The organism is Pseudoalteromonas espejiana DSM 9414, from assembly GCF_002221525.1.
In the GTDB taxonomy this organism is placed as follows: domain Bacteria; phylum Pseudomonadota; class Gammaproteobacteria; order Enterobacterales; family Alteromonadaceae; genus Pseudoalteromonas; species Pseudoalteromonas espejiana.
On record NZ_CP011028.1, the window covers coordinates 1,749,801 to 1,807,471 of the forward strand.

Genomic DNA, 57,671 nt, shown 5'->3' on the forward strand with positions numbered 1-57,671 from the left:
TATGTGCTGTGTTACTTTTAGTTTTTCAAGCGCTTCTTTAAAGTAAAGCGGGTACATACCATAGCCTTCAATGGCCACAGAACCGTAAGGATGCATAGCAATCTCATCAGCATGTGATGCGATGTAATATTGTGCTTGTGTGTAGTAATAACCTGAAGCAATTACTTTTTTACCTGCCTGTTTAAATGCATCTAATGATTTAGTAATACGCTTTAGTTTATTTAAATGCGCTTTAGGCATTTCTTGCAAATCTAGCAAAATAACGCTGATGCGTTCATCGTTAGTTGCTTCATCAATTACTTTTACAATGTCATCAAGTAAAATTTCACTGGGTGCTTCAGAGCTTGATGTTGCATCGTTTAGTGCGGCCTCGATAGGGTCAATATACGTTTTTTCTTCTACAATTGGGCCGTTGAGGTTAAGCCTTAATACTGAGCCGTTTTCGACAATAATTTTATCGTCATCACTTGAAAGTGACATAAAAAAAACAACGACCAATAATAAAAACAGAATGTTAAGTATTAAACGGCGTGAAAAGTTGATTCCAGCCCAAATACCTTTAAATACCTTTGCTATCAAAATAGCTCCTTAATATGGTACAGCTAATACATTAGTTCCATCTTAGCTTAGAATAAAAATTAATTTAACTGCTAAATCGTAACTAAGTGTTTATGAGCTGATATAAATACACGTTTTTACTACAAATTTTAATTAAATGCAGGCACATATTGCTTATTACTTGCCATTAAAGCAGAATTAGCTAATGTATACAGGTTAGACCAGTTAACGGGGCACAGGATGTTAGAACAACAACTACAATTAAAACACACACAATTACGTAACCGCTTAGTTATGGGCTCAATGCACACCGGCCTTGAAGAAGGCTGGCATAACCGCAAGCGTTTACGTGCCTTTTATGAAGCGCGTGCCAAAGGCGGCACAGCGATGATCATAACTGGGGGGTACAGCCCAAATTTACGCGGTAAGTTAACACCTATTTCATCTTCATTTAATAGCTACTACGATGTATTTAAACATCGTGCTTACACAGATGCGGTGCATAAACACGGTGGAAAAATTTGTTTGCAATTATTGCATGCCGGACGTTATGCGTATCACCCATTTAACCAAGCCCCCAGTGCTATACAAGCACCCATCAATCCATATAAACCTAAGCAAATGTCGCTCAGCTCAATTAAAAAAACCATTAAAGACTTTGCGCACTCTGCCTATATGGCTGAAAAAGCAGGTTACGACGGTGTTGAGGTAATGGGCTCAGAAGGTTACTTAATTAACGAATTTATGGCGCCGCATACAAACAAACGCACTGATGAATTTGGTGGCAGCCTAGAAAACCGCATGCGTTTAGCACTGGAAATAGTAAAAGCGGTTAGAGCAAAAGTTTCAGATAAATTTTTAATCATATTTAGATTGTCTGTAATGGATCTTATCCCTAATGGTTCAACGCCAGATGAAGTGGTTATTCAAGCCACTGAGCTTGAAAAAGCAGGCGTTGATATTTTTAACACGGGTATTGGCTGGCATGAAGCGCGTGTGCCAACCATTGCGAGTATGGTGCCACCTGGTGCGTTTAAAGAAGCATCAAAACGATTAAAGTCTGTTGTAAATGTACCGGTAATTGCGGTTAATCGTATTAATACACCAGATATAGCCAACGAAATACTCAACGCCGATGAGGCTGATTTAATTTCAATGGCGCGGCCACTGCTTGCTGACCCAGAGTTTTTTAATAAATACGCTAACCAGCAATCTAAGCAAATTAATATTTGTATTGGCTGTAACCAAGGCTGTTTAGATCATGTATTTAAAAATAAACGCGCCACGTGTTTAGTAAACCCGCAAGCGGCGTTTGAACTTGATTACCCGTTAGATAAAGTAACTAAGGCTAAAAATGTATTGGTGGTAGGTGCAGGCCCTGCAGGTTTATCAGCTAGCTGTTATTTGGCTGAAAAGGGACACAATGTGACCTTAATTGATCATAAAACGCAAATGGGTGGCCAGTTTAATTTAGCAATGCAAATCCCAGGCAAAGAAGACTTTAACCACACGTTAGCTTATTTTACCAATGAGCTTGAACGATTACAGGTTAATGTTGAGTTAGGTAAAGCCTATGACGATTCAATGTTAAATAAGTACGACGATATAGTATTTGCAACAGGTGTACGACCACGTGAAGCGTCAATTACATGTAGCGACGGTAAGCGAGTTTTTGCTTACGATGAAGTGATACGTGGAGAGGTAGAACTTGGTAGCTCAATTGCTATTTTAGGCGCTGGCGGTATTGGCTTTGATATGGTGGCTTTTTTAAGTGAGCATAAAGCGCAAAGTATTAGCGATTTTAAGTCGCAGTGGGGCATAGAATGTGAGCCTAAGCCGCATAAAGATGAGCGACAACTGTATATGCTAAAACGAAGTGCAGGGCGCTTTGGTAGCGAACTTGGTAAAACGACTGGTTGGATACATCGTCAAGTTGCCAAACAACATGGTGTAAAACAAATAGCTGAATGCCAATATCAAAGTTTTGACAAAAACGGCTTAACCATTAGCGTTGCAGGACAAACACAAGTATTGCCTGTTGATACAGTTATAGCCTGTATCGGGCAAGTTTCTAATAACGAGTTACTCGCGCAACACAGCGAAAATGCAAATGTTCATGTAATTGGTGGCGCTAAACTTGCTGCGGCTATTGATGCAAAGCGCGCAATTTTTGAAGCGTTGCAAGTGGCAAGGCATATTTAATTTTGTTAACAGGATGAAATAAATTTACACGGTGCGCGGTCTTATGTGTTTATAGTCTATAACTTAATAAACACTGAACCCATAGGACGCGCATGAATAATTTAATTACGCTTTATGACAACATTATAGGTAAACTATCTTTTTCAGATGGATTACCAGCTTTGCTTTTTCGCTTAATTTTAGCGCCTGTTATGATTATTGCAGGCTATAACAAACTCGCTATAAGCAGCGATACAGATGGCTTTTTTAATCAGTTTTTAGCATCCCCAGATGTGGTGCAATGGTTTGGTAATAGTGAATGGGGGTTAGGGTTACCGTTTCCAGATTTATTGGCCTTTTTAGCGGGATGGAGTGAGTTTTTAGGCGGCTGGTTTTTATTAATTGGTTTATTTACACGTTTAGTCAGTATTCCGCTTATGTTTACAATGGTAGTAGCCGCTACAACGGTACATTGGCATAACGGTTGGTTCGCTATAGCGCCAACTAACCCAGAAACAAGTGCAGCACAAGTACTTGATTGGTTATCAGTCCCTGGTGCCAAAGAAAGCCTCGAAAATTCATTAGAAGTACAAGAGCGCATAGGTAAAATTCGCGGCTTAGTTGAAGAACATGGTTTTCCTGATTATCTATACGCTAAAGGTAAACCATCAATATTGAATAATGGTATCGAATTTTCTGCTATATATTTTGCTATGCTATTGAGTTTGTTTTTTATAGGTGGCGGACGTTTTGTAAGCCTAGATTATTGGTTAAAGCGCGGTGCTTTAAAAAGTCATGCTTTAAAAGCACCGTGACTCAAAACCCACATATTTAATATTTTTAAAGTAGGCGCATAATTAACTTATGCGCCTTTATTGTTTGGGCGCGCTAAACCCTGCTATATAAACCATTAAAGGTGAATACCCTTAGTACGTTAGTGTTTATTTTTTTAACTTTTAAATGTTACTCTAACGTTTTGAATTTTGAGAGTGCATTATGGATGCTATTGAGCTTTTATTAACCCGTCAATCCGACTCTAAATTAACAACACCTGGGCCTAATTTAGAGCAACTCGATATTATTAAACAAGCCGCATTGCGTGTGCCTGATCATGGTTGCATTGCACCATGGCAATTTATAGTTGTTGAAGCTGAAGCCCGCGAAACGCTCGGCGATATTTATTATCAAAGCGCAATAGCCGAACAACAAGAAGAAAAAGTAATTAATCGAGCAAAAGAGCTACCGCTTCGTGCGCCAATGATTATTATTGCCATTGCAAAATACCAAGCGCATCCAAAAGTGCCACGCATTGAGCAAGTTCAAAGTGCTGGCTGTAGTGTATTGGCAATGCAACAAGCTGCGTTTGCACAAGGTTTGGGCGGGGTATGGCGCACAGGCTACTTTGCACAAAGCCCAGCAGTGAAAAACGCATTAAGCTTAAACGAGCAGGATGAAATAGTAGGGTACTTGTATTTAGGTACTCCGGTAGTTGATTGCAAAAAATCAGCTAAACACAAGGCAGAGCATTACTTTAGTAATTTATAAAATAGTTGAACCTTTGCACTTTTACACAGTCATATAGCATTAAGGTTGCTGCTGTTAGGCTTGCCCTTTTTTGATTTGGCTGTGAGAAGTGCATGGAAGCAAAATATGTTAATTTTTCTTCTTCAGTTTGTTTTTTAATCGGTTGTTTTTTGATAATGTATGGAAAGTCTTAATAAAAATAACGATAAAGAAGACGAAAACGATGGGAAATTTATTTTTACAAGAGAAAGAAAATTGGCTTGCATGGTCAATTTGGGGAATAGTGGGTGCCTTTGTTACTTTATATGTAGCTATGAGCACTAACACCGCACATTTTATTGCAGGCTCCGCTATGGGAATGCTTGTATTACTTACCTGGTGGATGCAGCAGTCTAAACGGTTTGATTTTGGTAGGGCATTTAAGGTGTGCTTTTATGTATTGCTATTAAGTGTATTGCCTGCTTTTTTGTTTGTTGTAGTACCAAGTGATGATTTAAACCGATTTGATTTAATATTTCAAAGCGTTACCTTTTTAGCATTGAGTTTATTGCTATGCTTGATTTGTTCGTGGATTGCTCGCAGGCCGAAACAGTACTATTAACTAAAGTATAATTTTAAGCCTTAGTGCTTTATTTTTAAGCCAAAAGCACTTATTTAACTATTTATTTATATTTAGGTCTTTACAACTTAGTTAAATACCCCTATTATTCGCGCCACACGGAGAGATGGCAGAGTGGTCGAATGCACCGGTCTTGAAAACCGGCATAGGTTTGTAGCCTATCTAGGGTTCAAATCCCTATCTCTCCACCATTATTTAAAAAAACCGCCTTATGGGCGGTTTTTTGCTTTGTGGAGTTTGATAAATGACAAAAGAAAAAAATTTAACTACATCGCAGTTATTACTTAAGCATGTTTTATTATGGACAGTGTTTGGTTACTGCTACCAAAGCGCAATTAGCTTATTAATAAAAATGGCAGCCGATGCACAGCCTGATGCAGTTTTAATTACTGCTTTTATATATGGTATTGGCTTTAATATTTTAACAGCCCACCTTATTACTAAATACGATACGCATTGGCCAATTATTGGCTCCGCTTTTATTGGCTTTGTGGGCTTGGTTGCAGTGCCATTTATCCTCTTTGGTAGTGCTGGTTTAATCGCTTCACCACTGCTTGTTGGATTTTTATTCAGTTTACCCCTTTGTAGTTACGTTGTTGGTAAAATTAAGCTAAAACACAGTAAAAACTAGCCCCAAACCGGTTTTATTTTATGTTAGCATGTACGCGTCTTTTAACTAACAAAACGTGAAAAACACATTATGTCAGATAATTTTACTACAGATGCTGAAAAAGCAAGTTACGGTATTGGCTTACAAATGGGTGAGCAACTTAAGTCTAATCCTTTTGAAGGCTTAAACCTAAATTCAGTATTTGAAGGCATGAAAGATGCGTACGCTGGTAGCGCTTTTCAAGTTGAGATCCCTGAGATCCAAGCTGCATTCGAAAAAATTAACGAAGAGATCCAAGCTCGTCGTGAAGAAGAGTCTAAAGTACTTTCTGCTGAAGGTATTGCATTCTTAGAAGAAAACGCTAAGCGTCCAGAAATCACAGTTACTGAGTCTGGTCTTCAATATGAAGTACTAGCAACAGGTGAAGGCGAAAAGCCAACAGCTGAGTCTACAGTACGTGTTGATTACCACGGTACACTAATTAACGGTACTGTTTTTGATAGCTCTTACGAGCGCGGTCAGCCTGCTGAATTCCCAGTTGGTGGCGTTATCAAAGGTTGGACTGAAGCATTACAAATGATGCCTGTAGGCACTAAATGGCGTATCTACGTTCCTCATGAGCTTGCTTATGGTGAACGTGGCGCAGGTGCTGCAATTGCACCTTTCTCAACGCTTGTATTTGATGTTGAGTTACACGAAATACTTTCTTAATTTAAATATTAAGTAAAATGTAAAAAGCCGCATTTATAACAAATGCGGCTTTTTTGTATCTGATGCTAACTGCGTTAAAAACTGCTGATATTTAAAACAAGCAAATTATATAATTTTGCCTTGTTATAGACAGAATGTTCTTATCGTAAAAAATCACTTAATTAAGCGAATAAGCATAAAAAAACCGCATTTAATTAAATGCGGTTTTTAAATTAATAAACGCGTTTATTACTATTAAAAGTAGCCACGAATACCAAAGCGGAAGTTTCTACCAGGTAGTGGTGCTTTATCTTTAATAAATGAGCTATGTACAAAGCCTAATTCGTCTGTAATGTTATCTACATTCAAATAAAGTTGCGTGTCAATTGCCCCTAGACTTAATTGATAATTAGCTTGTGCATCAACAATTGTGTAGCCATCTGTTTTGGTTTCGAAGGCGCTTATATCGTCTTGCTCAAAGTAATGCGTGCCAGTAAGAGTAAGCTGTAAGTCACCTAAATTGTATTGTAATTCAGAGCCTAACTTATTAGCAGGGATGCGTGGTAAATTCCCCTCATCATCTTTAAGTTTAGCGCGAGTTGAGTCACCAAAAACCTTGATCATTGCACTTGGGTCTATTTGGTAGTGCACGTCAAACTCAATACCATATAGCTCAGCATCTTTGCTGGCAAATTGATAAACAGCCACAGCATCGTCATGTGCGCCAATTGCTGACTCTAACCCATCTTCTTCATCGTAAACTAAGCCGGTGTTTTCTTGGTAGTAAAAGTTTTTAATATCGTTATAGAAAAAGTTTACTGTGTAGCCAAAATCACCGCTAAAGCGTCTAAAACTTAAATCAAGATTAGTCGATTTTTCTTGTTTAATGTCTTCAGGTTCAAAATGCGCTTCGTTATCTTCAATGTGGTAACCTAAGCCAAGTTCGTATGTACCGGTTGCAATGTGTAGGCCGTTAGATAACAGTTCAGCAGAAAGCGGTGCACGTTCAGAGTGAGATAGGCTAAGTGCTACACTTTGTCCTGGCGTGTATTGCCAAATAGCACCCGCAGATGCACTTACGTTAGTAAAGCTTTTGCTGTATGCAATGCTTTCTTCTTCACCTTCGTCATGATCTTCCTCTTCTTCTTCATCATGACTGTGCTCATGCTCTGCTTCTGTAATTGTGCTTGTTATTTCATAATCTTCAATACGTGCACCAAGCTCAATAGTTACATCGCCAAATTCACGCTCTTCTAGTAAATATAAAGCATGTGTTGTGGTTACACTTGCAGGTGTAAATGCTTCTTCACCAATAGCATCGTAATCAGACTCACTATAATGGTAGCCAATCATACCGTGCCATTGAGCAATTTTATGCTCTACATTTAAGCGAGCTTCGGTTGTTTCATTTTCAAAGGTTGTGCCGACTTCACCGTCTTCAATTTCGCTGTGCGAGTAATCTGTGTAACCTACACGCAGATTAATATTTTCTATCCAGCTATTATCTACAGCATAGCTAATTAGGCCCTGCCAACGGTCTTGCTCTAACTTAGCATAAACAGACTCTTCTGCTTCTTCGTCTTCATGCTCGTCATGTTCTTCTTCGGTTTCGTCTTCATGTTCGTGTTCATGGCTGTGCTCATGCCCAGGAATACCATAATCTGTGTCGATGCTACCGTAAGACAAGCCTAGCGTTAAATTATCGCCAACATAACTAGTACCAAAGTTAAATGTTTCACTATCAATAAAAGTGTTTTCTACTGAGTTTTCAGTTTCAACGTCGCCATCGTCATCTGCTATTGTGAAGGTTGGTGTTTCATAGTCATCACCACTGCGTTTAGTGCCATCAAAATGAAAGTTAAACCCTTCATTACCAGCTTCAAGTTTTGCAGCCACTGTATTTGAGTTTGATACTGTGTCGTGGCTATACTCAGCCGCACCAGTTAAGTCATCGATGTTGCTAGTAGGAATACGATTATCAACTACGTTAACTACACCACCAATTGCGCCAGAACCATATAGTAGGGTACTTGGGCCACGAAGCACTTCAATTTGTTCTGCTGCTAAGCTGTCACTTGATGTTGCATGGTCTGGGCCAATGCGTGATGCATCGCTTGCATCTAAACCGTTTTGTGTAATTTTAACACGCGGGCCATCTAAGCCACGAATAATTGGACTTGACGAAACAGGCCCAAAGTAGCTTGCGTTTACGCCAGGTAAACCTTTTAAAGTTTCACCAAGCGTTGGTTTTGATTTGTTTTTAAGCTCATCACCCGATAAAACGCTGACAGGAGAAATCATCTCAAGGCTGTTTTTATGAAGCGCTGATGCGTACACAACCACTGTTTCTACAGAAGTAGGAGCAAGAGAAACGGTTACATTGTTTGAGTTTTCGTTGACTGAAATACGAGAGTCTACAAAGTTGTCTTTACTGATATGTAATTGGCTTTGTGAATCTACATTTATTGAAAATTCGCCTTGTGCGTTTGTTTTTACGCCTTGGTCTTTGCCATGAATGTGTACAGCTGCATTTTGTATAGGCTGGTTTTTATCGTCTGTTATTTTACCGGTAACAGTAGCAGCCAGTGCTGATTGTGAACATAAAACAGAAAAAACTGCAGAGGAGATGAGTGTTAACTTTGTCATAATTTTAAAAATTCGCGGTTATTATGTTGTGATATAATATAACACCGCAATATTGACTTATCAACAATGTTATACTATAGCTTAAAGTTTTGCGATAAATAAACACTTAAATAAGTTGAATTTTTAAGCGCACATTTTATTTATTAAAATGGTTATACTGTGGTAAGTAAACGCGCTTATGTGCGGCTATCTATCATAATTATATTAAGTTTGTGTTGTGCTCTGGTTTGATTTTGTATATCAACGGGCTCTATCATTTCGCATTCATCACGGATCATTTCAGAAACTAAGCTTGGGTAATGGCGGCAATCTTCAGGGCGGTCTAGATAAATACTGCAGGTGTACAGTGTTTTATCGTGTGGGGCTTTTTTAGGCGCAATTTCTAAAAAAGGGCAGGTGGAGAGCCTTACGCCTGTTGTAGGGTCAAACCAAATCTCATCATCTTTTACGTATTCATATATATTCGGGTTAAATAGCGCCCACATTTCTATTTCATCTGTTGTTACGCTTAAATCACCGCCACCGTATTTAATACAGCATTTACCACATTGGTTACACTCTTTCATATTTTTGCCGGCAGGTATGTTTAGTAATTATTGAGTGTAGCATTGTCATTAGACTATTAGGCGTATTATAAATTTAATTTTAAATCAAAGCCTGTAATTGCAACGCGTTATTAATTATTAATGTATTATTACGCCATATAAAGGCCGTATATAATTATTTAAAGTGGCTGAAATTCGTATTTTAGTAAAAATTAAATCACAAATTTGTTTAGCGCTATTAAAGGATAGTTTTTGATGATGAACACCAAAGTATACAAAGCAGTACACGATTTAGCAGAGCAACTTATGGATGCGGCTAATAAAAACGACCGTAAAAGGTTTGAATTGTTATTTTTAAAACTTAAAACACTATGTGAAGAAAACGAAAATACGTCAAAAGATCACCCTGTACAGTGGGAAACCCTTGCTGATTTTACAGAAGAGCTTGAAGAAGCAATTACTACGTATGAAAAAGCGCTCGAGAAATCAATTGCTATAAATAATAAAGATCACATGTCGTCGGTGGCTTATTCAATGGCTACGTTACAGATAGAGCTTGGTCAAAAGGACGAAGCCATTAAAAATTTAAAAGATGCTAAAGTAAGCGCGAATAAAATTTCAGATAAAGAACTTAAAGCTGAAATTCATGATTTACTTGAATCCCTCACTGAAGAAGAAGGTTAAATAGTTAAAGCCACAATTATAAGTTAAGGTTTGATTATGGATATGTTGAACAAAATAGAGCAATGGATTGATAAAACAAATACAGATTATAAATCGCAAAGGGTGTGTTGTAGTCAATTTAAAAATGAATTTGCAGATTTTTACCCTTTGGATTTTTTAAACGATGCGTTTTATGTTGTGGTTAATAACATCCCAAAACCAGATTTTGCAGAGTTGCATGCTATGGGGCTGAGCGATTTTATTGATATGGACGCTGCTGGCATTACCTATAAAAACACCTATTATGTTTTGCCACACATGCTAGACAATTTACGTGTGCATTTTCATGAATTAGTTCATGTCGCGCAGTGGGCTGAACTTGGTTCAATTGCATTTATGCAGCGTTATATGAGTGAAATTCAGCAGGTTGGTTATCATAATGCACCACTTGAGCTAATGGCTTATGAGCTTGATGCGCACTTTGCAGATGCAGGCAAGGGAATAAATGTTCCTAAGTATGTAGCTAACTCCCTTTAATAATACCGTTTTTAAAGGATTTTATATGATTCGGTCTCATTTATTTTTGTTCACGCTTATATCTTTTTCTGGTGCTGCTAATACGTTTAATGAAGACATAACCGCAGCTTTAATCGAAAGAACAACGCATAACATTACCTATAATGGCGCTTACTATTCAATTGGCTACCCAGGTGGCGATGTGCCGAGCAATATTGGGGTATGTACCGATGTAATTATTAGGGCGTACCGCACACTTGGCGTGGATTTACAAAAACGCGTACACGAAGACATGCAAGCACACTTTACTCAATATCCGTCAATGCGTATATGGGGGTTATCAAAACCTGATAAAAATATAGACCATCGACGTGTGCCAAATTTACAAGTGTATTTTAAAAAGCACGGCGTTGTTTTAGCAAAATCTACAAACCCCAATGATTACAAAATCGGGGATATAGTCACGTGGATGTTACCGGGTAATTTACCGCATATAGGCATGGTTGTAAGTGCAAGCACAGAAGAAGGCGATAACCCGTTAATAGTGCATAATATTGGCCGAGGGCCTGAAAAAAGCGACATGTTGTTTGCTTATCCGATCACCGGGCATTACCGTTATGCAAGCGAGCATTTTACTGCTGCCAATTAGCACTCTCTATTTTAGATTTATACTAATGTGACCATTAGGTTTACAGCAGCACAGCAGTATTTCTCCTTCGCGTACAAACGCAAGAGGCTCTTCGTTATATTCAACATTACCGGTTACTAAAGTAGCTCTGCAGGCACCACAATAACCTTCGCGGCATTGATACGCTACGGCTATTTTTTGGTTTTCTAAGCAATGTAAAACAGAAGGGCAGCCAGTGGTAAATTCTATACACTGGCTGTTATCTGCAAGCGTTATGCTTGCAGTGGGTTTGTCACTCATTATAAATCAAAGTCACCAAATTCAGAGGCATCAACTTGTGAGTCAATTTGACCTACAAGGTATGAGCTAATTTCAGCTTCTTGTGGCGCTACTTGCACATTATCTGATACAAGCCATGAATTAATCCATGGGATAGGGTTGCTGTTATTTTCAAACTGAGCAGGTAGGCCAATGGCGGTCATACGTGCATTAGTAATGTATTCAACATACTGACATAAAATGTGCTTATTTAAGCCAATCATTGAGCCGTCTTTGAATAAGTATTCTGCCCATTCTTTTTCTTGCTCTGCTGCTTCTACAAACATTTTAATAGCTTCTTCGCGGCACTGCGCAGCAACAATCGCCATTTCTGGGTCGTCTTTACCATCTTGCATAATGTTTAAAATATGCTGAGTACCCGAAAGGTGAAGTGCTTCATCACGTGCGATTAGCTTGATGATTTTAGCGTTACCTTCCATTAGCTCACGCTCTGCAAACGCAAACGAACACGCAAAGCTTACGTAAAAACGAATGGCTTCAAGAATGTTTACCGACATCATCGCAAGGTAAAGTTTCTTTTTAAGCTCGAATAAATTAACAACAACTGTTTTACCGTTAATTTCGTGCTTGCCTTCGCCGTAAAGGTTGTATAGCGATACAGAATTAATTAAATCATCGTAGTAGGTAGTTACCGCATCAGCGCGTTCACTGATTTTATCGTTACTTACAATGTCATCAAAAATAAGTTCTGGTGATTGAGTTACGTTACGAATAATGTGCGTGTAAGAGCGGCTGTGAATTGTTTCGCTAAACGCCCATGTTTCTATCCATGTTTCTAGTTCAGGAATAGACACAATAGGAAGTAGGGCAACGTTTGGCGAGCGGCCTTGAACGCTATCAAGTAATGTTTGATATTTTAAGTTACTTAAAAATATGTGCTTTTCGTGCTCAGGTAAGGCTTGAAAGTCTAAACGGTCTTTACTTACGTCTACTTCTTCCGGACGCCAAAAAAACGAAAGTTGCTTTTCGATCAATTTTTCAAAAATTGGGTATTTTTGTTGATCGTAACGCGATACGTTAACTGTTTGGCCAAAAAACATTGGCTCTTGCATTTGATTATTATGATTACGACTAAAAGTAGTATAAGACATGTCTATCACTCAAAAAACTATCACTAAAACTATCAGGACAAAGCGGGCAAAGAGCCCGCTTTAAGTTTAACTATTAAATTTTACACGCGCCGCCTGCACAATCATCATCTTCCACTTCTGGAGTGTCGTCTTGTGCATCTGATGCGCCATCACGGGTGTTATGGTAATAAAGTGTTTTAACACCAAGCTTGTAGGCACCTAGTAAGTCTTTTAGTAAGACTTTCATAGGTACTTTACCGCCTTCGTATTTGTTTGGATCATAATTTGTATTGGCCGAGATAGTTTGGTCAATAAATTTTTGCATTATGCCCACTAACTGCAAGTAACCATCGTTTGATGGAATGTCCCACAGTAGTTCGTAGTTATCTTTTAGGCGTTCGTATTCTGGCACTACTTGCTTTAAAATACCGTCTTTACTTGCTTTAACGCTAATGTGACCACGTGGTGGCTCAATACCGTTAGTTGCGTTGGAAATTTGCGACGATGTTTCTGATGGCATTAACGCACTTAGCGTTGAGTTACGCATACCATGCTCTTGAATGCTAGCACGTAACGAATCCCAATCTAAGTGAAGTGGCTCATCACAAATTTTATCTAGGTCACGTTTGTACGTATCTGTTGGCATAATACCTTGAGAGTACGTAGTTTCGTTAAATTTAGGACACGCACCACGTTCTTTAGCAAGCTCGTTTGATGCTTTCATTAGATAGTATTGAATAGCTTCAAATGTTTTGTGCGTTAGTGCATTTGCACTGCCGTCTGAGTAACGCTTACCATTTTTAGCCAGGTAGTATGCGTAGTTAATTACGCCTATGCCTAACGTACGACGACCCATAGTTGCATTTTTTGCAGCCGGTACAGGGTAGTCTTGGAAATCTAGCAGGTTATCAAGTGCGCGAACTGCAAGCTCAGCTAGCTCTTCAAGTTCATCGAGTGACTCAATAGCACCTAAGTTAAATGCAGATAACGTACACAGGGCAATTTCGCCTTCTTCATCGTTTACGTTATTTAACGGCTTAGTTGGTAATGCAATTTCTAAACATAAGTTAGATTGGCGAATTGGCGCCACTTTAGAAATAAACGGGCTGTGCGTATTACAGTGATCAACATTTTGTAAGTAAATACGACCGGTGCTTGCACGCTCTTGTGCAAACATTGAGAAAAGCTCAATCGCTTTAATACGCTTTTTACGAATAGACTCGTCTTGCTCGTATTTAGTGTAAAGCGCGTCAAACTCGTCTTGATCTTCAAAGAATGCGTCGTAAAGGCCTGGCACGTCTGATGGGCTAAATAATGTAATGTAATCGTCTTTGATTAAACGAGAGTACATTAGCTTATTAAACTGTACGCCGTAATCTAAGTGACGAACACGGTTATCATCAACACCACGGTTATTTTTAAGTACAAGTAGGTTTTCTACTTCTAAGTGCCAAAGCGGGTAGAACAACGTTGCTGCACCGCCACGTACACCACCTTGTGAACAGCTTTTAACGGCAGTTTGAAAGTGCTTGTAAAACGGGATACAACCAGTGTGGTACGCTTCGCCATTACGAATATGGCTACCTAGAGCACGAATACGACCTGCGTTAATACCAATACCGGCACGCTGCGAAACGTATTTTACAATGGCTGATGACGTTGCATTAATTGAGTCAAGGCTGTCGCCACATTCAATAAGAACACATGAACTAAATTGACGAGTAGGCGTACGTACACCCGACATGATTGGCGTAGGCAATGATATTTTAAACATCGATACCGCATCGTAAAAACGTTTGATGTAATCAATACGGGTTTCACGCGGGTAGTCTGAGAACAAGCTTGCGGCTACTAAAATATATAAAAACTGTGCACTTTCGTATATTTCGCCCGTTACACGGTTTTGAACCAAGTATTTACCTTCAAGCTGTTTTACGGCGGCGTAGCTAAAGTTAAGATCGCGTGAGTGATCTAGGTATGCATCTAGCTCGTCAAGTTCTTGCTCTGTGTAATCTACAAGTAAGTGCGCGTCGTAGCGTTTGTCTTCAACCATTTTAGTAACGTGGTCAAATAAACGAGGTGGCTCAAATTGGCCATACGCTTTTTTTCGTAAATGGAATACAGCTAAACGAGCAGCTAAGTACTGGTAGTCAGGCGACTCTTTAGAAATTTGATCGGCTGCTGCTTTAATAATGGTTTCGTGAATATCTTTAGTACGAATACCATCGTAAAATTGAATGTGTGATTTTAACTCAACTTGCGAAACCGATACGTTGTTTAAACCTTCGGCGGCCCATTCAATAACGCGATGGATCTTATCAAGATCAAGAGGCTCTTTACGCCCGTCACGCTTGCTTACAGATAACTGTTGGTTCATAGCTTTGCCTGTATTCCTTGGGGATTTAGTATTTTGACCAATGCTTTATACCTCGCAATAGCAAGGTACGTATTCATTTATTATAAGTTTCACCGTGTTGGCGAATTTAATTGAATAACATTTGGCCACAATATCTGGTGTTGTTCAATTTAGAGATCACAAGATAGTGTGGTCTGAGTTGTTTTGCAAGGGACATAATTGCCCCTATTTGTGGATAACTTTGGGATAACGCAATTGTGTTAGTAGACACTCACCCTCGAACAATCATTTAAGTTGAAATATGTAAAAATCAACTAATGATCAGCTAAATTTACGCAATTTGAAAATAAATTTCGACTGCTTTTTTTATCATCAAGCTTTGCGTAAAAACTAACACAATCACAATATATAGTGTTTATTAATTAACATAGCACTATATATGGTTAAAACCGTCAATTGGACTTTGCCAGTTAAAACTTGCATCCCAACCAAGCGCATCGTCAAGGCTCGGTATATAGCCCCAAAGTGCAGTAGCGGTTTGCATACCCGCCGCTTTCCCTGCTTCTATATCTCGTTGTGCATCACCTATGTATAAACAACGACTAGGCGCAACATCCATTAGTTTTGCGCAGTGTAATAAGGGCATGGGGGAGGGCTTTGCTTCTGTTAGCGTATCACCACTTATAATAACACTGGCATTTTTTAACGCAGGGATCGCTGCCACTAAAGGATCGGTTAAAAAGCCGGGTTTGTTGGTCATTATTCCCCATTTTATATTTTGGTTTTCAAGCGCAATTAATAAAGGCTCTACACCATCAAAACAGCGTGTGTGTTTTGCTATATTTTGGCTGTAATAATCAACTAGCTGTTTAATTCGCTCTGTTTGCGGTTGAGTGGCCCATTGTTCTTTAAAGCCCAGTTCAAGTAATGCGCCGGCACCATTAGATGCTGCTTTACGGTATTCATCAGGACTAACGCGGGCAATGCCTTGGCTTTTAAGTACAGCATTAAGTGCTGCACCTAAATCGTCAGCGGTATCAAGCAAGGTGCCGTCTAAATCAAATAAAAAAGCGTCGTACTCAAAAGGTGTTAAGGGTGAGTTTAAATGGTCCATTACGCTAGCTTCTGAAAATGTAGAATGTAATTAACACTTACATCGGTATTAAGCGCATATTGCTTTGAAAGCGGGTTATAAGAAAGGCCTGCACTTGCGCGTACTTTTAATCCTGCTTGTTCAGCCCAAGCAATTAATTGCGCAGGTTTTATAAACTTTTTATGGTCATGAGTGCCCTCGGGAACCATTTTTAACAGTTTTTCTGCGCCAACAATGGCGTATAAGTACGCTTTAGGGGTTTTATTAAGTGTTGAAAAAAACACATCAGCCCCGGGTTTTGCAAGCTCAGCTACCGCATGAATAATAGAGGCAGGGTCGGGCACGTGCTCTAACATTTCCATGCAAGTAATTACATCAAAGCGTGCTGGGTGCTGCGTTGCAAACTCTTCTGCGGGTACTTTTATATAATCTACATTCACGCCGGTCTCAAGGCTATGCAATTTGGCTACAGTTAATGGCTCTTGGCCCATATCTATACCTGTAACACGTGCACCCATACGCGCCATGCTTTCGCTGAGTATACCGCCACCACAGCCTACATCGAGGGTTTCTTTGTCAAAAAGCCCTTGTGTTTTGTTGGCCACAAAGTCCAATCGTAACGGGTTAATTTCGTGAAGAGGTTTAAATTCTCCATCTTGATCCCACCAACGCTCTGCGATGGCTTCAAATTTTGCTATTTCTGCGTTATCTACATTTTGATGTTCGGTCATAAAATACTTCCTCGTCAATCTGAGGCCATTATATAGGGCTAAATTGATAAATCGCAAAGTTTTGCGCCTGTAAATCTAAATTAATTGTGATAGCATGGTCGCTTAGAAATAATAACAAATACTCTTGGCGCCTAATACCGGGTTGCTAAGAGCTGATACTGAAGGAATGTGATATCAAATGACTGATCTCGCCAATGAAATTCTGCCAGTCAATATCGAAGACGAGTTAAAAAACTCCTACCTTGATTACGCAATGAGCGTAATTGTAGGACGTGCACTACCAGACGTACGTGATGGTTTAAAACCTGTTCACCGCCGCGTTTTGTTTGCAATGAACGAGCTTAGTAATGACTGGAATAAACCTTACAAAAAATCGGCCCGTGTGGTCGGTGACGTAATCGGTAAATACCACCCACACGGCGACAGTGCAGTTTATGACACAATAGTTCGTATGGCTCAGCCATTCTCACTACGTTATATGCTTGTAGATGGCCAAGGTAACTTCGGTTCGGTTGATGGTGATTCAGCAGCGGCAATGCGTTATACAGAAGTACGTATGGCAAAAATGTCGCATGAGTTATTAGCCGATCTTGAAAAAGAAACGGTTGATTTCGTTCCTAACTACGATGGCACAGAGCAAATCCCTGACGTACTACCAACGAAGGTTCCTAATTTATTAGTGAATGGTTCTTCTGGTATTGCGGTAGGTATGGCTACTAATATCCCACCTCATAACTTAACTGAAGTGGTTAATGGTTGTTTAGCGCTTATTCAAAACCCTGATTTAACTATTCATGAGTTAATGGATTATATTCCGGGTCCTGATTTCCCAACAGCAGCAATCATTAATGGTAAAAAAGGCATTGAAGATGCCTATTTAACTGGCCGTGGCAAAGTGTACATGCGTGCACGCGCCGACATCGAAACCGATGAAAAAACAGGCCGCGAAACCATAATTGTTCACGAAATCCCTTATCAAGTTAACAAAGCGCGCTTAATTGAAAAAATTGCAGAGCTTGTAAAAGATAAAAAAATCGAAGGGATCAGTGCACTACGTGATGAATCAGATAAAGACGGTATGCGTATCGTTATCGAGATCAAACGTGGTGACGTAGGCGAAGTAATATTAAACAACTTATATTCACAAACCCAGTTACAAACTGTGTTTGGTATGAATATGGTTGCATTAATTAATAACCAACCTAAGTGTTTCAACCTAAAAGAAATGCTTGAAGAGTTTGTTATTCACCGCCGTGAAGTGGTTACTCGCCGCACTGTATTTGACCTACGTAAAGCCCGTGACCGTGCTCACACCCTTGAAGGTTTAGCGATTGCGCTTGCCAACATTGACCCAATTATTGAGCTTATTCGTAAGTCGCCTACACCTGCTGAGGCTAAAGTTGCTTTAACAGCGCGTCCATGGGAGCTAGGTAACGTAAAAGCGATGCTTGAAAAAGCAGGCGAAGACAACGTAGCGCGTCCTGATTGGCTAGCAAGTGACCTTGGTATTCGCGATGGTCAGTACTATATATCTGAGCAACAAGCACAAGCGATTCTTGATTTACGTTTACATAAATTAACTGGCCTTGAGCATGAAAAAATCTTAACAGAGTACCAATCACTGTTAGATTTAATAGCTGAGCTATTACACATCTTAGGTAGCCCAGAGCGTTTAATGGAAGTTATTCGTGATGAGCTAGTTGAAATTAAAGAGCAATATGGTGATGAGCGTCGTACAGAAATTAATGCCGCAGCACACGATATTAGTCTTGAAGATTTAATCAACGAAGAAGACGTAGTAGTTACGCTTTCTCACGAAGGTTACGTTAAGTATCAGGCATTGTCTGACTACGAAGCGCAGCGTCGTGGTGGTAAAGGTAAATCAGCAACGAAGATGAAAGATGAAGATTTCATCGAGCGTCTACTCGTTGCTAATACCCACGATACCATTTTGTGTTTCTCTACAGCAGGGCGTTTATATTGGCTTAAAGTATACCAGTTACCACTTGCAAGTCGTGCCGCGCGTGGTAAGCCAATTGTTAACTTACTACCGCTTGAAGATGATGAGCGTATTACTGCTATTTTACCTGTACGCGAGTACGAAGAAGATAAATACATCTTTATGGCTACAGCATTTGGTACAGTGAAGAAAACACCACTGACTGCTTATAGCCGTCAACGTGCAAGCGGTATTATTGCTGTTAACCTAAATGAAGGCGATAGCCTAATTGGTGTTGATATTACCGATGGTAGCAACGAAATTATGTTGTTTACTGATGCCGGTAAAGTTGTACGCTTTAAAGAAGCTGAAGAGTCAGCAGTTGTTGATGAAAACGGCAACCCAGTGCTTGATGAGCAAGGCAACCCTGAGATTCGCTTCAAAGGCGTTCGTCCTATGGGTCGTACTGCTACCGGTGTTCGCGGTATTAAAATGGCCGATGATCAACGTGTAGTATCGTTAATCGTACCAAAAACTGACGGGGCTATTTTAACTGTTACTGAAAATGGTTACGGTAAACGTACACAACTTGAAGATTACCCATCTAAGAGCCGTGCAACACAAGGTGTTGTATCGATTAAGGTGAGTGAGCGTAACGGTGCTGTAGTAGGTGCTGTACAAGTTGACGACAACGACGAAATAATGATTATTTCAAACCGTGGTACCTTAGTACGTACTCGCGTTAATGAAGTTTCTACGGTTGGACGTAACACCCAAGGTGTTATTTTGATCAGAACTATTGACGAAGAGCAAGTAGTTGGTTTACAACGTATCGAAGAGATTGAAGTGACTGATAGTGACTTGATTGATATTGAAGACGTTGAAACGGTTGATACAGTGAATGAAGAAGCAACGGATGATAATCCACCTTCTGAATAACTGAGATTGAAAAAGCGGCTAAGGCCGCTTTTTTTAATCATGTTGAAAAAAACTAATAATACTTTTTTGTATTGCAAGAAAGATTAAATTACTGGAATGAGGCAAAGGTAATGAGTAAATATAATTTTTGTGCGGGACCAGCTATGCTTCCGCAAGCGGTTATGAAAAAAGCACAAAAAGAATTCTTAGATTGGCAAGACTTAGGCGTATCGGTGATGGAGATAAGTCACCGTAGTAAAGATTTTTTAGCACTTACAGCTAAATGTGAAGCAAGCCTGCGCCGTTTAATGAATATTAGCGACGAGTTTGAAGTGTTATTTATGCACGGTGGTGGCCGCGGTCAATTTAGTGCGGTGCCTTTAAACTTACACCAAAATGGCAAAAATGCTGTTTATTGTGAAAACGGTGTGTGGTCAAAAAGCGCAACCGACGAAGCTAATAAATTTACTCAAACACAATCAATCAATGTAAGAAATGACTCAGAAGGTCAGTTTTCTATAAAGCATGTAACTGATTGGGAATTACCAGCAGATGCCTCATATATTCATTACTGCCCAAATGAAACCGTAGATGGGCTTGAGATTTTTGATGTGCCTAGCCACCCAAACGCACCAATTATTGCTGATATGTCGTCGACTATTTTGTCGCGTGAAATTGACGTAAATAAATTTGATTTAATTTACGCTGGTGCACAAAAAAATATTGGCCCTTCAGGTATTGCTATCGTTATTGTTCGTAAAACATTACTTGAGCGCGAAGGGTTAGCAAAGCCAGGTATTTTAGATTACGCACTAGAAGCAAAACAAGGCAGTATGTTTAACACGCCACCTACCTTTGCTTGGTATTTAGCGGCTGAAGTATTTGAATGGCTTGAGCAAAATGGGGGTGTTAAAGCCATGGAAGCGCAAAATATCGCAAAAGCGCAGCTACTTTATGACTTTATTGATGAATCGCCTTTTTATACAAACAAAGTAGCTAAGCATTGCCGTTCACGAATGAATGTACCGTTTTGGCTGAATGATGAAAGCTTGAATGACAAGTTCGTTACGCAATCTAAAGACGCAGGCTTACTAGCACTAGAGGGCCACAGAATAGTAGGGGGCATGCGTGCAAGTATTTACAATGCAATGCCTCTTGAAGGTGTACAAGCCCTTGTTGATTTTATGGCAGCCTTTGCTAAGGAGAACAGCTAATGGAACAACTTAAATTAGCGCCCATTTCTCGTGTAAATGGTACAGTGACATTACCTGGCTCAAAAAGCCTATCAAACCGTATTTTACTTTTAGCAGCCCTTGCCAATGGCACAACGGTTGTTGAAAATTTATTAGACAGTGATGATATTCGTCACATGTTGGGCGCTTTAAAGCTTTTAGGTGTAAATGTAACACTTAATGACGAGCGTACCGTGGCAACAGTGCAAGGCGTAGGCGGTGTTTTTAAAACACCTAGTGAGCCGTTGTTTTTAGGCAATGCGGGTACTGCATATCGCCCTTTAACAGCGGTTCTAGCAGCTGTTTCAGGCGAGTATGAGCTAGTGGGTGAGCCACGCATGGAAGAGCGCCCAATAGGGCATTTGGTTGATGCTCTGCAAGCACTTGGCGGTGATATTACCTACACTAAACACAAAGATTATCCACCACTTAAAATTGTCGGTGGGCAAATTAATGGCGGCGAAGTTGAAATTGACGGCAGTATATCGAGTCAGTTTTTAACCGCATTATTAATGGCCGCCCCATTATTTAGTGGCGATACACAAATAACGATTAAAGGCACGTTAGTGTCTAAGCCTTATATTGATATTACGCTTGATGTAATGGCGCGCTTTGGTGTGAGTGTTGAACATAACCATTACACAACATTTAAAGTAAAAGGTGGCCAACAGTACCAATCACTTGAGCGTATAATGGTTGAAGGTGATGCATCATCAGCGTCTTATTTTGTGGCCGCTGCGGCAATTGCCGGTGGTGAAATTGAAATAAAAGGGGTAGGCGCTAAATCAGTTCAAGGTGATATTGGTTTTGCAAAAGTAATGGAACAAGTTGGCGCTAAAATACAATGGTATGATGAGCGTTTAGTTGTTAGCAAAGGCGAATTAAATGGCGTAGACATAGACGCTAACGCAATTCCTGATGCGGCAATGACGCTTGCAACTGTTGCTTTATTTGCCAAAGGCCCAACCGCTATTCGTAATATTTATAACTGGCGCGTTAAAGAAACTGACCGTTTATATGCAATGGCTACAGAGCTTCGTAAAGTCGGTGCTGAAGTTGTTGAAGGTGATGATTTTATAGAAATTACCCCACCAAGAACATTTAATGATGTTGCTATTGATACCTATGACGATCACCGTATTGCTATGTGTTTTTCAATGGTAGCGGTAGGTGGAAAGCCTATTACGATTAACGATCCTAAGTGCACATATAAAACTTTTCCAACCTTTTTCAAGGTTTTAGCATCAGTGAGCGAATAGGCTTTTTATAAATAATTATAAAAAGTTACACACTAAAGCGGATCTATTTGCAGAAGTGACGTATAATATCGCGGTTTTATTTAGGTGTGCATTGCAGGAGGTTTTAAATGCAGGCGTTATTAATGCCCGTGATCACCGTTGATGGCCCAAGTGGTTCAGGTAAAGGAACTGTTTGTCGCTTGTTAGCCGACAAATTGGGATGGGATGTATTGGATAGCGGCGCAATTTACCGTGTATTATCCCTTGCCGCACTTCATCACCAAATAGCATTAGACAATGAAGAAGCGCTTGTCCCGCTTGCTGCAAATTTAGATGTGCAGTTTTTGGTAGATAGCCAAACTAATGCAGGAAAAGTTATTTTAGAAGGCGAAGACGTAACAACCACTATTCGTAATGAAGAAGTGGGGGCAGCTGCCTCAAAAGTGGCTGCTTTACCTCGCGTTCGTGAAGCATTATTACGTCGCCAACGTGCATTTCGCACAGAAAACGGCTTAATTGCCGATGGCAGAGATATGGGCACTGTGGTATTTCAAGATGCGCCGTTAAAAATATATTTAACCGCTAGTGCAGAAGAACGTGCTCGTAGGCGCTTTGTTGAGTTGAATGAGCGCGGTCATGATGTTACACTAAGTGGTCTATTACAGGACATTCAAGCCCGTGATGAGCGCGATATGAATCGTGCGGTTGCGCCGCTTGTTCCTGCTGATGATGCAATTGAAATAGACACTAGTGAGCTTAATGCTCAGCAAGTGTTTGATAAAGTTATAACTTTAGTCGATATTGCCATCTCAGAAGGTAAGCTTCCTAAACGAAGCTAAACACATTTTATGCGCCAGCAGGATGCCAGTGCTATTTTAACAACCCCATGCAGCATGGTTGCTTATTGGTATTAATATATGAGACGTATATTCGTATGTCAGAAAATTTTGCGCAGTTATTTGAAGAAAGCTTAAAGGGTTTTGAAGCAGAGCAAGGCTCTATTGTTAAAGGTACAGTAATCTCAATCGAGAACAACATTGTACTTGTAGATGCTGGTCTTAAATCAGAAAGTGCTATCCCTGCAGAGCAGTTCAAAAATGCTGCTGGTGAACTAGAAGTTGCTGTAGGCGACGAAGTAGATGTTGCACTAGATGCAATTGAAGACGGTTTCGGTGAAACTATCCTTTCTCGTGAGAAAGCGAAGCGTCACGAAGCGTGGATCCGTCTTGAGAAAGCATGTGAAGAGCAAGAGACTGTTACTGGTGTTATCAACGGTAAAGTTAAAGGCGGTTTCACAGTTGAAGTTGATTCAATCCGTGCTTTCCTACCTGGTTCACTTGTTGATGTTCGTCCAGTACGTGACACAACTCACCTTGAAGGCAAAGAGCTTGAATTTAAAGTAATCAAGCTTGACCAAAAACGTAACAACGTTGTTGTTTCACGTCGTGCAGTTATCGAATCAGAAAACTCACAAGAACGTGAAGAGCTTCTTGCTAACCTTGTTGAAGGCCAAGAAGTTAAAGGTATCGTTAAGAACCTTACTGACTACGGTGCATTCGTTGACCTTGGTGGTGTTGATGGTCTACTACACATTACAGATATGGCTTGGAAGCGTGTTAAGCACCCTTCAGAGATCGTTAATGTTGGCGACGAAATCGCAGTTAAAGTTCTTAAATTCGACAAAGATAAAACTCGTGTATCTCTAGGTCTTAAACAGCTTGGCGAAGATCCATGGGCAGCTATCGCTGGTCGTTACCCAGAAGGTTCTAAACTTTCTGGCCGTGTAACTAACCTTACTGATTACGGTTGCTTCGTAGAAATCGAAGAAGGCGTTGAAGGTTTAGTACACGTTTCTGAAATGGATTGGACTAACAAGAACATCCACCCTTCTAAAGTTGTAAGCCTTGGCGACAACGTTGAAGTTATGGTTCTTGAAATCGACGAAGAACGTCGTCGTATTTCTCTTGGTCTTAAGCAATGTATTGCTAATCCTTGGCAGGAATTTGCTCGTCTACAAAACAAAGGCGACCAAGTTACTGGTAAGATCAAATCAATCACTGACTTCGGTATCTTTATCGGTCTTGACGGTGGTATTGATGGTCTTGTACACCTTTCAGACATTTCTTGGAACACGCCTGGCGAAGAAGCTGTTCGTGAATTCAAGAAAGGCGACGAAATCACTGCTATCGTATTGCAAGTTGACCCAGAGCGTGAACGTATCTCTCTAGGTGTTAAGCAAATCGAAGCTGACCCGTTCAATAACTACCTTGATGCAAACAAAAAAGGTGCTATTGTTAAAGGTAAAGTGACTGAAGTTGATGCGAAAGGCGCAACTGTTGAGCTTATCGAAGGCGTTGAAGGTTACATCCGTGTAGCTGATATCGCTCAAGAGCGCGTTGAAGATGCAACTACTGTTGCTTCTGTTGGCGACGAAATCGAAGCTAAATACGTTGGTGTTGATCGTAAGAACCGCACTTTAAGCTTATCTGTTAAAGCTCTTTTCGAAGCAGAAGAGAAAGAAGTACTAGAGAAGCTTAAGAAAGAAGAGCCAGTGTTTGAAAACGCAATGGCAGCTGCTTTCGCAAATGCACAAAAAGACTAATTATTAATTAGTTTTTAATTGGAAGGGCAGTTTTGCCCTTCCACTATTCTCTTTAAGGAAACGCTATGACTAAGTCAGAACTGATAGAAACACTTGCCGAACAGCACGCACACGTACCAGTGAAAGATGTTGAAAATGCAGTAAAAGAAATTCTTGAACAAATGGCCGGCTCATTATCTACTTCAGATCGTATTGAGATCAGGGGTTTTGGTAGTTTCTCTTTGCATTACCGCGCTCCTCGCACAGGTCGTAATCCTAAGACTGGCGATACAGTAGAGCTTGATGGTAAGCATGTACCTCATTTTAAACCAGGCAAAGAGTTACGCGACCGCGTAAATGAGAGCATTGCCTAGTTAACTAGTTGGAGTAGTTACTTGTTTAAGGTATTAAAAATTATTCTGGTTGTACTATGCCTTTTTAGCGCATTTTTATTGGGTTCACAAAACCCACAATTAGTACAAATTAATTACATTATTGCCAGTAATACATTGCCTTTAGCTGTAATTATAAGTATCTGCTTTATACTCGGTGTTATAATTGGTTGTTTTATTAGCTTTAAATTGTTTTCAAAATTAAAGTGGCAAAATTACCGCTTAAAAAAACAATTATCGCCAGAAAAAAATAATAATAAGCTTATTGCTAATAAAGACACCTAACCATGATTGAGCTTTTGTTTTTACTACTGCCCGTTGCTGCCGGTTATGGCTGGATTATGGGCAAAAATAGTGCTAAAAACCAAGCTCATCAACTTAATCGTCAAATTACCTCAGAATACAGTAAAGGCTTAAAGTTTTTACTCGACCGCGAAGAAGACCAAGGCTTAGAACATTTAATAAATTTATTAGAAGTGGCAGCCGATTCAGTAGACCATTATTCCACACTTGCTACTATGTTTCGCCGTAGAGGCGAGCTTGACCGTGCTATTAAAATTCATGAACTGCTTTTAAAACACCCCGGTTTAAATGAACAGCAAGCAGCCGCTAGTCGCTTAGAATTAGCCGAAGATTACATTATGGCTGGACTTTTAGATGGTGCTGAAGAACATTTAGTTTGGCTTGTAAAAGCCGGGCATAGTGAAGCGCTTGACCCAATTATTACTTTATATTCGCAAACCAGAGAATGGGAAAAGGGCATTAATATGTTTGAAGCCCACAGCGAATTATTTGTTAAAGAGCAACATTTTAAAGCAATAGCAAACTTTTACTGTGAGTCTGCCTTAAGCGAAAATAATCCGCAGCTTATGCAAAAAGCAATTAGTTTAAATTATAAAGCCGTGCGCCCTTTATATGAACTTGGTTTGTCGGCTTACACAAGCGAAGATTATGTAAAAGCTATTTACTATTGGCGGGAGCTTGTTTGTCAGTTTACCTTATTTGCGCCACTATTTATTGATCAACTGGCACACAGTTATAAACAATTAAACTTAACACACCAATTTCATGATTTATTATGTGACTTACTTGATAAAGGCGGCGTGTTAATAAAAATAAAACATTGCCAAGCATTGTTAGAGCAAGGACATACAAAACAAGCATTTGATTTTTTAACTGACAGTTTAAAACGTCAGCCAACTATTCGTGGTTTTAGCTTTTTACTTCAGCTCATGGGTGACAAAAATCAAAATACAAAAGAAGTACTCAATGAAATTGATAAATTAGTCACTTCTTATATTGCTACAAAACCAGACTTTCAATGCCAACACTGTGGCTTTACAAGCCACACAATTTATTGGAACTGCCCATCTTGTAAACACTGGGAAACCATTGTACCAAGCAGAGGCTTAGACGGATTTTAATAACCCCCAACTATTAATAACTTTACTGCCATTCACTAGGATAGTTATGTCTTTAGAAAACTCAAAAAAAATTCTTATCGCTTTAGATTACGACTCACAAGACGCAGCGCTTAATTTTGTAAAAAAACTCTCGCCAGATATGTGTCGTTTAAAAGTAGGCAAAGAAATGTTTACGTACTTTGGACCGTCATTTGTAAAAGAGTTAATTGATTTAGGGTTTGATGTTTTTTTAGACCTAAAATTTCATGATATTCCAAATACGGTTGCAAAGGCTGTAACAGCTGCAGCAAACATGGGTGTATGGATGGTTAATGTCCATGCCTCTGGCGGCTTTGAAATGATGAATAAAGCAAAGCTCGCACTAGAAAAATTTGGTGATAACGCGCCGCTATTAATTGCAGTTACAGTGTTAACGAGCATGGACGAGGCAGAGCTTAAACGTTTGGGTATAGATAAATCTGCTCAAGACCAAGTTATTCATTTAGCTAAACTAGCTAAAGAAGCAGGCTTAGATGGTGTAGTGTGCTCTGCACAAGAAGCCAGTGCATTAAAAGCCGAGCTTGGAAGTAGCTTTAAGCTAGTCACTCCAGGTATTCGTCCTGAGGGGAGTGATGTTGGCGATCAAAAGCGAATTATGACGCCTAAGCAGGCAGTAGAAGCTGGCAGTGATTACCTTGTGATTGGTAGACCCATTACTCAATCATCAGATCCAGTACAAACTTTAAGCGATGTTAATTTATCATTAAAATAAATTAACAAAAAGCAGCTATTTAGTGCCAAAACCCTTTTCTGTACACATTTTTATGCTACATTAGTACTAAGAAAGCAGTTAGGGGTTTGTTTTGAAGTTAATTTTTGGATCTGTTTTAATTGTTGTTGCAGGATTTTCAGTAAATAAATATGTCTTTTCTAGCAAAGCATATGATGGCGTTACCGCGGTTACCGACGTAGTTGCTAATTACCCTGTAGATTTATTTGAATTTAAAAAAACTATGCACGGCTATGCTCACCACTTATGTTATAAAAATGAAGCTCGTTTGACGAGTCAAAATGTAACTACCTCTGAGTGCATTACAAACCACGATAAAAAACAAAATGAGTGTGAAGGGAAGGTGTTTAGATTAGCGCCGCTTAGCCTAGAGACTAAAGCAGAAATACTTGACTATTCAAAGCAGTACACAGAGTGCACTTTGCCTTATAAACATATTTTAGGCTAAGTTAACTAGTAAATTAAAGCGCTAACGTTTTGCTAGCGCTTTAAAACGGATTATCTTAAACGAATGGATTTTGCTTCAATATCTATTAAGCCTTGCTTAAATAAACCGCCAATTGCTTTTTTATAATTCGCTTTACTCGTAGAGAAAACCTTTTTTATAAGCTCAGGATCTGACTTATCACCAATGGCAAGTATTCCACCCTCTTGTTTGAGTTTCTCTAAAATCTTTTCACTAAGCTCACTTACTTTACCCATGCCAGGCTTTTCAAGTACAACGTCAATTTTACCATCTTCACGTACTTTTTGAACATAACCTTTAAGTTTTTGACCTACAAATAAGCTTTTAAATACCATGTTGTAAAATACAACACCAAAGTGAGATTCTTCAATTAACACTTTGTAGCCAATATCGGTTTTACCAGCAACAATTAAATCAACTTCTTGAAGCGATGCGTAGTTTGGTTCTTCTTTTGATATAAAGCGGTTAAAGTTACTAGAAGCACAAATACGTTGGCTTGCGTTGTCTAAGTATAAGCGTACAAGGTAAGAGTGACCTTCTTGCATGCGTGGTTTTTGTTCATTGAATGGTGCTAATACATCTTTTTCTAAGCCCCAATCTAAAAACGCACCTATGCTATTGATTTCTTTTACACGAAGTAGGGCGTATTCACCCACTTGAGCATGTGGTTTTTTAACTGTTGCCGTTGGTAAATTAGCATTATCTAAAAAAATGAAAACACTGATACTGTCGCCAGCTTCAAGCTCATCTTTTATTTCTTGTTTTGGTAAAAACACTTCACCTAAATCATGGCCATCAAGGTAAGCACCTTCGTTGCTAACTTCTTTTACAAATAGGGTTTGTGTTGTTCCTAGGTAACTCATAATTATTCCTGCTCAGGCTTTTTTTTGCGGCGCATTGGTGAATCGCCATCAATATTCATAGGGGCTTTAATTGGTGCCAGTGGTTTTTTAGGTTTGACTTTGCGTTTAACGTGTGGCTTTTTAACCTGCGTTACTTTTTTAGTTTTTACAGTTGCAGCAACAGGTTTTTTCTCTTTAATACCTTTAAATTTAGCTTTTAAACCTTCAACACTTGCAAATACCAGCTCATCGTTCAAAAACGATTTTATAGCTAAATAGCTTGCCCAGTCTTTAGGGCCCACAAGTGATAATGCATTACCTTTAAAACCTGCGCGGCCTGTACGCCCTATACGGTGTACATATTCTTCTGCGTGTTTTGGTAAATCAAAGTTGATTACGTGCGTAACACTTAATAAATCTAAGCCGCGTGAAGCGACATCGGTCGTAATAAGTATTTTAAAGTTTTCACGGCTAAACGAGTCCATGATCTCAAGGCGTTTACTTTGTGTTAAATCGCCAGCGAGCGCGACTGATTTAAATCCTTTGTCATTTAAAGCTTCACTTAAACGGCTGGTATCGGCTCGTGTTGCAGTAAAAATAATACATTGGCCAACATCGTCTTGCTTTAAAAAGTGTTCAAGTAGCGCTTCTTTATGATCAAGGTGATCAGCTAAATAAAGAGTTTGTTTAATATCACTGTGCTGCTCGTTTGCTGCGCTAAGCGTAATCTGTTTTGGTTTTTTTAATAAGTTGCGTGAAAGTGCATCTACTTGTGCATGATCAAGTGTTGCCGAAAACAATAATGTTTGGCGCAAACGGTGATTTGCTTGCTCATTAATCATTTTAAGTTGTTCAGTAAAACCTAAATCTAGGATACGGTCAGCTTCATCAAAAATTAACAGCTCTAAACCACTTAATTGTAATGAGCGCTTTGTGATGTGATCGGCCAAACGCCCGGGTGTTGCAACAACAAAGTGCGGGTCGTTACGCAGTGCTTTAATTTGATCGTTAAAGTTTTCACCGCCTAAAATTTTTACGGCTTTAATGTTTGTGCCCGCAATTAATAAGCGCAACTGAGTAAATACTTGCGTTGCAAGCTCACGAGTTGGCGCAACGATAAGTACACGAGGATCGCGTTTACTGAGCGCTTTTTGTTTCATAACTCGCTGAACAGCAGGTAACAAAAACGCTAATGTTTTGCCCGACCCAGTTTTAGACTGAGCAAAAATGTCATGCCCTGCAAGTGCGGTAGGCACTGCATGTGCTTGAATATCTGTGGGCTGGGTGATCCCTTGATGTGCTAATTGTGTTTCAAGGCGTGTATCAATCCCAAGATCAGTAAAGTGCAAAGTCGTGTTCTCCAATGTGCAACTTAAATTAATGGCCGCATTATAGCTTACACAGGGGTTATGCCGACAGTAAAAACCAATCTATAGCGCTATTTTTTGCAATTAATTATAAAAAGCGTAAAATACGCGTCCCATATGCGCCGGATTTACGATTCGGTAAACGCCACTTAAGGCTATCAAAGCAAAATAGGAAACAAAAATGACTGCTGTTCATAAAGATAATGTAACAAACGAGCACTTTGTAGTGTGTGCAATGTACAAGTTTGTAGGCTTACCCAATTTTGAAGCGCTGCGTAAACCGCTTTTAGAAGTAATGGAAGCAAACGAAGTACGTGGTACTTTATTACTTGCAGCTGAAGGTATTAACGGTACTGTATCGGCAAAACGCGAAGGTATAGATAACTTACTCGCGTGGTTAGACACTCAAGATAACCTTAAAAACATCGTTACTAAAGAGTCATACGATGACGAATGCCCGTTTTACCGTACAAAAGTAAAGCTTAAAAACGAAATTGTTACCATGGGTGTTGAAGGTGTTGACCCACTTAAAGTGGTAGGTAGTTATGTTAAGCCTAATGAATGGAACGCACTTATATCTGACCCTGAAGTTATCCTTATTGATACACGTAACGATTACGAAATAGAAATTGGGACATTTCAAAATGCAGTCGACCCTAACACTAAAACTTTCCGCGAGTTCCCGCAGTGGGCTAAAGAAAACTTAGACCCTGAAAAACACAAAAAAGTGGCTATGTTTTGTACCGGTGGTATTCGCTGCGAAAAATCAACTGCCTACATGAAAGAGCAAGGCTTCGATGAGGTTTACCACTTAGAAGGTGGTATTTTAAAATACCTAGAAGAAGTACCAAAAGAAGAAACTATGTGGGAAGGCGAGTGTTTTGTATTTGATAACCGTGTAGCGGTAAATCATGATTTACAAAAAGGTTCATACGATCAGTGTCATGCGTGTCGTATGCCAATCACTGAAGAAGAAAAGCAAAAACCAGAGTACATGGAAGGTGTATCGTGTCATCATTGTATTGATGATGTGACTGATGAGCAACGCGCTCGTTTTGCTGAGCGTCAAAAGCAAATAGAGCTCGCTCAAGCCCGTGGAGAAGGGCACATTGGTAATGAAGCCCAAGCTGTTTTACAGCAACGCAAAGAGGCTAAAAAAGCGCAAAAGGATGCCCAGCGCGGTAAATAATATTCATATATAGTTTTATAAGCCCAGCTTTTGCTGGGCTTTTTTGTTTTGGCTGGCTCATAACTTTATTCTGCTACTTTATGCATAATATTCATCTTATTGTTTTGTTATTTTATCGTTGTAACCTACTTATTGATCAAACAGCTGTTAAACTTCGTACGGTAATGAAAATAATAATTAATTAGGGTGTTACTTTGAAATCGCGAATTTTATTAATCAGCATGTTTACTGTCTTATCATTTGTAACCTTACCAGCAGTAAGTGCCAATGTTGTGGTACAAAAAATAACGCTAGAGCGTGCTAAGCAACAAGTTCAAGCTGTTGGTAATACTGAGGCTATTCATTCAGTTATGTTATACCCAGCAGTTGCTGATAGAGTAACCGCTGTACATTTTAAACCCGGCGATAAAGTAAAAAAAGGCGACACCTTACTCGAACTTGATTCACGTAGGCAAAAAGCTGCACTTGATGAAGCTAAAATTAAACTTGCCGATACCCAACGAATACTAGAGCGATTACAACAAAGCCAAGCAAAAGGGGCTGTGCCAAAAAGTGACGTTGATGATGCTAAAACCATTGTTGAACTTGCAAAAGTTACTTTGACTCAGGCTCAAACTGAGCTTGAGGATAGAAAAGTCATTGCACCATTAAACGGTATTATGGGCCTTACTGATGTAGAAGTTGGCGATAGAATCTCTGAGCAAACGGCTATAGCGAGTATTGATGATACGAGCGACTTGTACATTAACTTTAACGCGCCAGAGTCAGCCATATCTATGCTTCGTAATAAAAGCAATATAACAGTATTTCCGTGGCAGTCAGAAAAGCCAATTAACGCCGAAATTGCGTACCTAGATTCAAGAATCGACCCTCAAACACGTACCCTGCGTGTAAAAGCAAAGCTAAATAACGCCAACCAGCAGTTTTTACCGGGTATGAGTTTTAGAGTTCATATTGAAATGTTAGGTGATAATTATGCCGCAATACCAGAAGCTGCATTATTGTGGGGAGCAACAGGGCCGTATGTGTGGACAAGTGTTGATAACAAAGCCACACGTGTTGATGTAAAAATAGAGCAGCGTCTTTCAGGGCGATTATTAGTATCTGGGCCTTTAAATAAAGATGATATTTTAGTTATTGAAGGCGTACAGCGCTTGCGTACTCAGCAAGCGCTAAGCTTCAATGCAGCAGATACGCAGGAGTAGGTATGAAACAGCAACCTATGATGCAAGACTTACCATCAATGGCGATTCGCCGCCCAGTACTTATTGTGGTACTTAACTTACTTATTATTATTGCCGGCATTGCAGCTATTGCAGGGGTTGAGGTTAGAGAGCTCCCCGATGTAGATAGGCCGCGTATTACCGTTTCAGCTCCATTTCCAGGTGGCTCCCCAGAAACAGTAGACACCGAAGTAACCAGCAAATTAGAAGGCGCAGTAGCGCGCGTAAGTGGTGTTAAATCTATCCGTGCGCAAAGTGAAGAAGGCAACTCGCGGATTGTTGTTGAGTTTAGACCGGGTATTAATTTAGATGATGCCGCAAACGAAACGCGTGAGTCGGTAGCGCGTGTTCAACGTGAGCTCCCTGAAGAAGTTGAGCGCGTATCAATAATAAAAGCTGATAACGATGCAGAAGCCGTTGTATCGCTAACTGTCGCTAGTGATAGTTTATCGCTTGAAGCACTTACCGAGCGAGTTGATGTTGACTTAGCCCCACAATTTTTAACTATTCCTGGGGTTGCTGATGTACGTTTAAACGGTGATAGAGAGCGAGTATTAAGAGTACGAATCGACCCGCTTAAACTGAGCAGCTTTAATTTAACTATTCCAGATGTTGCACAAGTACTTAGCCAAGCCCCATTTGATGTACCAGCAGGGAGTTTAAAGGCAAACGATCAGCAAATAATTGTCCGAGCCGATGCTACATCAATCACCCCTGAGCAAGTGGGCGATATAATAATACAAGGCGACACCCGTATTAGCGATATTGCAGCCGTTTATTTTGGCCCTGCCGATCCTCGCTCTATGGTTAGGCTTAATGGTAAACCTGTTATAGGCATGGAAATAATTCGCCAAGCACAATCAAATACAATAGAGATATCTGATGAGGTATTAAAGCTCATCAACAGCATGCAAACACGCTTTCCTGAAATGGAATTTACGCTTACCTCTGATGATGCACAGTTTATACGAAGCTCAGTTGATGAGGTAATTTACTCTTTATTGCTAACTGTACTGTTAGTAGTGATAACACTGTGGGTTTTTATTGGCTCATGGCGCGCTACACTCGTACCTGCATTTGCAATTCCGGTGGCCTTAATTGGCTCGCTCGCACTTATTTGGGCACTCGGGTTTTCGATTAATATTTTAACCTTACTCGCCCTTGTACTCGCTACTGGTTTAATTGTTGATGACGCCATTGTAGTAAGCGAAAACATTCAGCGACAACGAGGCTTAGGATTAGGTCGGCGTGCAGCTGCGGTAATAGGCACACGAGAAGTGTTTTTTGCAGTAGTAGCAACTACAGCCGTGCTGGCTGCTGTATTTATTCCTATTGCATTTTTACCTTCAACCGCTGGGCGATTATTTAGAGAGTTTGGTGGTGTACTTGCAGGTGCTGTAATTATATCTAGCTTTGTAGCGCTATCTTTAGTGCCTGCACTTACCTCTAAATTAAAGTTAAAGCAGGGTGGCTTTCACCCATTTGCAAAACTAGGTCACTGGCTTGGCGGAATTTATACAAAATCAATTCACAAGGTGCTTGATCATGCATGGCTTACGTTTGTTGCATGTTTATTAGTTGCAGCTGGTTCGGGTGCATTATATACAAGCCTAGATAACGAACTATTACCGAGTGAAGATCGCGGAAAAATACGTATATTTGCGCGCGGGCCTGATGGTGTAGGGCTTAATTTTATGGATAGACAAGCCATAAAAATGGAAGATATTTTACTGCCTTTTGTTGATAGCGGCGAAATTGAATCAATTTATACCGTAGTTGGCCAATGGGATCCAAACATTGTATTTATTACTGTGCCACTAAAACATTGGGACGAGCGGCATTTTACTCAACAAGAAATAATTAATAAAATTCGCGAGCCTTTGGGTAATATTCCAGGTGCACCAGCGTACCCAGGTGGAGCCAATAGCTTAAACTTACGAGGTCAAGGCGGTGGTGTTGAAATTGCCTTACTAGGGCAAGACTACCTGCAAATATTTAAAGCAGCTCAGCAGTTCTCTACAGCTCTTGAAAAAGCAGTACCTGAAGTTGCCCCAGTGCGTATTTCGTATCAACCTTCACAACCTCAGCTTAGAGTAAATATAGACCGACGACGCGCACAAGAACTTGGCGTTGCGCTCAGCGACATTGCAATTACACTAAGGGCTGCCATAAACGGCGACGATATTGAAGATTTAAACATAGGCGATCAGTCCGTTCCTATAATGTTGCAAGCGCAAAATCAAACAATAAACGATCCGAGCGATTTGGCTAATTTATACATAAGAGCTGGCAATAACAGCTTAGTGCCATTAAGTAGCGTGGCTTATATTTCTGAAGAAGGGGTTGCAGCTGAACTCGAGCGCCACGCCCAACGCCGCTCTATTGAGCTCAGTATGGAGCTACCAGATGGATTAACGATTGCATCGTTGGTTGAGCAAATTAAGCAAGTGTCTGAGCAATCGCTAGCGCCTGGTATCGCCCTTGCGTTTAAAGGGGAAGCATTGACCTATGAAGAAACATCTAGCGAAGTACTTGTAACTTATGTACTGGCTTTTTTAATTGTATTTTTAGTGTTGGCTGCGCAATTTGAAAATGTAAACAGCGCTGTAGTCGTTATGATAACCGTCCCTTTTGGGATTACTTCTGCAATTTTAGCGCTTTATTTAACGGGAACATCGTTAAATATATATTCTCAAATTGGCCTAGTTATGCTTATTGGCTTAATCGCTAAAAACGCCATACTACTGGTTGAATTTGCAGACCAATTAAGAGATCAAGGCTTAACGGTTAGAAAAGCAGTAGAGCAGGCGGCATTAGTGCGTTTAAGACCAATCACCATGACCCTAATATCAACCTTGTTAGGTGCGCTGCCATTAATTATGTCTACTGGGGCAGGTGCTGAAGCACGTAATGCAATTGGCTGGGTGGTATTTGGTGGGCTTGCACTGGCTGTGTTATTTACGCTTTACCTTACGCCTGTAATTTATTTAGGTTTAGCACGTTTTACAACTCCTCGAGGTGATGAGTCTAAAGAGCTAGAACAAGAGCTTGAAAAGCTAACTTAAAGTGCATAATAAAAGCTAGCCACTACACTTTTAGTTTAAAAGTGTAGTGGGCTTGAGTTTAATCTTGCTTGGCTACCTTTGTTTGTTAAGATAGCCACTTAAGCATATACATGCCTTATTGTGTGGCCACAAGGAATTCCAATGCAAGCTGAACAAGTTGAAATAGCGCAGTTTTTAGCGCAGCACCCGCCATTTGATGATTTACCTACCAACGCCTTAAACGAGCTTGCCCAGCAGGTTGAGGTGGCTTATTACCGCTCTCAAACTGATATTCTTACATTAGGCCAAGATATTGCCGACTTATTTATTATTCGTAGCGGCTCGGTCGAAATTTATCGTCGTAATAGTGAGCTTTATAACCGCCTAGATGTAGGGGGTATTTTTGGCCAAATGGGTTTGTTGATGAACCGAAAAGTGCGTTTTCCTGCAAAAGCGCTCGAAGATACGTTGGTTTATTGTATAAATTTTGAATTATTTAATCGCTATTGCGATGAATTTGACGGCTTTGCCGATTACTTTGAAGCCGATGGTAACGTGCGATTACGCCAAGCCTTAGTAGAGCAAGCAGATAGTAACGATTTAACAACGGCAAAAGTTAAATCGCTTATTCACCGCGATGTTGTAACGGTAAACACACAAACAACCGTGCAAGATGTAGCTAAAATGATGACCGAAGAAGCGGTTTCGTCTGTGCTAGTAACCGATTTAGATAAGCCTATAAGCGATGACCCCGAAGAAGACGATGGGCAAATTGTAGGCATAATAACTGACCGAGATATACGTACCAAAGTGGTTGCTCAAGGGCTTGGGCTTGATGTAACTGCTAATCAAATTATGTCTACCAACTTAGTGCTGTTAGATTCAAACTCGTACGTATTTGAGGCTGTACTTGCCATGCTACGTGATAATTTGCATCATTTACCTGTGGTACAAAAACGCCGACCTATAGGGGTTATATCGCTCTCTGATATTTTACGCTATGAGTCACAAAGTAGCTTATTGTTAGTCCGTGGAATATTAGCGCAACAAACAATCGAAGATTTAGCACACTATGCGCGCCAATTACCCAATGTTTTTGTACGTATGGTAAACGAAGATGCAAATTCGCATATGGTCGGCACTGCAATGGCCGTAATAGGGCGCACATTTAAGCAACGTTTATTGGTCTTAGCTGAAGAAAAGTTTGGCCCGCCACCTGTACCGTATTGTTTTATAGCTCTTGGCTCAATGGCACGCGATGAGCAGCTAATTGTAACCGATCAAGATAACGCGCTTATTTTAGATGACAGTTACGATGACGATAAGCACAACGATTACTTTCAAAATATTTCTGATTTTGTTTGTGATGGCCTTGCGCAATGTGGATATACATATTGTACGGGCGAAATTATGGCGTCTTTCAAAAAGTGGCGTAAAACCCGCTCGCAGTGGTTTGATCAATTCTCTGATTGGATAGCGCAACCAAAACCACAAGCGTTACTTAACAGCTCCATTTTTTTTGATTTAGATGGCGTGTGGGGCAAAACAAAATGGGCCGACGAGCTTAAAGTGTTTATAGCAAAACAAAGTAAACAAAACCGTGTGTTTTTAGCCAATATGGCTGCTAATGCCAGAAATCGTACACCGCCCCTTGGCTTTTTTAAAGGTTTTGTATTGGAGCATAACGGCCAACATAAGCGCTCTATGAACCTTAAGCGCCGCGGTACAGCGCCTCTTTCAGATGTAATTAGAGTGCACGCATTGGCTATGGGCTCACGAAAGCAAAATTCGTTTGAGCGCCTTGAAGATATTATTGACGCTCGCTTGCTGCCTGAGGGTAAAGCACAAGATTTACGCGATTCTTTAGAATACATTGCAATGATGCGAATTCGTCATCAGGCTTGGCAAATAGAGCAGGGCGAAGAGCCTGATAACGATATTGACCCGCATTTATTGTCACCGTTTGAACAGCGTAATTTAAAAGAGGCTTTTGCTATTTTAGAAAAAGCACAAAGCTTTTTAAAATTTAGTTATTCAGCCAATGTAGGTGTTAAGTAAATCATGGAAAAGCAATCAACCTTTGATTGGCAGTCGCATTATAAAGCACTGGCGCATGATGCTAAAAATGAGCATTTAAAAGCGTTTTATACTCAGGCTTACGGCAACACGAATACCCCAATTAAGGCTGTTGAGTTTGTTGCGCTTGATTTTGAAACGACCGGTCTAAATAGTGAGGTTGACGATATAGTGAGTGTTGGGCTTGTACCGTTTTCTATGCAAAGGGTGTACTGTAAACATGCTAAACATTGGGTGGTTCAGCCTCGTAAAAGCTTAAGCGAAGAGTCAATTGTAATTCATGGTATTACTCATTCTGAGGTTGATGATGCCCCCGATTTAACCTCTAAATTAGCACCTTTACTTAATGCATTAAGCGGTAAAGTAGTGGTGGTACATTATGCGGCCATTGAACGTCACTTTTTAAATAATGCGTTACTTGCACGTATTAATGAAGGTATTCAATTTGCACTAGTAGATACCATGGAATTAGAGCAACGCGCATTAAGAGCTCGCCAAGGCTTAATAGGGCGTTTGTTTAATCAAAAGGTTGGTTCGCTTAGGTTGACTGATTGCCGCGCACGGTATTCATTGCCAGCTTATCATAACCATAATGCGCTAACCGATGCACTGGCAACGGCTGAGTTGCTCATAGCGCAAATGCAGTATCATTATCGTGAAGATACGCCGCTGTTTGAACTACTTAGTTAATAAATATAAAAAGCTTAAAAAAATGCCGCAATAAATGCGGCATTTTTATTTAAATGTATTACTACACTGTATTATTTACCTGCACGAGGCTCTGTACGTAAGCCTAAAAGCAAACTTACACACATTAATAATAGTACAGCTGTAAACGGAAGACCGGTTGATACCGCACCCGCTTGCAGCGCTTGTATTGCCTCTGTACCGCCAATCCATAAAAGTGCAGCAGCAATAGAGCCTTCAACTGTAGCCCAAAAGATACGTTGTGGTACTGGCGCATCCACTTTACCGCCTGCTGTGATTGAGTCGATAACTAATGAACCCGAATCAGAAGAGGTAATGAAAAACACTAATACTAAAACCACAGCAAGGAACGAAAGCACACTCGACATAGGTAATTCGTCTAGCATTTGGAACATCGCCATTGGTACATCAGTTAAGCCATTTACGCCTAAGCTACCAACACCTTGAACAACTTGATCTATCGCAATGCCGCCGTAAATAGACATCCATAAAATAGTCACAGCTGTTGGTATTAACAACACAGCAATTAAAAACTCTCTAATTGTACGACCACGCGATACACGTGCGATAAACATACCTACAAATGGTGACCACGAGATCCACCATGCCCAGTAAAATACAGTCCAACCGTGCATCCACGTTTCGTCTTCACGACCATGAGGGTTACTAAGTGGAATAATATTTTCAACATAGCCCATCACTGTATTTGGTACATTGCCAATTGCCACAGCAAAACCAACTAAGCCAACAAATAGGAGTAAGGCAAAAGCAATTAGCATGTTTACATTACTAAGTACTTTTACACCGCCGTCTATCCCGCGTACTACAGAGATAATTGCCAGTAGGGTTACACCTATAATTACCAGTAACTGTGCACCTACACCGCCTTCAGTACCAAATACATGGTTAATACCTGCAGAGGCTTGTTGTGCACCTAAACCTAGTGAAGTAGCAAGGCCAAATAAAGTCGCAAGAACGGCAAGAATATCAATAATATGACCAGGCCAGCCCCATGCTCTGTCGCCAAGCAGTGGGTAAAAAATTGAACGAATAGATAAAGGTAAACCTTTATTGTAAGTAAAAAATGCTAAAGATAGCGCCACGACCGCATAAATAGCCCAAGGGTGTAAACCCCAATGGAACATAGTGGCACCCATTGCTACTTTTGCAGCCTCTGGCGTATTGGCAGCTACATTTAGTGGAGTTTCATACCAACCCGTAAAGTAAGCTACGGGCTCTGCTACACCCCAAAACATTAAACCAATTCCCATACCTGCAGCAAATAACATTGCAAGCCACGACATACGTGAATGAGATGGTTTGGCATCGTCGCCACCTAAACGAATATTACCGTAAGGAGATACAATTAATGCAAGACAAAAAATAACAAAGAAGTTTGCTGCCCACATAAAAAACGCATCAAAATTATTTATTATATCTAGCTTAATACCATCAAGGGTTGCTTTAGCTGTTTGCGCATCTGAAACTAAAATAGCGACTAAAAAGATGACAATCAAACCGGCACTAATACCAAAAACGGGATTATGAATATCAAACCCCCATTTTTGTACGTTATCTTGACCTACGGTGTAGTCCGTATTATCAATACTATACTTGTCATGATTTTCGCTCATGAATACCTCTTATGTTGTCCTAACAAGCCAGAGTGTTCCGGCATAATACTAAGTTAATTAGCTCATAAAGTGCGTTGCAGTAATTACAACAAAACTTATTTGAGGACTAACTAAATTAGTCGCTGATCATACCCTTAATAGTGTATGAGTTAAATCTTAAATGTAAAACAATTTGCTTATAAATCCCTGATTCCTTAGCGCTAAAAGCTATTTATAAGTAAAAAGATAAGCTATTGTTAATTCAGTGAGTGTTAAAAATTAGTTTGTTATTAAACTAAAATAAAAGCTTGGTAACTAAACTTATTTAGTACTTAAGACATTAGTCTAGGTGGTGTAAAGGTTTAAGGTTAGGTTTAATCATTATGTAACATGCATAAAGGTAAAATCTGAGGTAGGCTTTATTTTAATCACAAAAAGTGAAAAGGACTAACATTATTATGCTAAACAAAAAAATGAATGAAGCGCACAATATTGAAATTATCCACGCTCAATTTCACTACGCTCGCCAATATAGTCTTTCACTTGTAAAACATCTCAGTGCTGAAGATTGCCAATTGCAGGCAATGGATGATGCAAGCCCCATGAAATGGCACTTAGCACATACCACATGGTTTTTTGAAACATTTTTACTGGCCAAGCACCTGCCTAATTACACCGTATTTGATGAAAGCTTTAAGGTATTATTTAATTCTTATTACAACGGTATTGGCGAGCAATTTAAGCGCGCTAACAGAGGGAGTTTATCAAGGCCGCGTTTAGATACTGTTTTAAATTACAGAAAATACGTTGATAGTGCTATTGATAAGCTTTTTGAAACAAAGACAAACGATACAATTAACAGCATTGTAGAGCTGGGCATAAATCATGAGCAACAGCACCAGGAGCTGATGTTAATGGACATTAAATATAACTTTTCGGTTAATCCAACATTTCCCGCTTATAGCGAGCAACAGCCTGATAATAAAGCTATTTCCACACCACTAAGCAATATTGAATTTACGGCATTTAAGCAAAGTATAATTACAATAGGGCGCGACCCTCACACTGGGTTTTCCTACGATAACGAACAACCTAAGCACCAAGCCCTTATACATTCATTTAGCTTTGCAAATCGCCTAGTAACGAATAAAGAGTATTTACAATTTATAGACGCGGGGGGCTATAAAAAGCCTGAGTATTGGTTAAGTGACGGCTGGGCACACGTTCAAACGCAGCAAATTTCTTCACCCTTATATTGGCACTTTATTGATGGGCAATGGTATGAGTTTACCTTGTATGGATTACAGCCATTAAATTTAGACGCGCCAGTAAGTCATGTGAGTTATTTTGAATCGGCTGCCTATGCTAATTTTGTTAACGCAAGATTACCAACCGAATATGAATGGGAATATGTAGCGCAGCAGCAAAATACAATAAAACATACTGATGAAGGTGATTTAACCCCCAAAGTAGCTAAGAGCAACGAATCAATAAGTCAGCTTAGTGACACATGCTGGCAATGGACTAACAGTGCTTATTTACCTTACCCTGGCTTTAAGCCCTTTAGCGGTGCAGCTGGCGAATACAATGGTAAATTTATGAATAATCAAATGGTGTTACGTGGTGGCAGTATATTTACACCTAACAATCATTTAAGAGAGACCTATCGCAACTTTTTTTACCCACACCAAGCGTGGATGTGTAGCGGCATAAGACTAGCAAAGGACATACTATGAGCCAAGTAACAGCAATTAATCAGCAATCTATAACCGACCTAGATTTCTTAAATGATGTTTTACACGGGCTTACCCAGCAGCAAAAATCTCTGCCGTGTAAGTATTTTTATGATGATAAAGGGGCAGCGTTATTTGAACAAATAACCTCCTTACAAGAGTATTACGTTACGCGTACCGAGCTAGGTATTTTAGAAGACTACTCAAAAGCCATTGCGAACATCCTGCCTGAAAACTTATCGATAATAGAGCCTGGCTGTGGGTCGGGTAAAAAGGTTGCGTATTTACTTGCTCATATGAGCAATGTAAAAACATTTGTCCCTTTTGAAATATCATCAGAAATGCTCAACTACTCTCTAGCTCACTTATCGCCGTTATTTCCTGAGTTATCTATTTCGCCACTACTGGGCGACTTTACTCATAGTCAAATGGTTAAGCAGCTAACAAAAGACACTTCACTCGATAGCCAAACAAACCTAGTGTATTTTCCGGGTTCTACACTTGGTAATTTTGCGCCAGTAAAAGCGATTGAAATTATGAATAACTTTCATCGCTTATGTGGTGTAAATGGTTATGTATTAATTGGCATAGATTTAGTAAAAGAGCGCCAAGTATTACTTGATGCCTATAACGATAAAGCGGGTATTACTGCAGCATTTAATAAAAACCTGCTACAAAGAATTAATAATGAGCTCAACGGTACTTTTGATTTAGATAACTTTAGTCACGAATCGCGCTTTAACGAACAGCATAGCCGCATAGAAATGCACTTAGTGAGTAAGTGCGACCAAAGTGCGGTGATAAATAACCAACGAGTAGATTTTATTAAAGGTGAAAGTATTCATACTGAAAATTCACATAAGTATACTCTTGAGTCGTTTAAACAACTTGCAGGGCAAGCTAACTTAAACTTAGCGCAAACATGGCAGGATGATAACAACTACTTTGCACTTTGCTTATTACGACCGCAATAAGCTTATTTAACTCACTTCAACATGAGCGTTGTTATATATAAACTGTAACAACGCGCCATTACTTGATTTTTGTATTAACTTAACTTTATTTAAACTAGCTAGTCTAAATAAAATTGGCGCGATAACCGATACCGCAGAGCCTGTGGCAGCATCTTCATTTACACCAAATTGCGGTGCAAAATACCTAAAATGCGCCACTGCTTTCTCGTTGTTAGAACTTGAAATGCTCAGTGCAATAATTGCATTGTTATGAGCTTTAGCTAAGCCGTTAAAATCAACTTGTAAGTTTTCTAAATCTTCTTTTGAATCAAATAGCAAAACTGTATAACTATTTTTATTTGCACTGCTGTATGTCGCTTTAATAGGAAGAGAAAATAAAGTAGTTAGCTCTTTTGTATAGTTTGTTTTATACAAGCTAAGTGTTTGTAATTTGAGATGTGCTTTTTGCCTTTTAATATTTATATTAAATAGCTCATCAGAGGACGACACAAATACTTTAGGACAGTAATTAAAATGCCTTATTAAGCATTTAGCGGCTGCTAAGGAGCCATGTCCACAACGTTTAATTTCGTTTTTTTGATTAAACCAACGAATTTTACATCTGGGTTTTGATATTTCATTAAGATTTAAAAATACGGTAGCGGGGTGCTTAGACTTCGATGCTATATGCTGCATCATTTTAGAGGTAAGCCCATTTTTGTAAATAACTATTAAGGCACTTGAGCCTAATAAGTTAAGTTTATGGCTATAAAAAACAGATTCGGTAAAGGTATGTTTAATAAAGCGCAGCATAAGCCAAAAAGGCCTATGCTGCGTTAAACAAGAGCGTTTAGCCTTTGCTTGCATATGCGTCGTTATGAACGCCCGCAGCACGCCCAGAAGGATCTGCATTGTTTTGAAATGATGCGTCCCAAGCAAGTGCTTCAGGGGTAGAGCACGCCACTGACTTACCATGTGGTACACACTTAGCCGATGCATCACCTGGGAAATGCTCTTCAAAAATTGTACGGTAGTAATACGCTTCTTTAGAGTCTGGTGTATTAATAGGGTATTTAAACTTAGCGTTAGCAAGCTCTTGATCGCTTACTTGCTCGTTTACAAACTCTTTTAATGTATCAATCCAGCTGTAGCCTACACCATCTGAAAACTGCTCTTTTTGACGCCATAACACTTCCTCTGGTAGGTAGCCGTCAAAGCCTGCACGTAAAATGTGCTTTTCAATTTTGCCATCTTTACACATTTTTGCTTCAGGGTTAATGCGCATTGCAACATCAACAAATTCTTTATCAAGGAACGGTACACGTGCTTCAACACCCCATGCCGCCATTGATTTATTAGCACGTAAACAATCAAACATATGCAGTTTAGACACTTTACGGTTCAACTCTTCATGAAACTCTTGTGCGTTTGGCGCTTTATGGAAGTATAAGTACCCACCAAATAGTTCATCTGCACCTTCGCCCGAAAGCACCATTTTAATACCCATTGCTTTAATTTGACGAGCCATTAAATACATAGGGGTTGATGCGCGAATAGTGGTTACATCGTACGTCTCAATGTGGTAAATAACTTCACGTAGTGCGTCAATACCTTCTTGAATAGTAAAAATGATAGGGTGGTGAACAGTACCGATCATATCAGCCACTTTTTGTGCAGCCGCTAAATCAGGTGAACCTTCAAGACCAACAGAGAATGAGTGAAGCTTAGGCCACCATGCATCGCTTTCATCATTATCTTCAATACGTTTAGCTGCAAATCGTTGTGTAATAGCCGAAATAACAGAAGAGTCTAAACCACCAGAAAGTAGCACACCATAAGGCACATCACACATTAGCTGGCGCTTAACTGCCGCTTCTAATGCTTCTTTAACGTCTTGAGCTTCTGCGCTGTTATCTTTAACTGCGTCGAAAGTTTCCCAGTCACGTTTGTAATAAGGCTTAAGCTCTCCATCTTTACTATAAAGGTAATGACCCGGAGGGAACTCTTCAATGTGCTTACAGATTGGTGAAAGTGCTTTAAGCTCAGAGGCAACATAAAAGTTACCGTGCTCATCGTGGCCAGTGTAAAGTGGAATAATACCAATGTGATCACGACCAATTAGGTAAGCATCGTTTTCTTCATCGTATAAACAAAATGCAAAAATACCATTTAGGTCATCTAAAAACTCAGGACCTTTTTGTTTGTATAACGCTAAAATAACTTCACAGTCTGACTGAGTCTGAAATTCGAAATCAACATTTAGCTCTGCTGCAAGTTCTTTGTGGTTATAAATTTCGCCATTAACCGCTAAAATATTTGTTTTTTCAGGGTTGTATAAAGGCTGTGCGCCGCTTGATACGCCAACAATGGCTAAGCGCTCATGCACTAAAATCGCTTTTTCAGATGAATAAACACCAGACCAATCAGGGCCACGGTGCCTAAGCAGCTTCGACATTTCAATTGCTTGGGTACGCAACTGAGCGGCGTTAGATTTAATATCTAATACACCAAAAATTGAACACATAGTAACTCCTCATTCCTATTATGTGTGCAGCAAAGCAACTTTGCGATGCTGCGAAACCTTGTTTTATCAGAAATAATTACTCAAGTCACACTGCTTTTACAATTAATTAAGAATAATTTATGCACCATGGTAAATACCGATGCACCAAAATGGTAAAATCAATTTTATATTGGTTGTTTTTACATCCGATAAATTGCTCAGCGAATAAACTAAAGGCGTTGTTAGCGGCTTTTAGGTCATTACACTCTGTATTTTTTGCGCACCAATATGGCGCATTGCAAGCTGGGATATTACTTAACCTGAACTCTGGTTAAGAGATATACCAACATATTTTATCATGATGATATTTAAGCTTATTTCTCTAGCCAGAGGTTTTCAGTGAAAACAAGGCGAATTTACGCGTCAATAGCTAGCCTATTGCAAGTAAATTCAACGCAGTTAGCGCTTAAAATAGCTGCTAGAGATAGATTTATTATTCAGAGTTCAGGTTACTTAGCAAGTATAAGTATATATAGCTCATTTAAGTTAAACGTTTATTACTGTTGGCTATGAGCTATTGCAAGGCTAAGTTGACTTAAATGGCCATTGAGTTTTTGTTTTGCTAATGCTGCCTGCTGTAAAGTAACAAACTTAAACTCTATTGAATCGCCAGGTCTAAATTGGGCAAACTGATGCAGGTCTGCGTCTATTACAGTGCCAAGTAGTGGATAGCCGCCAGTCGTTTGTGCATCATTTAATAATACAATTGGCTCGCCGTTTGGAGGGAGTTGAATCGACCCTGGGCTTACACCTAAGGAGTCAAGTGAGTGCGAATGAGTTAAATTATTTTCGTGCGCTAATCTTAGACCCATACGATTACTATTATGGCTTACTTTAAACGCGATTTTAGTAAACTGTTCAATAAGTGCATTGCCTAGCAATAATGAGTGGGGGCTTGGATGCACGCGAATCATTTTTAATTTTGGCGGCGTAATAGCACCACGCTTTACAAAGCTTTTAGTTGGTTTATCTAAACTGGCGATAGAAATTAAATCACCAGCTTCAAGTGCTTTTCCGGCTAAACCTCCAAAACCTGCGTTTAAATCAGTTGATTTAGAGCCCATAACTTCATCGACATTAATACCGCCTTTAATTGCAACATAAGCGCGTAACCCTGCTCGGCCTGTATCAAAGCTCAAAATTTGCTTAGCTTTAACCTCGTAGCTCCATCCGGGGTAAATAGGGGTATCATCCAAAGAGGCATTTAAATCAGCGCCTTGTAAAGCTATTACGGTGTCTGCTTCAAATTGAAGTTCGCAAAGTCCAAGAGTGACTTCAAGCACGGCCTCGTTATCGTTGTTATCAATAAGTCTGTTTGCGATAACTTGTGCATAAGGGTCTAAGCAACCGGTTTGGCTAATACCTAAGTGGCGAAACCCTATACGCCCCTTATCTTGTATTGTTAACTGTACGCCAGGTTTTAATACTTTTATCACGCTACTCTCCTTGCTCAGCATTTATATTAATGAACGTTAACGTGTCGCCGGGCTTAAATAAGCAGGGGTTAGGTTGAGTACTGTCAAATAGCTTAGTGTCGGTATGGCCTATAATTTGCCAACCACCTGGCGATTCTGCAGGATAAATGGCGGTTTGTTTAGCCCCTAATGCAATAGCGCCTTTAGGCACTTTAGTACGGGGAATGTCTCTGCGCGGAATATACAAACGTGAGTATAAGCCATAAAGGTATGCAAAACCGGGTTGAAAACCTAAAAATAAAACATGGTAAGTTGCTTGGCTGTGCAGTTCTATTACTTGCGCAGGTGTTAGATTATTTGTTTTAGCTACGTAGTTTAAATCTTCACCTTGGTAATTTGTTTTTATGTTGTGGTGAGTCCCTTTAAACGATGTCGCCTCAATATCTTCCCATAGTTGGGCTAGTGCGCTTTGCCACTTATCTAAATCAGCTGCAAACTTTAAGTATAACGTGAGTGAATTCATCCCTGGAACGATATCGGTAAATTCATTTGTATGTTGAAGGTGAGCTGCTAGCGCCCAAATTTTTTTTTGAATTTGTAAAACATCACCTTGGTTTGCTTGTCCTGCATCTAAAAGCAAACTGTTATTTGTGAGTACATATATTTGTGAAGTCGGTGTCATAAGTCATTTTTTTTATACAACATAAGGCAAACCTAACATAGTTTTATAATTTTATTCAGTGCGTTGCGATAAGAAAAACTAAACGTTGTTTATATATTAAACGTAATAAATTACAGATTAATATATTTAACTAAAGCGCTTTGTCCATGAAATTAAAACGCTGGTGGTTAGGTCTTAGTTAAAACACATCTGTTTTAGAGGTATTTATGACACATTCTCGCTTAATTTACTTATCTGGCGCTGCTATTTTATTTAGCGCAGGAAGCTTTGCATTATCTATGGAAAAAGTGGAGCACAGTAACGTAGAGGCAACCATGCACATAGAAACCATCGTGTTGGGTTCGGGTTGTTTTTGGGGGGCTGAAAAACGTTACGAAGCGTTAAATGGCGTTATTAATGCTGAATCGGGTTATGCCGATGGGCAAGGTTTTAAAGCAACGTATCAAAACGTCACTGATAAAGCTCGCCGGTTTGATGAAAATAACTACGCCGAAGTTGTACAAGTTATGTATAACAGTAATATTATTTCATCAGAAGATTTATTAAAAAATTACTTTGAGAGTCATGATCCCACGCAAAAAAACCGCCAAGGTAACGACGTAGGTACGCAGTACCGTTCAGTTATATTAACGACAACAGATACGCAAGCAGACATTGCTGAGCAAGTTAAATCTGAGTATCAACAATTATTAACAACAGCTAATTATGGGAAAATAGAAACAGTTATAAAACCACTTGAAGGGTTTGTATCTGCTGAGGAGTACCATCAAAACTACCTGCAAAAGAACCCTAATGGCTACTGTCCTGATCATTCTACCGGTGTGGTATTTAATAAAGCGCCAGTTGAAGGTGTTGATAATAGCTTTTTAACCCAAGGCAAGCATATTGTGGTGCTTGATTCGCGTGAATACTGCCCATATTGTGAAAAGTTTAAAAAGGCAGTGGCTAATGACTATAAAGGCACCATACCTATGTCGTTTCGCCATGCTGATCAGCTTGAGGGATTAAAAATTAAATCGGCAACATGGGCTACGCCAACTATTTTATTTTTAGAAAATGGTGAAGAAGTATACGCACGCCAAGGCTATGCATCTCCAGAGGAGTTTTATAAAGCACTCGGTGCATTTAAATTAGGCAATAGCGATGCGTATAAAGTGGCGTTTAATGCCAGAACAGACCGACCTTATTGCAAAGAATACAAAGAATTTAGAAACACGCCCGATGGCACATTTGTTGATAAACTAAGTGGTGAGCCATTATTTGATACGCGCGATAGGTTTAATTCTGGCACTGGCTGGCTTTCGTTCAAGCATCCGGTTAAAAATAGCGTTACTCAGCACGATGATAGCAGCTGGGGTATGACACGCATTGAGCTTAAATCTAAAAGCACAGGTATTCATTTAGGGCACTTATTTCCAGGTGAAGGGCCAAGAGGTACAGACCGTTACTGTATTAACGCAACGGTACTTGAGTTTATCCCACGTGATAAAAGCTAAAATTATTAGGGTCTGTTGATCTTTGCAAATTTAACCTTGAAAGATCAACAGATCCTAGCTAAGCCCGATTTAATCGGGCTTTATTTTTTGTATAACTAAACTTTAACAAACTGCGAATATGATATATAAATTAAAATAGACATTTAAAAATAGGCTGTAACAGATTATCAAATTGTTTAACTATCTAGCGCTCACTTATGGATTTTTAGCTGCAGATCTGGCGTTTGCAGAGCCTATTAAAAAATACGTAGTCGGTGTAGAAAATATAGAATATCTACCTTATTACGATGGTAGTGGTACTAATAAACTTGACTACTATGGTTACAGCCGCGAATTATTAGAAATGTTTGCTGATAAACAGGGTATAAAATTAGAGTTTTATTCACTACCTATTCCACGGTTGTATAAAGAGTTTATAGAACATCACCACGTAGACTTTAAATATCCTGATAATCCTAATTGGCAAGTGGGTTACAAACAGGCGCTTAACACAGCCATTAATTATTCTGAACCTTCTTTAGTTACTCATACCGGTATAGCCAGTTTAAAACAAAATATTGCACTTAAAGACTGTAAATCACTTGCTAAGGTGCGCGGTTTTACTTTGCAAGGCTTAAATGAACTCACTACCAAGCCAGCACTTAAAGTAGTTGAAACCGACAACGTAATCGAAATGATCTACTTACTATACAAAGAGCGAATAGACTGCATATACATATCTCATGATGTACTTGAATATAACTTAGGAGCGTTTTTTGACACCACAGTGCCGGTTTATTTTCAGCACCATTTACCAGTAGATGAGCAAGCCTTTTTATTATCTACAATAAATTATCCTAAGTTAGTTGAAAAATTTAATGCTTTTTTAAAAAACAATCAGCAAAAAATAAATGCACTTAAGCTGAAGCATAAGATAATCATTGAATAAATAGGGGGGATAATAAAAACGACCCATATAAAGTCACCACCTTACATGAACCGCTTTTCACACTGACAACATCTTACACACACAATATAAGATTAGGTTTGCTACAAAGTAGCTAATTTGATTACTGCGTGGAGCTGGTGGAATAAAAAACAGTTCAAACTAAGTCACCACCTAACTTGAACTGCTTTTTCACACTGACAACATCTTACACACACAATATAAGATTCGGTTTGCTACAACGTAGCTAATTTTATTACTGCGTGGAGTTGATTGAATAAAAACAGTTCAAATTAAGTCACCACCTAACTTGAACTGCTTTTTCACACTGACAACATCTTACACACACAATATAAGATTCTTTTATTACCTAGTTAGAGCTATCACCTCTAAAAAGGTTGCATTTATTTGGTGCAAAACAAAAAATTACTTTAAATAACTAAAGATATTTCATTGCTTGTTTGCGATGGATTAACTTTAAAATAAACCTACAAACTCGACAAACGATAAAAATAAAACTAATAAGTGAAAAAAATTAAGTTATAGACTTTAGTCTAGGGTGTGTTTTTAAGTGATTGTTTATTAATAAGTAAAACTAAAGGATCGCAAAGGGGGATAATAGGGCGGCGATTAAGTAACTATTTTAAAATAATTAAAAAGTAGTATTGCGTGCTTTAGGTGCTCGTCGCCCAATATAAGTTAACTTTGAATTTTTCGAAAAGTAGATACAACCCATTTTGCAAATAAATCTAGTGCCGGATTGGGTGTGTTAGTTTCATGCTGAACTAAGTAATATTTATCTTTAGTGGTAAGGGGCCGCTCAAAAAGTTTATATAGCCATTGTTCATCAATCCAACTTTGACTAATTGGTAATGGAATAAGTGAAATGCCTATACCTTGCTGTGCTGCCCGTGCTACACCAAACATACTGTCTATCTGAATAATTTGTGTAGGCGAAAAGTCATCAATTCCCGCTTTTTCAGCCCACTGATGCCATGCCCACGGGCGCGCTTTATGTAGTATAAGCGGTACTTGATTAAGCGCTTGGCAATGATCGTCTTTCCATTGCTTTAAAAGCTTTTCATTACATGCAGGTATGTACTCAAGATTAAACAGCTCTGTAGCTAAGCCTTCAGTGGGTTTACTCGATGACAAAACAATCGATAAATCACTATGACGCGTTAACTCTTTACGGGTTTTTAGCGTATCCATTTGCAAGTTTATATTAGGATGCTCTGAGGTCCACTCACTAAGCTTTGGCATAAGCAATTCGCTGGCAAAAAATTCAGGCAACGTAATTGTTAAATTAGTATTTTGTTGCATCTGACTAAACTCATTAATAGTGCCCTCCAGGGTACTAATAATGGGAGATATAGCATCAAAAAAGTTTTTACCTGCTGTAGTTAAACTAATAGAGCGTGTTTTACGTTGGAATAGCTCTATTCCAAGTTGTTCCTCAAGTTGTTTTATTTGATGGCTTACCGCAGACGGCGTTAAGTACAGCTCATTGGCTGCATGCTTAAAACTTAAACTTCTTGCTGCAAAGCAAAAAGAGCGGAGGCCACGTATAGGAGTTTGCATGTTTTCCAGTATTATTTAATTTATTAAGACGCCTATCTAAGGCAAAAATCGAACCAACTATTTAATGTAATAATATCAATTAGTTAAAAATAAAATTGACGGTAGTTCACAAAAAAGGTGCAGGCTATCTACAAATTAGTGCAATTAATCTAAGCGCTTACATTTTATTTATAACGCTATTATAGATATAAATTTACTACAGATGTATGAATAAGACAGTAATAGGCAAAAAAAATCCCTCTTGCGAGGGATTTTGGGTAACTCAGCGCCATTGGCACTGGGAATGAGGTCGGTACATGGTAAAGCTATTTAAATTTATGTGATCAGTCACATAATTTAAAAAACCATTTCTGGTACTTCACCGTCAACAAGTAATTTACCTGCTGTTTTACTAATTATTTCATCAACTGATACGCCAGGAGCACGCTCTAATAAATGAAATGCGCCGTCTTTAACTTCTAACACGGCTAAATCTGTTACTATTTTTTTAACGCAATTAACGCCTGTAAGCGGTAAAGAGCAGTTTTCTAGCAATTTAGAATCCCCATGCTTACTTGCATGGGTCATAGTAACAACAATATTTTTCGCGCCAGCGACTAAGTCCATCGCGCCACCCATGCCTTTAATCAGCTTTTTTGGGATCATCCACGACGCAATGTTGCCGTTCTGGTCAACTTCAAATGCACCCAGAACGGTTAAGTCTACATGACCACCCCGTATCATGGCAAAACTATCTGCACTATTAAATATGGCTGCGCCTGTTGCAGCTGTCACGGTTTCTTTACCCGCGTTGATCATATCGGCGTCTAATTCTGCTTTTGTAGGGTAGGGACCCATACCTAACAGGCCATTTTCGGACTGTAACATAACTTCAATACCTTCAGGTACATAGTTTGCGACGAGTGTCGGAATTCCTATGCCTAAATTAACGTAGTAGCCGTCTTGTAGTTCTTGTGCAACGCGCATTGCAACTTGTTCACGTGATAATGCCATAACTGTGCTCCTGCTTAATCTCGTGTTGTTACACGTTCAATGCGTTTTTCAAAGTTGCCTTTAATAACGCGATTAACAAAAATACCAGGGGTATGAATTTGGCTTGGCTCAAGCTCACCGGGTTCTACAATTTCCTCTACTTCAGCAACGGTTATTTTACCTGCTGTTGCCGCCATAGGGTTAAAGTTCATCGCGGTGTGTCTAAACACTAAATTACCGTATCGGTCGGCTTTCCACGCTTTTACAATGGCAAACTCACCCGTTATAGACTCTTCTAAAATATAAGGGCGACCGTTAAATTCTTTTACCTCTTTGCCCTCAGCAACAGGGGTACCGTAACCTGTAGCGGTATAAAAAGCCGGGATACCTGCACCACCTGCACGCATTTTTTCAGCAAGCGTGCCTTGTGGGGTAAGCTCTACATCAATTTCGCCGCTAAGAAGTTGCTGTTCGAACAGGGCGTTTTCGCCAACGTATGAGGCAATCACTTTTTTTATTTGTTTGTCTTTGAGTAAAATACCCAACCCAAAGTCATCTACACCGCAGTTATTAGAAACTACCGTTAGCTCTTTAGTTTTCATGTGCTTAATGTGTTTAATTAAGCCCTCAGGAATACCGCATAAGCCAAAACCACCAGCAATTACGGTATCGCCATCTTTTAAACCTGCCATTGCAGCTTCGTAACTAGAAACCACTTTATCAAAACCGGCCATGAGACTCTCCTCATTGTGTTAACTGCCATTTGGCGAGTCAAACTATTATTTTTGTGTGTTGTGCAGTGCAATTGCCACTTTACTTACAGGGGCTTTGCCAAGTGCTTGTGTAATTTGCCACCCTGCGTTACTTAACCTTTCTAAATCAATTCCATGCTCTATGCCAAGCCCATTGAGTAAGTAAACAACATCTTCAGTGGCAACATTTCCTGACGCACCCTTTGCATAAGGGCAGCCGCCAAGGCCCGCAACAGCGGCATCAACCGTTGCTATTCCTAAGCTCAGTGCTGAGTAAATATTTGTGAGCGCTTGGCCATAAGTATCATGAAAGTGAACCGCTAATTTAGTTTTATCTATGTGTTGTAATAATAAAGATATCACCTCGGTAATTTTACTGGCGGTACCGACACCTACAGTATCGCCAAGGCTTACCTCATAACAGCCAAGTGCAAGTAGCTTTTGTGTTACTTCAAGCACTTTTTGTGGCGCTATGTTACCTTCGTATGGGCAACCAGCAATGCAGCTTACATAACCACGTACGCGTATGTTATTGGCTTTTGCAAACGCCATTACTTCACTAAAGCGCTCAATACTTTCATCAATGCTGCAGTTTATGTTTTTTTGGCAAAACGATTCGCTTGCAGCAGTAAAAATAGCAAATTCTTTAACACCTGCATCCAGTGCAGCTTGGGCACCTTTTAAATTAGGCGTAAGGGCGCTTAAATTTACATGGGGTAAATCAAGTGCCTTTATCACGTCGGCTGAGTCGGCCATTTGTGGCACCCATTTAGGTGATACAAACGCGCCTGCTTCTATATCTTTTAAGCCAGCATCGCTAAGTGCATTAATTAAGGTAATTTTATCTTTTGTAGACACCGCTTTTTCGTTTTGCAGACCATCGCGGGCTCCCATTTCTACAATACGCACTTTTGTAGGAAAAGCGGTCATTACGATGCCTCCTGCGCTGTGGTGTCTTCTACAATTGCAAGTAGGGCACCATGGGTTACAAGTTCGCCCTCGGCAAAACAATAGCTTTGTAAAATACCATCGTGCGGAGCGCTCAGCGTGTATTCCATTTTCATGGCTTCAATAATAACGACCGCATCGCCTTTACTTAAAGTGCTTCCTACTTCAACTAAATGCTTAACTACTGTGCCATTAAGTGGGGCCGCAAGTGGCAGTGCGTCATTTTCATGGCTACTAATGTAATGTTTAGTATTTAGAGCAAGCTTAATTTGCAGCGCAGCAAACATCACGCTAATACTGTTATCAACGTGGCTTACATGAGCGGTAAATTTTTCGCCATTAATAAACACGCTGCATACGTTTTGGGTTATTTCACCGCTAACCTCAAACGGCTTTTCATTATGGTTAATGACATAACCTGTTTTAGTTTTAACGGCGTTTATAGGTAAATCTGTAAATGGAACATCCACTTTTTGCGGTGCATTAAGGGTAAAACCACTTAATTGTTGCCAAGGGCTTGCACTTTGAACAGCCGCGTTTGTAGCACTCAGCGATTCAAGGTAAGCAAAGGCTGCAATTACGTGTGCTTTTTCAAGTGCGATACTATCAATACTCACCAATGCATCACCTTGCTCAGCAATAAAGTGGGTACTTGGCGCACCTTGAGCAAACGTAGGGTGGCTTGCTAAGTTATGTAAAAAGCCAATGTTAGTGCTAAAACCCGCTAAGTGAAATTGCTCAAGTGCATGGCGTAAACGCGATAATGCTTGCTCTCGGTTATCATCATGCACAATCAGTTTTGCAATCATAGGGTCGTAAAACGGGCTGATTTCATCGCCTTGTGCAATACCTGTATCAATGCGTACAAATTCACTGTTAAGTGGTGTGCTTAACGCTTCTATTGTGCCCGAGCAGGGGATAAAGTCGTTACTTGGATCTTCTGCATAAATACGGGCTTCCAAGCTGTGGCCTTGGAGTTGTATGTCTGATTGCGTTAACGGCAGTGTTTGCCCAGCGGCAATATTAATTTGCCAACTCACTAAATCTACACCGGTTACCATTTCGGTTACTGGGTGTTCTACTTGCAGGCGCGTGTTCATTTCCATAAAGAAAAACTCATCGCCGCACAGTAAAAACTCAACCGTACCTGCACCTCTGTAATTTATTGCCAGAGCGCAGCGCACTGCAGCTTCACCCATTTCTTTGCGTAGTTCATCGCTTAAACCAGGCGCAGGGGCTTCTTCAATTACTTTTTGATGACGGCGCTGCAGGGAACAATCCCGATCCCCTAAATAAACACAGTTACCGTGGTTATCGGCAAATACCTGTACTTCTACATGGCGAGGCTGGTTAACGTAGCGCTCAAGCAGTACTAAGTCGTTACCAAAGCCAGCTATTGCTTCGCGCTGTGCGCCCTCAAGTGCAGTTATAAAGTCTTTGGCTTGCTCAACAACGCGCATGCCTTTACCGCCGCCACCAAAGGCCGCTTTAATTAGCACGGGGTAGCCAATTTTTTCCGCCTCAGATTGTAAAAAAGCAGGGTCTTGATTATCACCATAATACCCCGGCACTAGCGGCACATTGGCAGCGGCCATTATTTCTTTAGCGCGGGTTTTAGAGCCCATAGCCTCTATGCTGCTTGCAAGTGGGCCAATAAACGCAATATTGTTAGCTTCACAGGCTTTAGCAAATTCACTGTTTTCAGATAAAAATCCATAACCTGGGTGAATACAGTCAGCGCCTGCGTTTTTAGCCACTTGCAAAATTTTGTCGGCAACTAGGTATGAGTCTTTACTGGGTGCTGGGCCAATGTGGTAGGCCTCATCAGCCATTTTTACATGTTGTGCATGTTTGTCGGCGTCGGAATAAACAGCCACTGTAGTCAACCCCATTTGTTTTGCACTTCGCATTACACGGCATGCAATTTCACCACGGTTGGCAATTAATATCTTTTTTAAAGTGTGTGTGTTCATAATTAATCCTACAGTTGCCAAGCGGGAGGGCGTTTATCAAAAAAGGCACTTAGCCCTTCTTGGCCTTCATTAGATACACGAATTTTTGCAATACGTTCGGCCGTGAGCTCAATAAGTTCATCGTTAATTGGCTTATTTGCTACATCATTTATTAATAATTTAGCGGCTTTTACAGCGACAGGGCCGTTATCGATTAATGTTTGCAGCATGTTATCAAGCGCACAATCTAAATTACCGGTTACCTGATGAACCAAACCAAGTTGTTTTGCTGTGTGGGCATCAAACACCTCGGCGGTTAAAAAATAGCGGCGCGCAGCGCGCTCACCAATTGCTTTAATAACATAGGGGCTAATTACCGCAGGGATGAGTCCTAATTTTACTTCACTTAAGCAAAACTGAGCGTCATCTTTACTTAGGGCAATATCGCAACAAGCAATTAAGCCTAACGCTCCGCCAAACGCAGCGCCTTGTACAGCACATATGGTTGGATGAGGGGAGGTCGCTAACACCTGCATTAACTTAGCGAGTTGCATAGAGTCGGCAAGGTTATCGGCGTAATTGTTATCAGCCATTGATTTCATCCAGGCTAAATCGGCACCTGCAGAAAAATGCTTTCCTTCAGTTTTTAAAACCAAAGCGCGAATACCCAGCGTATTTGCATGCTCTATGCACTGAATTAGCTCGTGTATTACTTCACTATTAAATGCGTTACGTTTTTCAACTCGGCTTAAAACAAGTACAGCCACATTAGATTTTGTTATTTGTAGTGTTACTGACATTTTTGCGCTCCGGTTACATTCTAAATACGCCAAACTTAGAGTCTTGCTGTGGTGCATTGTTAGCTGCACTTAAGGCAAGGCCTAATACGTTACGGGTATCGGCAGGATCAATAATGCCGTCGTCCCACAAGCGCGCGCTTGCGTAGTACGGATGGCCTTGCTCTTCGTATTGATCAATAATTGGCTTTTTAAAATCGCTAACTTCTTGCTCGCTCATGCTATGGCCTTTACGTGCTAAACCATCTTGCTTAACTTGCGCTAATACGCCTGCGGCTTGCTCGCCACCCATTACTGAAATACGGGCATTGGGCCACATCCACATCATTGTTGGTTCAAATGCTCGGCCACACATACCGTAGTTACCAGCGCCGTAAGAGCCACCAATTAGTACCGTAAATTTAGGCACATCGGCACACGAAACCGCCATTACCATTTTAGCGCCGTGCTTTGCTATGCCTTCGGCTTCGTATTTTTTACCTACCATAAAGCCGGTAATATTTTGTAAAAACACTAAAGGAATGTTTCGCTGTGCACATAGCTGAATAAAGTGCGCGCCTTTTTGCGCCGATTCACTAAATAAAATACCGTTATTTGCCACTATGCCTACAGGGTTACCATAAATACTGGCAAAACCTGTTACCAGCGTTTCACCAAAGTAACGTTTAAATTCATCAAATGATGAGTCGTCCACTGTGCGGGCTATTACTTCGCGTACATCAAACGGCTTTTTAAGGTCGGTGCCTACAATGCCGTAAAGCTCGTTTATATCGTAACGGGGTGGTTTTACATCCTCTAGCTCTTGTTTAAGTAACGGCGCTGTAGGGCGCGTGTAATTAATACGCTCAATACATTGGCGCGCAATAGACAGCGCATGCGCGTCATTTTCAGCAAAGTGATCGGCAACCCCTGAGGTTTTGCAATGCACATCGGCGCCGCCTAAGTCTTCGGCGCTTACTACTTCACCCGTGGCTGCTTTTACAAGGGGAGGGCCTGCTAAAAATATAGTGCCTTGCTCTTTTACAATTATGCTTTCATCCGCCATAGCGGGTACGTATGCGCCGCCTGCGGTACATAAACCCATTACCACAGCAATTTGAGGAATGCCTTTA

Annotated in this window: 50 protein-coding genes and 1 tRNA gene (2 of these 51 cut by a window edge); 29 read left to right on the forward strand and 22 right to left on the reverse strand. The window is 40.0% G+C overall.

All coding sequences use genetic code 11. The features are described 5' to 3' along the window. Positions 1-579, reverse strand: partial view of a signal peptide peptidase SppA gene (gene sppA, locus PESP_RS08035; protein ID WP_089347565.1) — the 5' end (the start) only. 1,287 nt of this gene lie to the left of the window's left edge; 579 of the gene's 1,866 nt are visible here — the first part of the coding sequence; it begins with the start codon at positions 577-579; its stop codon lies beyond the left edge, outside the window. A gap of 219 nt (positions 580-798) precedes the next feature. Here sppA and PESP_RS08040 point away from each other — a divergent pair, with 219 nt between their 5' ends. The 7 genes from PESP_RS08040 (at position 799) to bamJ (ending at position 6,203) form a co-directional block, all read left to right on the forward strand. Further along, entirely contained in the window at positions 799-2,760 is a 1,962-nt protein-coding gene (locus PESP_RS08040; protein WP_089347566.1) for an oxidoreductase, read from the forward strand. A gap of 92 nt (positions 2,761-2,852) precedes the next feature. Beyond that, complete coding sequence (locus PESP_RS08045) at positions 2,853-3,554, forward strand: HvfX family Cu-binding RiPP maturation protein (RefSeq protein WP_089347567.1); 702 nt, start codon at positions 2,853-2,855, stop codon at positions 3,552-3,554. Positions 3,555-3,735: 181 nt separating this feature from the next. Continuing rightward, positions 3,736-4,284, forward strand: a complete 549-nt coding sequence (locus tag PESP_RS08050) for an NAD(P)H nitroreductase (protein WP_089347568.1) — start codon at positions 3,736-3,738, stop codon at positions 4,282-4,284. 202 nt (positions 4,285-4,486) lie between these two features. Next, complete coding sequence (locus PESP_RS08055) at positions 4,487-4,864, forward strand: hypothetical protein (protein WP_089347569.1); 378 nt, start codon at positions 4,487-4,489, stop codon at positions 4,862-4,864. Positions 4,865-4,982: 118 nt separating this feature from the next. Further along, positions 4,983-5,073 (forward strand) — tRNA-Ser (locus PESP_RS08060). A gap of 53 nt (positions 5,074-5,126) precedes the next feature. Further along, on the forward strand, positions 5,127-5,513 hold the full coding sequence (locus PESP_RS08065; protein WP_089347570.1) for a hypothetical protein: 387 nt from the start codon (positions 5,127-5,129) through the stop codon (positions 5,511-5,513). A gap of 69 nt (positions 5,514-5,582) precedes the next feature. After that, positions 5,583-6,203, forward strand: coding sequence for a BamJ family beta-barrel-assembly machinery protein (bamJ, locus tag PESP_RS08070; protein ID WP_089347571.1), 621 nt, complete (start codon positions 5,583-5,585; stop codon positions 6,201-6,203). A gap of 234 nt (positions 6,204-6,437) precedes the next feature. On the opposite strand, the gene PESP_RS08075 is transcribed toward bamJ, so the two are convergent. Both PESP_RS08075 and PESP_RS08080 read right to left on the reverse strand, forming a co-directional pair. Then, on the reverse strand, positions 6,438-8,828 hold the full coding sequence (locus tag PESP_RS08075; RefSeq protein WP_089347572.1) for a TonB-dependent receptor: 2,391 nt from the start codon (positions 8,826-8,828) through the stop codon (positions 6,438-6,440). A gap of 176 nt (positions 8,829-9,004) precedes the next feature. Beyond that, positions 9,005-9,394, reverse strand: coding sequence for a YkgJ family cysteine cluster protein (locus PESP_RS08080; RefSeq protein ID WP_089347573.1), 390 nt, complete (start codon positions 9,392-9,394; stop codon positions 9,005-9,007). A 234-nt stretch (positions 9,395-9,628) separates the two neighbouring features. On the opposite strand from PESP_RS08080, the gene PESP_RS08085 reads away from it, so the two are divergent. From PESP_RS08085 to PESP_RS08095, 3 genes are read left to right on the forward strand one after another with little or no spacing between them, the layout of a single operon-like run. Beyond that, positions 9,629-10,057 (forward strand): tetratricopeptide repeat protein, encoded by a 429-nt coding sequence (locus PESP_RS08085; RefSeq protein ID WP_089347574.1) that lies wholly within the window; start codon positions 9,629-9,631, stop codon positions 10,055-10,057. A 42-nt stretch (positions 10,058-10,099) separates the two neighbouring features. After that, positions 10,100-10,573, forward strand: a complete 474-nt coding sequence (locus PESP_RS08090; RefSeq protein ID WP_089349125.1) for a hypothetical protein — start codon at positions 10,100-10,102, stop codon at positions 10,571-10,573. 25 nt (positions 10,574-10,598) lie between these two features. Further along, entirely contained in the window at positions 10,599-11,201 is a 603-nt protein-coding gene (locus PESP_RS08095) for a DUF1287 domain-containing protein (RefSeq protein ID WP_089347575.1), read from the forward strand. Positions 11,202-11,207: 6 nt separating this feature from the next. Here PESP_RS08095 and yfaE read toward each other — a convergent pair whose 3' ends face one another. From yfaE to ubiG, 5 genes are all read right to left on the reverse strand, one after another. Continuing rightward, complete coding sequence (yfaE, locus tag PESP_RS08100; RefSeq protein WP_089347576.1) at positions 11,208-11,480, reverse strand: class I ribonucleotide reductase maintenance protein YfaE; 273 nt, start codon at positions 11,478-11,480, stop codon at positions 11,208-11,210. Then, positions 11,480-12,610 (reverse strand): class Ia ribonucleoside-diphosphate reductase subunit beta, encoded by a 1,131-nt coding sequence (gene nrdB / locus PESP_RS08105; protein ID WP_089347577.1) that lies wholly within the window; start codon positions 12,608-12,610, stop codon positions 11,480-11,482. The genes yfaE and nrdB overlap by 1 nt, the downstream gene beginning before the upstream one ends. A 73-nt stretch (positions 12,611-12,683) precedes the next feature. Further along, positions 12,684-14,966 (reverse strand): class 1a ribonucleoside-diphosphate reductase subunit alpha, encoded by a 2,283-nt coding sequence (gene nrdA / locus PESP_RS08110; RefSeq protein ID WP_089347578.1) that lies wholly within the window; start codon positions 14,964-14,966, stop codon positions 12,684-12,686. Positions 14,967-15,378: 412 nt separating this feature from the next. Beyond that, on the reverse strand, positions 15,379-16,059 hold the full coding sequence (locus tag PESP_RS08115) for an HAD family hydrolase (RefSeq protein ID WP_089347579.1): 681 nt from the start codon (positions 16,057-16,059) through the stop codon (positions 15,379-15,381). Beyond that, positions 16,059-16,769 (reverse strand): bifunctional 2-polyprenyl-6-hydroxyphenol methylase/3-demethylubiquinol 3-O-methyltransferase UbiG, encoded by a 711-nt coding sequence (gene ubiG / locus PESP_RS08120; protein ID WP_089347580.1) that lies wholly within the window; start codon positions 16,767-16,769, stop codon positions 16,059-16,061. Before ubiG ends, PESP_RS08115 begins: the two co-directional genes overlap by 1 nt. A gap of 178 nt (positions 16,770-16,947) precedes the next feature. Here ubiG and gyrA point away from each other — a divergent pair, with 178 nt between their 5' ends. The 10 genes from gyrA to PESP_RS08170 all read left to right on the forward strand — a co-directional run bounded on the left by gyrA (position 16,948) and on the right by PESP_RS08170 (position 27,710). Beyond that, positions 16,948-19,647: a DNA topoisomerase (ATP-hydrolyzing) subunit A gene (gene gyrA, locus PESP_RS08125; RefSeq protein WP_089347581.1), complete on the forward strand. Its 2,700-nt coding sequence runs from the start codon at positions 16,948-16,950 to the stop codon at positions 19,645-19,647. 110 nt (positions 19,648-19,757) lie between these two features. Then, entirely contained in the window at positions 19,758-20,840 is a 1,083-nt protein-coding gene (serC, locus tag PESP_RS08130; RefSeq protein WP_089347582.1) for a 3-phosphoserine/phosphohydroxythreonine transaminase, read from the forward strand. Beyond that, positions 20,840-22,117: a 3-phosphoshikimate 1-carboxyvinyltransferase gene (gene aroA, locus PESP_RS08135; RefSeq protein ID WP_089347583.1), complete on the forward strand. Its 1,278-nt coding sequence runs from the start codon at positions 20,840-20,842 to the stop codon at positions 22,115-22,117. Before serC ends, aroA begins: the two co-directional genes overlap by 1 nt. A gap of 107 nt (positions 22,118-22,224) precedes the next feature. Continuing rightward, entirely contained in the window at positions 22,225-22,935 is a 711-nt protein-coding gene (gene cmk / locus PESP_RS08140) for a (d)CMP kinase (RefSeq protein WP_089347584.1), read from the forward strand. A gap of 95 nt (positions 22,936-23,030) precedes the next feature. Further along, entirely contained in the window at positions 23,031-24,698 is a 1,668-nt protein-coding gene (gene rpsA, locus PESP_RS08145) for a 30S ribosomal protein S1 (protein ID WP_089349126.1), read from the forward strand. Positions 24,699-24,763: 65 nt separating this feature from the next. Then, positions 24,764-25,051 carry an integration host factor subunit beta gene (ihfB, locus tag PESP_RS08150; RefSeq protein WP_004587872.1) on the forward strand — a complete coding sequence of 96 codons (288 nt, stop codon included), beginning with the start codon at positions 24,764-24,766 and terminating at the stop codon, positions 25,049-25,051. 21 nt (positions 25,052-25,072) lie between these two features. Continuing rightward, positions 25,073-25,354 carry a lipopolysaccharide assembly protein LapA domain-containing protein gene (locus PESP_RS08155; protein WP_089347585.1) on the forward strand — a complete coding sequence of 94 codons (282 nt, stop codon included), beginning with the start codon at positions 25,073-25,075 and terminating at the stop codon, positions 25,352-25,354. Positions 25,355-25,356: 2 nt separating this feature from the next. Continuing rightward, positions 25,357-26,493: a lipopolysaccharide assembly protein LapB gene (lapB, locus tag PESP_RS08160; protein WP_089347586.1), complete on the forward strand. Its 1,137-nt coding sequence runs from the start codon at positions 25,357-25,359 to the stop codon at positions 26,491-26,493. 46 nt (positions 26,494-26,539) lie between these two features. Next, a complete protein-coding gene (pyrF, locus tag PESP_RS08165) occupies positions 26,540-27,244 on the forward strand; it encodes an orotidine-5'-phosphate decarboxylase (RefSeq protein ID WP_089347587.1) in 705 nt (234 codons plus the stop codon). Positions 27,245-27,335: 91 nt separating this feature from the next. After that, positions 27,336-27,710: a hypothetical protein gene (locus PESP_RS08170; RefSeq protein WP_089347588.1), complete on the forward strand. Its 375-nt coding sequence runs from the start codon at positions 27,336-27,338 to the stop codon at positions 27,708-27,710. Between the two features lie 50 nt (positions 27,711-27,760). Here PESP_RS08170 and PESP_RS08175 read toward each other — a convergent pair whose 3' ends face one another. Together PESP_RS08175 and PESP_RS08180 are read right to left on the reverse strand one after the other, a co-directional pair. Beyond that, positions 27,761-28,591 (reverse strand): CvfB family protein, encoded by an 831-nt coding sequence (locus PESP_RS08175; protein ID WP_089347589.1) that lies wholly within the window; start codon positions 28,589-28,591, stop codon positions 27,761-27,763. Between the two features lie 2 nt (positions 28,592-28,593). Continuing rightward, complete coding sequence (locus PESP_RS08180; protein WP_089347590.1) at positions 28,594-29,919, reverse strand: DEAD/DEAH box helicase; 1,326 nt, start codon at positions 29,917-29,919, stop codon at positions 28,594-28,596. Positions 29,920-30,118: 199 nt separating this feature from the next. Here PESP_RS08180 and trhO point away from each other — a divergent pair, with 199 nt between their 5' ends. The 5 genes from trhO to PESP_RS08205 all read left to right on the forward strand — a co-directional run bounded on the left by trhO (position 30,119) and on the right by PESP_RS08205 (position 38,159). Next, positions 30,119-31,126, forward strand: coding sequence for an oxygen-dependent tRNA uridine(34) hydroxylase TrhO (trhO, locus tag PESP_RS08185; RefSeq protein ID WP_058549126.1), 1,008 nt, complete (start codon positions 30,119-30,121; stop codon positions 31,124-31,126). Between the two features lie 194 nt (positions 31,127-31,320). Then, a complete protein-coding gene (locus PESP_RS08190) occupies positions 31,321-32,331 on the forward strand; it encodes an efflux RND transporter periplasmic adaptor subunit (protein ID WP_174694381.1) in 1,011 nt (336 codons plus the stop codon). 2 nt (positions 32,332-32,333) lie between these two features. Continuing rightward, the gene (locus PESP_RS08195; protein ID WP_089347592.1) at positions 32,334-35,414 is read left to right on the forward strand and encodes an efflux RND transporter permease subunit; all 3,081 of its coding nucleotides are present in this window, start codon (positions 32,334-32,336) and stop codon (positions 35,412-35,414) included. Between the two features lie 141 nt (positions 35,415-35,555). Then, on the forward strand, positions 35,556-37,451 hold the full coding sequence (locus tag PESP_RS08200) for a DUF294 nucleotidyltransferase-like domain-containing protein (RefSeq protein WP_089347593.1): 1,896 nt from the start codon (positions 35,556-35,558) through the stop codon (positions 37,449-37,451). A 3-nt stretch (positions 37,452-37,454) separates the two neighbouring features. Then, positions 37,455-38,159: a 3'-5' exonuclease gene (locus PESP_RS08205; protein ID WP_089347594.1), complete on the forward strand. Its 705-nt coding sequence runs from the start codon at positions 37,455-37,457 to the stop codon at positions 38,157-38,159. A 71-nt stretch (positions 38,160-38,230) separates the two neighbouring features. Here PESP_RS08205 and PESP_RS08210 read toward each other — a convergent pair whose 3' ends face one another. Beyond that, positions 38,231-39,811, reverse strand: a complete 1,581-nt coding sequence (locus PESP_RS08210; RefSeq protein ID WP_089347595.1) for a BCCT family transporter — start codon at positions 39,809-39,811, stop codon at positions 38,231-38,233. Positions 39,812-40,248: 437 nt separating this feature from the next. Here PESP_RS08210 and egtB point away from each other — a divergent pair, with 437 nt between their 5' ends. Then, the gene (gene egtB / locus PESP_RS08215; RefSeq protein WP_089347596.1) at positions 40,249-41,526 is read left to right on the forward strand and encodes an ergothioneine biosynthesis protein EgtB; all 1,278 of its coding nucleotides are present in this window, start codon (positions 40,249-40,251) and stop codon (positions 41,524-41,526) included. Then, the gene (egtD, locus tag PESP_RS08220; protein ID WP_089347597.1) at positions 41,523-42,497 is read left to right on the forward strand and encodes an L-histidine N(alpha)-methyltransferase; all 975 of its coding nucleotides are present in this window, start codon (positions 41,523-41,525) and stop codon (positions 42,495-42,497) included. Before egtB ends, egtD begins: the two co-directional genes overlap by 4 nt. 6 nt (positions 42,498-42,503) lie before the next feature. Here the strand turns inward: egtD and PESP_RS08225 are convergent, their stop codons facing one another. From PESP_RS08225 to pxpB, 4 genes are all read right to left on the reverse strand, one after another. Continuing rightward, a complete protein-coding gene (locus PESP_RS08225) occupies positions 42,504-43,343 on the reverse strand; it encodes a PhzF family phenazine biosynthesis protein (RefSeq protein WP_089347598.1) in 840 nt (279 codons plus the stop codon). After that, the gene (gene asnB, locus PESP_RS08230; protein WP_089347599.1) at positions 43,327-45,000 is read right to left on the reverse strand and encodes an asparagine synthase B; all 1,674 of its coding nucleotides are present in this window, start codon (positions 44,998-45,000) and stop codon (positions 43,327-43,329) included. The genes PESP_RS08225 and asnB overlap by 17 nt, the downstream gene beginning before the upstream one ends. Positions 45,001-45,536: 536 nt before the next feature. After that, positions 45,537-46,475, reverse strand: a complete 939-nt coding sequence (locus PESP_RS08235) for a 5-oxoprolinase subunit C family protein (protein ID WP_089347600.1) — start codon at positions 46,473-46,475, stop codon at positions 45,537-45,539. 1 nt (position 46,476) lies between these two features. Beyond that, on the reverse strand, positions 46,477-47,136 hold the full coding sequence (pxpB, locus tag PESP_RS08240; RefSeq protein WP_089347601.1) for a 5-oxoprolinase subunit PxpB: 660 nt from the start codon (positions 47,134-47,136) through the stop codon (positions 46,477-46,479). A 206-nt stretch (positions 47,137-47,342) separates the two neighbouring features. Between pxpB and msrA the strand changes: the two genes are divergently transcribed. Both msrA and PESP_RS08250 read left to right on the forward strand, forming a co-directional pair. Further along, on the forward strand, positions 47,343-48,632 hold the full coding sequence (gene msrA / locus PESP_RS08245; RefSeq protein ID WP_089347602.1) for a peptide-methionine (S)-S-oxide reductase MsrA: 1,290 nt from the start codon (positions 47,343-47,345) through the stop codon (positions 48,630-48,632). A 172-nt stretch (positions 48,633-48,804) separates the two neighbouring features. Next, positions 48,805-49,560, forward strand: coding sequence for a type 2 periplasmic-binding domain-containing protein (locus tag PESP_RS08250; RefSeq protein WP_089347603.1), 756 nt, complete (start codon positions 48,805-48,807; stop codon positions 49,558-49,560). A 696-nt stretch (positions 49,561-50,256) separates the two neighbouring features. On the opposite strand, the gene PESP_RS08255 is transcribed toward PESP_RS08250, so the two are convergent. The 7 genes from PESP_RS08255 to PESP_RS08285 form a co-directional block, all read right to left on the reverse strand. Then, positions 50,257-51,138, reverse strand: coding sequence for a LysR family transcriptional regulator (locus PESP_RS08255; protein ID WP_058549139.1), 882 nt, complete (start codon positions 51,136-51,138; stop codon positions 50,257-50,259). Between the two features lie 336 nt (positions 51,139-51,474). Further along, on the reverse strand, positions 51,475-52,131 hold the full coding sequence (locus PESP_RS08260) for a CoA transferase subunit B (RefSeq protein ID WP_089347604.1): 657 nt from the start codon (positions 52,129-52,131) through the stop codon (positions 51,475-51,477). A 14-nt stretch (positions 52,132-52,145) separates the two neighbouring features. Further along, positions 52,146-52,844 carry a CoA transferase subunit A gene (locus PESP_RS08265; RefSeq protein WP_089347605.1) on the reverse strand — a complete coding sequence of 233 codons (699 nt, stop codon included), beginning with the start codon at positions 52,842-52,844 and terminating at the stop codon, positions 52,146-52,148. A 45-nt stretch (positions 52,845-52,889) separates the two neighbouring features. Then, positions 52,890-53,792: a hydroxymethylglutaryl-CoA lyase gene (locus PESP_RS08270; protein WP_089347606.1), complete on the reverse strand. Its 903-nt coding sequence runs from the start codon at positions 53,790-53,792 to the stop codon at positions 52,890-52,892. Beyond that, entirely contained in the window at positions 53,792-55,783 is a 1,992-nt protein-coding gene (locus PESP_RS08275) for an acetyl-CoA carboxylase biotin carboxylase subunit (RefSeq protein ID WP_089347607.1), read from the reverse strand. Before PESP_RS08275 ends, PESP_RS08270 begins: the two co-directional genes overlap by 1 nt. An 8-nt stretch (positions 55,784-55,791) precedes the next feature. After that, positions 55,792-56,562: an enoyl-CoA hydratase/isomerase family protein gene (locus PESP_RS08280; protein ID WP_089347608.1), complete on the reverse strand. Its 771-nt coding sequence runs from the start codon at positions 56,560-56,562 to the stop codon at positions 55,792-55,794. Positions 56,563-56,575: 13 nt separating this feature from the next. Beyond that, positions 56,576-57,671, reverse strand: the 3' portion of a protein-coding gene (locus PESP_RS08285) for a carboxyl transferase domain-containing protein (protein WP_089347609.1). The gene runs 524 nt beyond the window's last position; only the last 1,096 of its 1,620 coding nucleotides appear in the window; its start codon lies off the right edge, out of view; the stop codon is at positions 56,576-56,578.

Bases quoted from the DNA above. Each gene is read 5' to 3' on its own strand.
- PESP_RS08040 (WP_089347566.1), top strand. From the start codon at position 799: ATGTTAGAACAACAACTACAATTAAAACACACACAATTACGTAACCGC.
- PESP_RS08045 (WP_089347567.1), top strand. From the start codon at position 2,853: ATGAATAATTTAATTACGCTTTATGACAACATTATAGGTAAACTATCT.
- PESP_RS08050 (WP_089347568.1), top strand. From the start codon at position 3,736: ATGGATGCTATTGAGCTTTTATTAACCCGTCAATCCGACTCTAAATTA.
- PESP_RS08055 (WP_089347569.1), top strand. From the start codon at position 4,487: ATGGGAAATTTATTTTTACAAGAGAAAGAAAATTGGCTTGCATGGTCA.
- PESP_RS08065 (WP_089347570.1), top strand. From the start codon at position 5,127: ATGACAAAAGAAAAAAATTTAACTACATCGCAGTTATTACTTAAGCAT.
- bamJ (WP_089347571.1), top strand. From the start codon at position 5,583: ATGTCAGATAATTTTACTACAGATGCTGAAAAAGCAAGTTACGGTATT.
- PESP_RS08075 (WP_089347572.1), bottom strand. From the start codon at position 8,828: ATGACAAAGTTAACACTCATCTCCTCTGCAGTTTTTTCTGTTTTATGT.
- PESP_RS08080 (WP_089347573.1), bottom strand. From the start codon at position 9,394: ATGAAAGAGTGTAACCAATGTGGTAAATGCTGTATTAAATACGGTGGC.
- PESP_RS08085 (WP_089347574.1), top strand. From the start codon at position 9,629: ATGATGAACACCAAAGTATACAAAGCAGTACACGATTTAGCAGAGCAA.
- PESP_RS08090 (WP_089349125.1), top strand. From the start codon at position 10,100: ATGTTGAACAAAATAGAGCAATGGATTGATAAAACAAATACAGATTAT.
- PESP_RS08095 (WP_089347575.1), top strand. From the start codon at position 10,599: ATGATTCGGTCTCATTTATTTTTGTTCACGCTTATATCTTTTTCTGGT.
- yfaE (WP_089347576.1), bottom strand. From the start codon at position 11,480: ATGAGTGACAAACCCACTGCAAGCATAACGCTTGCAGATAACAGCCAG.
- nrdB (WP_089347577.1), bottom strand. From the start codon at position 12,610: ATGTCTTATACTACTTTTAGTCGTAATCATAATAATCAAATGCAAGAG.
- nrdA (WP_089347578.1), bottom strand. From the start codon at position 14,966: ATGAACCAACAGTTATCTGTAAGCAAGCGTGACGGGCGTAAAGAGCCT.
- PESP_RS08115 (WP_089347579.1), bottom strand. From the start codon at position 16,059: ATGGACCATTTAAACTCACCCTTAACACCTTTTGAGTACGACGCTTTT.
- ubiG (WP_089347580.1), bottom strand. From the start codon at position 16,769: ATGACCGAACATCAAAATGTAGATAACGCAGAAATAGCAAAATTTGAA.
- gyrA (WP_089347581.1), top strand. From the start codon at position 16,948: ATGACTGATCTCGCCAATGAAATTCTGCCAGTCAATATCGAAGACGAG.
- serC (WP_089347582.1), top strand. From the start codon at position 19,758: ATGAGTAAATATAATTTTTGTGCGGGACCAGCTATGCTTCCGCAAGCG.
- aroA (WP_089347583.1), top strand. From the start codon at position 20,840: ATGGAACAACTTAAATTAGCGCCCATTTCTCGTGTAAATGGTACAGTG.
- cmk (WP_089347584.1), top strand. From the start codon at position 22,225: ATGCAGGCGTTATTAATGCCCGTGATCACCGTTGATGGCCCAAGTGGT.
- rpsA (WP_089349126.1), top strand. From the start codon at position 23,031: ATGTCAGAAAATTTTGCGCAGTTATTTGAAGAAAGCTTAAAGGGTTTT.
- ihfB (WP_004587872.1), top strand. From the start codon at position 24,764: ATGACTAAGTCAGAACTGATAGAAACACTTGCCGAACAGCACGCACAC.
- lapB (WP_089347586.1), top strand. From the start codon at position 25,357: ATGATTGAGCTTTTGTTTTTACTACTGCCCGTTGCTGCCGGTTATGGC.
- pyrF (WP_089347587.1), top strand. From the start codon at position 26,540: ATGTCTTTAGAAAACTCAAAAAAAATTCTTATCGCTTTAGATTACGAC.
- PESP_RS08175 (WP_089347589.1), bottom strand. From the start codon at position 28,591: ATGAGTTACCTAGGAACAACACAAACCCTATTTGTAAAAGAAGTTAGC.
- trhO (WP_058549126.1), top strand. From the start codon at position 30,119: ATGACTGCTGTTCATAAAGATAATGTAACAAACGAGCACTTTGTAGTG.
- PESP_RS08195 (WP_089347592.1), top strand. From the start codon at position 32,334: ATGAAACAGCAACCTATGATGCAAGACTTACCATCAATGGCGATTCGC.
- PESP_RS08200 (WP_089347593.1), top strand. From the start codon at position 35,556: ATGCAAGCTGAACAAGTTGAAATAGCGCAGTTTTTAGCGCAGCACCCG.
- PESP_RS08205 (WP_089347594.1), top strand. From the start codon at position 37,455: ATGGAAAAGCAATCAACCTTTGATTGGCAGTCGCATTATAAAGCACTG.
- PESP_RS08210 (WP_089347595.1), bottom strand. From the start codon at position 39,811: ATGAGCGAAAATCATGACAAGTATAGTATTGATAATACGGACTACACC.
- egtB (WP_089347596.1), top strand. From the start codon at position 40,249: ATGCTAAACAAAAAAATGAATGAAGCGCACAATATTGAAATTATCCAC.
- egtD (WP_089347597.1), top strand. From the start codon at position 41,523: ATGAGCCAAGTAACAGCAATTAATCAGCAATCTATAACCGACCTAGAT.
- PESP_RS08225 (WP_089347598.1), bottom strand. From the start codon at position 43,343: ATGCAAGCAAAGGCTAAACGCTCTTGTTTAACGCAGCATAGGCCTTTT.
- asnB (WP_089347599.1), bottom strand. From the start codon at position 45,000: ATGTGTTCAATTTTTGGTGTATTAGATATTAAATCTAACGCCGCTCAG.
- pxpB (WP_089347601.1), bottom strand. From the start codon at position 47,136: ATGACACCGACTTCACAAATATATGTACTCACAAATAACAGTTTGCTT.
- msrA (WP_089347602.1), top strand. From the start codon at position 47,343: ATGACACATTCTCGCTTAATTTACTTATCTGGCGCTGCTATTTTATTT.
- PESP_RS08255 (WP_058549139.1), bottom strand. From the start codon at position 51,138: ATGCAAACTCCTATACGTGGCCTCCGCTCTTTTTGCTTTGCAGCAAGA.
- PESP_RS08260 (WP_089347604.1), bottom strand. From the start codon at position 52,131: ATGGCATTATCACGTGAACAAGTTGCAATGCGCGTTGCACAAGAACTA.
- PESP_RS08265 (WP_089347605.1), bottom strand. From the start codon at position 52,844: ATGGCCGGTTTTGATAAAGTGGTTTCTAGTTACGAAGCTGCAATGGCA.
- PESP_RS08270 (WP_089347606.1), bottom strand. From the start codon at position 53,792: ATGACCGCTTTTCCTACAAAAGTGCGTATTGTAGAAATGGGAGCCCGC.
- PESP_RS08275 (WP_089347607.1), bottom strand. From the start codon at position 55,783: ATGAACACACACACTTTAAAAAAGATATTAATTGCCAACCGTGGTGAA.
- PESP_RS08280 (WP_089347608.1), bottom strand. From the start codon at position 56,562: ATGTCAGTAACACTACAAATAACAAAATCTAATGTGGCTGTACTTGTT.